39 protein-coding genes and 1 riboswitch (2 of these 40 cut by a window edge) are annotated in these 57,671 nt (G+C 31.9%); of the genes, 3 read left to right on the forward strand and 36 right to left on the reverse strand.

Going from position 1 to position 57,671, the window contains the following annotated elements:
* Both bsdtw1_RS17940 and bsdtw1_RS17945 read right to left on the reverse strand, forming a co-directional pair.
* Positions 1-910: the 5' portion of a peptide ABC transporter substrate-binding protein gene (locus tag bsdtw1_RS17940; protein ID WP_183278896.1), read on the reverse strand. Its footprint begins 698 nt before the window's first position; the window shows 910 of its 1,608 coding nt (coding positions 1-910); it begins with the start codon at positions 908-910; the stop codon falls past the left edge of the window.
* 60 nt (positions 911-970) lie between these two features.
* On the reverse strand, positions 971-1,345 hold the full coding sequence (locus tag bsdtw1_RS17945; protein WP_183278897.1) for a hypothetical protein: 375 nt from the start codon (positions 1,343-1,345) through the stop codon (positions 971-973).
* Positions 1,346-1,790: 445 nt separating this feature from the next.
* Here bsdtw1_RS17945 and bsdtw1_RS17950 point away from each other — a divergent pair, with 445 nt between their 5' ends.
* The gene (locus tag bsdtw1_RS17950; protein ID WP_183278898.1) at positions 1,791-2,033 is read left to right on the forward strand and encodes a hypothetical protein; all 243 of its coding nucleotides are present in this window, start codon (positions 1,791-1,793) and stop codon (positions 2,031-2,033) included.
* A gap of 269 nt (positions 2,034-2,302) precedes the next feature.
* Here the strand turns inward: bsdtw1_RS17950 and bsdtw1_RS17955 are convergent, their stop codons facing one another.
* The 13 genes from bsdtw1_RS17955 to bsdtw1_RS18015 form a co-directional block, all read right to left on the reverse strand.
* On the reverse strand, positions 2,303-2,575 hold the full coding sequence (locus bsdtw1_RS17955) for a hypothetical protein (RefSeq protein ID WP_183278899.1): 273 nt from the start codon (positions 2,573-2,575) through the stop codon (positions 2,303-2,305).
* Position 2,576: 1 nt separating this feature from the next.
* Positions 2,577-4,571 (reverse strand): NAD-dependent DNA ligase LigA, encoded by a 1,995-nt coding sequence (gene ligA / locus bsdtw1_RS17960; RefSeq protein ID WP_183278900.1) that lies wholly within the window; start codon positions 4,569-4,571, stop codon positions 2,577-2,579.
* Between the two features lie 100 nt (positions 4,572-4,671).
* Entirely contained in the window at positions 4,672-6,975 is a 2,304-nt protein-coding gene (pcrA, locus tag bsdtw1_RS17965) for a DNA helicase PcrA (RefSeq protein ID WP_183278901.1), read from the reverse strand.
* Between the two features lie 877 nt (positions 6,976-7,852).
* Entirely contained in the window at positions 7,853-8,569 is a 717-nt protein-coding gene (locus tag bsdtw1_RS17970) for a 16S rRNA pseudouridine(516) synthase (protein ID WP_183278902.1), read from the reverse strand.
* Positions 8,570-8,644: 75 nt separating this feature from the next.
* Complete coding sequence (locus bsdtw1_RS23645; protein WP_183278903.1) at positions 8,645-9,397, reverse strand: lytic transglycosylase domain-containing protein; 753 nt, start codon at positions 9,395-9,397, stop codon at positions 8,645-8,647.
* A 436-nt stretch (positions 9,398-9,833) separates the two neighbouring features.
* Positions 9,834-11,840: a triple tyrosine motif-containing protein gene (locus bsdtw1_RS17980; RefSeq protein WP_183278904.1), complete on the reverse strand. Its 2,007-nt coding sequence runs from the start codon at positions 11,838-11,840 to the stop codon at positions 9,834-9,836.
* Between the two features lie 577 nt (positions 11,841-12,417).
* The gene (locus tag bsdtw1_RS17985) at positions 12,418-12,861 is read right to left on the reverse strand and encodes a YaiI/YqxD family protein (RefSeq protein ID WP_183278905.1); all 444 of its coding nucleotides are present in this window, start codon (positions 12,859-12,861) and stop codon (positions 12,418-12,420) included.
* Between the two features lie 281 nt (positions 12,862-13,142).
* Positions 13,143-14,492 (reverse strand): glucose-6-phosphate isomerase, encoded by a 1,350-nt coding sequence (locus bsdtw1_RS17990; protein ID WP_183278906.1) that lies wholly within the window; start codon positions 14,490-14,492, stop codon positions 13,143-13,145.
* A gap of 176 nt (positions 14,493-14,668) precedes the next feature.
* A complete protein-coding gene (locus tag bsdtw1_RS17995) occupies positions 14,669-14,884 on the reverse strand; it encodes a hypothetical protein (RefSeq protein ID WP_183279890.1) in 216 nt (71 codons plus the stop codon).
* 291 nt (positions 14,885-15,175) lie between these two features.
* Positions 15,176-16,147 carry an ABC transporter ATP-binding protein gene (locus tag bsdtw1_RS18000; RefSeq protein ID WP_183278907.1) on the reverse strand — a complete coding sequence of 324 codons (972 nt, stop codon included), beginning with the start codon at positions 16,145-16,147 and terminating at the stop codon, positions 15,176-15,178.
* Between the two features lies 1 nt (position 16,148).
* Positions 16,149-17,129 (reverse strand): ABC transporter ATP-binding protein, encoded by a 981-nt coding sequence (locus bsdtw1_RS18005; RefSeq protein ID WP_183278908.1) that lies wholly within the window; start codon positions 17,127-17,129, stop codon positions 16,149-16,151.
* A 12-nt stretch (positions 17,130-17,141) separates the two neighbouring features.
* On the reverse strand, positions 17,142-18,086 hold the full coding sequence (gene opp4C, locus bsdtw1_RS18010) for an oligopeptide ABC transporter permease (protein WP_183278909.1): 945 nt from the start codon (positions 18,084-18,086) through the stop codon (positions 17,142-17,144).
* Positions 18,087-18,098: 12 nt separating this feature from the next.
* Positions 18,099-19,064, reverse strand: a complete 966-nt coding sequence (locus bsdtw1_RS18015; RefSeq protein WP_183278910.1) for an ABC transporter permease — start codon at positions 19,062-19,064, stop codon at positions 18,099-18,101.
* A gap of 1,324 nt (positions 19,065-20,388) precedes the next feature.
* Between bsdtw1_RS18015 and bsdtw1_RS18020 the strand changes: the two genes are divergently transcribed.
* Together bsdtw1_RS18020 and bsdtw1_RS18025 are read left to right on the forward strand one after the other, a co-directional pair.
* Positions 20,389-21,900 carry a glycosyltransferase family 39 protein gene (locus tag bsdtw1_RS18020; RefSeq protein WP_183278911.1) on the forward strand — a complete coding sequence of 504 codons (1,512 nt, stop codon included), beginning with the start codon at positions 20,389-20,391 and terminating at the stop codon, positions 21,898-21,900.
* A gap of 72 nt (positions 21,901-21,972) precedes the next feature.
* Positions 21,973-23,199, forward strand: coding sequence for a glycosyl hydrolase family 8 (locus bsdtw1_RS18025; protein ID WP_183278912.1), 1,227 nt, complete (start codon positions 21,973-21,975; stop codon positions 23,197-23,199).
* 160 nt (positions 23,200-23,359) lie between these two features.
* Here the strand turns inward: bsdtw1_RS18025 and bsdtw1_RS18030 are convergent, their stop codons facing one another.
* The 21 genes from bsdtw1_RS18030 to bsdtw1_RS18125 form a co-directional block, all read right to left on the reverse strand.
* Entirely contained in the window at positions 23,360-23,995 is a 636-nt protein-coding gene (locus bsdtw1_RS18030) for a hypothetical protein (RefSeq protein WP_244638184.1), read from the reverse strand.
* A gap of 82 nt (positions 23,996-24,077) precedes the next feature.
* Entirely contained in the window at positions 24,078-24,200 is a 123-nt protein-coding gene (locus tag bsdtw1_RS23650; protein WP_280514156.1) for a hypothetical protein, read from the reverse strand.
* A 148-nt stretch (positions 24,201-24,348) separates the two neighbouring features.
* On the reverse strand, positions 24,349-24,789 hold the full coding sequence (locus bsdtw1_RS18035; RefSeq protein WP_183278913.1) for a hypothetical protein: 441 nt from the start codon (positions 24,787-24,789) through the stop codon (positions 24,349-24,351).
* A 2-nt stretch (positions 24,790-24,791) separates the two neighbouring features.
* Positions 24,792-27,887, reverse strand: a complete 3,096-nt coding sequence (locus tag bsdtw1_RS18040; RefSeq protein ID WP_183278914.1) for a glycoside hydrolase family 3 C-terminal domain-containing protein — start codon at positions 27,885-27,887, stop codon at positions 24,792-24,794.
* Positions 27,888-28,045: 158 nt separating this feature from the next.
* On the reverse strand, positions 28,046-30,454 hold the full coding sequence (locus bsdtw1_RS18045; RefSeq protein ID WP_183278915.1) for a glycoside hydrolase family 2 TIM barrel-domain containing protein: 2,409 nt from the start codon (positions 30,452-30,454) through the stop codon (positions 28,046-28,048).
* Positions 30,455-30,859: 405 nt separating this feature from the next.
* Positions 30,860-32,179 carry a sensor histidine kinase gene (locus bsdtw1_RS18050; protein ID WP_183278916.1) on the reverse strand — a complete coding sequence of 440 codons (1,320 nt, stop codon included), beginning with the start codon at positions 32,177-32,179 and terminating at the stop codon, positions 30,860-30,862.
* Positions 32,176-32,886 (reverse strand): LytR/AlgR family response regulator transcription factor, encoded by a 711-nt coding sequence (locus bsdtw1_RS18055; RefSeq protein WP_183278917.1) that lies wholly within the window; start codon positions 32,884-32,886, stop codon positions 32,176-32,178. Before bsdtw1_RS18055 ends, bsdtw1_RS18050 begins: the two co-directional genes overlap by 4 nt.
* A gap of 353 nt (positions 32,887-33,239) precedes the next feature.
* Entirely contained in the window at positions 33,240-35,993 is a 2,754-nt protein-coding gene (locus bsdtw1_RS18060) for a GH36-type glycosyl hydrolase domain-containing protein (RefSeq protein WP_183278918.1), read from the reverse strand.
* 20 nt (positions 35,994-36,013) lie between these two features.
* Positions 36,014-36,886: a glycoside hydrolase family 16 protein gene (locus bsdtw1_RS18065; protein ID WP_244638185.1), complete on the reverse strand. Its 873-nt coding sequence runs from the start codon at positions 36,884-36,886 to the stop codon at positions 36,014-36,016.
* 3 nt (positions 36,887-36,889) lie between these two features.
* Positions 36,890-39,874, reverse strand: coding sequence for a GH36-type glycosyl hydrolase domain-containing protein (locus tag bsdtw1_RS18070; protein ID WP_183278919.1), 2,985 nt, complete (start codon positions 39,872-39,874; stop codon positions 36,890-36,892).
* 108 nt (positions 39,875-39,982) lie between these two features.
* On the reverse strand, positions 39,983-40,849 hold the full coding sequence (locus bsdtw1_RS18075; protein ID WP_183278920.1) for a carbohydrate ABC transporter permease: 867 nt from the start codon (positions 40,847-40,849) through the stop codon (positions 39,983-39,985).
* Positions 40,849-41,823, reverse strand: coding sequence for a carbohydrate ABC transporter permease (locus tag bsdtw1_RS18080; RefSeq protein WP_183278921.1), 975 nt, complete (start codon positions 41,821-41,823; stop codon positions 40,849-40,851). The genes bsdtw1_RS18075 and bsdtw1_RS18080 overlap by 1 nt, the downstream gene beginning before the upstream one ends.
* An 87-nt stretch (positions 41,824-41,910) precedes the next feature.
* Positions 41,911-43,254 carry a sugar ABC transporter substrate-binding protein gene (locus bsdtw1_RS18085; protein WP_183278922.1) on the reverse strand — a complete coding sequence of 448 codons (1,344 nt, stop codon included), beginning with the start codon at positions 43,252-43,254 and terminating at the stop codon, positions 41,911-41,913.
* 262 nt (positions 43,255-43,516) lie between these two features.
* The gene (locus bsdtw1_RS18090) at positions 43,517-45,118 is read right to left on the reverse strand and encodes a response regulator (RefSeq protein ID WP_183278923.1); all 1,602 of its coding nucleotides are present in this window, start codon (positions 45,116-45,118) and stop codon (positions 43,517-43,519) included.
* A gap of 58 nt (positions 45,119-45,176) precedes the next feature.
* A complete protein-coding gene (locus bsdtw1_RS18095; RefSeq protein ID WP_183278924.1) occupies positions 45,177-47,015 on the reverse strand; it encodes a sensor histidine kinase in 1,839 nt (612 codons plus the stop codon).
* A gap of 62 nt (positions 47,016-47,077) precedes the next feature.
* Complete coding sequence (locus bsdtw1_RS18100) at positions 47,078-48,718, reverse strand: extracellular solute-binding protein (protein ID WP_183278925.1); 1,641 nt, start codon at positions 48,716-48,718, stop codon at positions 47,078-47,080.
* Between the two features lie 448 nt (positions 48,719-49,166).
* Positions 49,167-50,699 (reverse strand): glutamine-hydrolyzing GMP synthase, encoded by a 1,533-nt coding sequence (guaA, locus tag bsdtw1_RS18105; protein ID WP_183278926.1) that lies wholly within the window; start codon positions 50,697-50,699, stop codon positions 49,167-49,169.
* A gap of 296 nt (positions 50,700-50,995) precedes the next feature.
* A complete protein-coding gene (gene guaB / locus bsdtw1_RS18110; protein ID WP_183278927.1) occupies positions 50,996-52,450 on the reverse strand; it encodes an IMP dehydrogenase in 1,455 nt (484 codons plus the stop codon).
* 151 nt (positions 52,451-52,601) lie between these two features.
* A riboswitch (purine riboswitch) is annotated at positions 52,602-52,699 on the reverse strand.
* 303 nt (positions 52,700-53,002) lie between these two features.
* A complete protein-coding gene (locus tag bsdtw1_RS18115) occupies positions 53,003-56,335 on the reverse strand; it encodes a DUF5057 domain-containing protein (protein WP_183278928.1) in 3,333 nt (1,110 codons plus the stop codon).
* Positions 56,336-56,504: 169 nt separating this feature from the next.
* A complete protein-coding gene (locus bsdtw1_RS18120) occupies positions 56,505-57,041 on the reverse strand; it encodes a type II secretion system protein (protein WP_183278929.1) in 537 nt (178 codons plus the stop codon).
* A 14-nt stretch (positions 57,042-57,055) separates the two neighbouring features.
* Positions 57,056-57,671: the 3' end of a hypothetical protein gene (locus bsdtw1_RS18125; protein WP_183278930.1), read on the reverse strand. 1,760 nt of this gene lie beyond the right edge of the window; the window shows 616 of its 2,376 coding nt (coding positions 1,761-2,376); the start codon falls outside the window, past its right edge; its stop codon occupies positions 57,056-57,058.

A 57,671-nucleotide genomic window follows, 5' to 3' on the forward strand; every position in this document is an offset into this window, starting at 1 on the left:
TCTTATTATTCTTAGTATCCGGATTAAATTCTATAACCTTCATAGTATCATTAGGAAATATCTCCACTAGATTTTTAGACGATAACCTAGATATCTCACTGTTAGGGATGTTTAATATTATATCTACATCCTTTTTAGATTCAAAATCTGCTAATGCAAGTTCAGCACCAGTGAATACTTTTAATATTATTTTTTTTGCATTTGTACTTTTTTTGTTCCAATACTTTTCATTAAGATCTAGTTCTATTTCCTTATCCTCATTTACATTTTTTATTGCATATGCCCCCGAGTATTTAATGGAGGAAAATTTTTCTTTATAGTTATCTAAATTATCATCAAGCTCTCTAAGTTTAAAATATCCCTCAGACAGCTTCTTTAAGAAACTATCATCTCTTACATTCATTCTGAACTTTATCACATTTCCATCTTCTTTTGATATGGCAACATTTTTTTCAAAAGTGCCTTTTCCTTCATGATAGTCTTTTACTCCATATACATTATAGAGCTCACTTACGTATTCATCCTTATTTTTATTTGATGTAATGCTCTTAAAAAACTTCAAAAAATCATCTGCTGTTATTCTATTACCATTGCTCCAATAAATATTATTTCTTAGTTTAAAAATATATTCTAGTCCATCTTTACTTACTGAATAGGACTCTGCAAGATCTGGCACTATATCACCATTTTCATTTTCACTGACTAATCCATCAAAAATTGAATAAATAAAATCCTTGTCCCGAAGACTTAATTTATTAGTTATGTTTATAGAATCAGGAAACTTTTCTACGGCATAGGTTATCGAATTACTATCAGTAATATTATTATTTTTTGGTATTATATTAGTACAACCTTGCAAGGTAACAACAACTATAATTAATATCAATAGTTTGGAAAGCTTTCTTTTCATCAATATACTCTCCTTTAAGAAATATATATCTGAATTATGTCCAAACATTAATAATATTAATCATACCGGCAGATATCTATTGAAATCTAATTTATCATATTTTAAATGTTCATTATACTTTTTTTTACTCCATATTTGTCTTTTCAGAAAGGCCTTGCTATCTTCTAAAAAAACTTTAGGATAAGATAACTTCCAATTGTTCAATTTATATATTTCTGCTTGAAAAACTCCTGTAGTAATAAAATAAGCTTTATCCACTTCCATAAGCTCTACTAAATCTATGAAACTATTATAATCTTCTTTAAATACTACTAAGGTTTTATTAAACTTCAATAAAACTTTTTCTCTTTTTCCTATAAGCTTTATTTCAAGAGTTAATCTATCTTTAATAATTACTTCGTATTGTATCCCATATATCCAACAGTTCTTCGTCAAATTTTTAAATACCACATCTATCGGTACTCTTTTAAACTTTAATATTGCTTTATCTAATGACTCTTTATGAAGCTTATAATATATTGAACTGATTACCCCAACATTGCCTCCAAATTCTTAATTTATCATATTATAGGATATGCTACATATCCATTACAAACTACATTTTAATTAAATTTATCAAAATAAAAATTTACAAACTTGATAAAATTTCTTAAACAGATTATTATAGTATTATAATTTATGTATATGATTACTAAGTCTACATATAAGTTAGTACCAAATTTAATTATAAAGTTATTTAAAGATGAAACACTTCAATCCAAAATCTTTTTTTAACCCCCTCACAGCTTGAGGTTAGGTAATTTAGAAATATGAAGTTTATTACGAAGTGGTACATCCATATATTCAAAAATAGCATAATATATTTACGGAGGTTTTGGTAATGTTACTTGCAATAGAGATAATTGGTGTGTTATGTATGGTTACTATAATTTTTGTGGCAATTTGGGGATTTATAATAGCTAAATATGCTTATAGCCAAATAAAATATCAAAACTATCTATTAGAAAAACTTACTCAAAATATTTATCTATTAGTGACAAAAAACAAAAGTCTATCGGAGATAATTGGCGATACTAATACTAATAATATAAATGAAAACAAAAAAACAGATGGTGAAATCTAACCATCTGTTTTTTGGTTAACTCATAGTACGAAATTAAGTGGCTATGCATCCAATGCTTTAATGAGCTTACGCAAAGAATTAATATGATTTTTTCATATTCCATGGCTAAAACTGTAAACTCACTACGTTCGAACAGTACAGTTTTTTAACGCCATTCCATCTGAAAAAATCATTTAATTCTAATTGCTCGCTCATATAGCATCTCCTGCATAACCACTTAATTTCAACAATAGTCTTAAACATAGCCTTAATGTAAGATAATATTACTATTATCTTACATACATGCTCATAAAAAATATTGAGATTGAGGCTATTATAAAGCATATCACTGGATATGTTATCCTTTTGCTACCTTTTTCAAATAGATAAAATCTAATACCCCATAAAATCATAGTGGCACATAGACCTATCTGTATTGGGTAATACGAGTTAAAAATTTCAGATATATAAATAAACTGATAGGTTGTAAGTAAAGTAAGAATTATATTTATACTTGTAAGCACAGCTGCCAACGGACTTAATATAGTTATAACTCTTTTCATTTTACCCCCCTATAAGACTGTTAAAGTCATCCTCTGATAAGATAGTCAATCCAAGTTCTAAAGCCTTTGTATACTTTGAACCAGCATCTTCTCCAACTATTACATAGTCAGTCTTTTTACTAACGCTTCCTGAAACTTTTGCACCGAGTGATTCCAACTTATCTTTTATTTCTGTTCTGCTATATGATGCTAGTGAACCTGTAACAACAACAGTCTTTCCTTCAAAAGGATTTTCCTTAACTTCTGATTCCTCAAACTTAGGTTTTACACCGAGTGTAAGCAGCTCATTTATAGTTGTTATGACCTTTTCTTCTGAAAAGAAATCTATTATGCTCTTTGCAACTATACCACCTATATCACTAACACCTATAAGTTCTTCATAAGTTGCTTTTTCAATGTTCTCTATGTTTTTAAATCTCTTAACAAGATCCTTTGCAGTTTTAACACCTACATTTGGTATACCTAATGCATATATAAATGAATGTAACTGACAATCTTTACTTTTTTCCACAGCATTAAGTAGATTTTGGGCCTTTTTATCCCCAAACTTCTCAAGAGTTAACAGACTTTCCTTTTCAAGTTTATATAAATCTGTTATAGATTTGATATCAAGCTTTTCAAATAATTGTTCTGCAGTCTTTTCTGAAAACCCTTCAATATTCATAGCTTCTCTTGAAGCATAATGGACTATAGTTTTAACCATTTGTGGTTTACAGGACAAAGTATTATCACAGAAATAATGTGCTCCATTAAGCACTATATGGCTGCCGCAAGCAGGACATGTTGTTGGAGGTACAATTTCTTCTGTATCTTCATTAAGCTCCCCAGCAACTCCCATTATCTCAGGAATTACGTCGTTGGATCTTCTAACAAATACTTCAGCCCCTATTCGCACTCCTTTTCTTCTTACATCGTCCATGTTATTAAGTGTAGCTCTCTTTACTGTAACCCCTGCTAACTCTACCGGTTCTAATAATGCAGTAGGACTAACTCTTCCACTTCTTCCAACATTCCATTCTACATCCAATAGTTTTGTTGTTGCTTCTTGTGCTTCGAATTTAAAAGCAATCGCCCATTTAGGAAACTTGATTGTATAGCCAAGCAATTCCCTAGTCCTCATATCATCAATAGCAACAACGGCTCCATCTATATCATAGTTAAGTTCAAATCTTATATTTTTTATATATTCTATTTCATTCTCTATCTCTTCCATGTTATGACATACCTTCATATAATCATCCATTGGAAATCCTTTTTCCTTTATAAAACTCATCATTTCTTTGTAGGTCTTGAAAGGATTTCCTTCTTTATAACCTACATCGTAGAAAAAGGCTGATAGATTTCTTTTTGCAGTTTCTTTTATATTAAGGTTTCTAAGCGCTCCAGCTGCACCATTTCTTAAATTTTTTAAAGGAACTTCTGATACTTGGTTATACTTATCAAAAGCTTCTTTAGTCATTATAGCTTCACCATGAATCTCTAAAACATCATTACAGCTTATTTTAAGTGGAAGAGACTTTATGGTTTTTGTCTGTGCAGTTACATCTTCACCTATTTCACCGGTGCCTCTTGTTGCTGCCTTTATAAGTACCCCATTACTGTCATAAGTACAGTTTATGGTTAGGCCATCAAATTTCTTAGTAACTATATATCTTATAGCTGGAAGTTTATCCTCATGGGTTCTATTATAATCATCAATAAACTTAATATTTCTATTATGCCACTCTCTAAGTTCTTCTACAGTTTGAGCCTTATCTAGGCTCCATAATCTTGCTTTATGAGTATATTTAGAAAACTCTGCAAGAGCAGTGTCACCAACTCTTTGGCTCGGAGAATATGGAAGTATATAAGAAGTTTCTTTTTCAAGAGTAACTAATTCATCATATTTTTTATCATAGTCTTTATCTGATACTGAAGGGTTACTTAATGTATAATATTCATACGCATACCTATTTAACTCTTCTACCAACTCATCTATTCTCTTTATTTTATCCATGAAAGCACCTCTCAATCTAACTGAGCTTTAAACTATAGGATTCTCTCGTTCATAATTAATATCCTACAATCAAAAATTCATCTCATATTTAAATAACTTTTTATAAAAGCTCTAAAGGAGCAAAGCTTAATAATAAAGTTTTTATACCTTGACTATCAAAAGCTATTGTGAGCTTAAGATCATCACCTTCATTTATTGTCTTTATAATAGTTCCTACACCAAACTTTGGATGCCTTATTTTTCTTCCCATAGTGGCTTCATTCTTTGTAAGCACTCCTCCTGAGCTGCTATCTAATGTTTCTTTTAATTTTCTAGCTGCATCAAGCATTGTTTCTTTTGAGCCACCTCTATTTGAAGAATAGTTATTATTATAATCACTTCTTAAGCTATGTGGATTTCTGTTAAAATCCCTTCCACCATAGCTTGATGAAGCCATCATAGAACTTCTTGTAGAAAGACCTGCACTTGTATTTCCTTTTACAAAATCCTTCAACTCTTTAGGAATTTCTGCTATAAAATCAGATTGTGGATATGCCACAGTTCTTCCGAAAACTTTTCTAACTTCTGCTGAAGTCATATAAAGTACATTTCTTGCTCTGGTTATTCCAACATAACATAGTCTTCTTGATTCTTCCATTTCACTTTCCGAATCAAAGGATGCTGTACCTGGGAATATTCCATTTTCCATACCAACCATAAATACCACAGGGAACTCTAACCCCTTAGCTGAGTGAACAGTCATCATAACTAAAGTATCTGCATTTTCATCCATATTATCAACATCTTGAACTAATGCAACCTTTTCTAAGAATGCACTTAGAGATTTATCTTCTTCATTACTCTTTTCAAAATCAACTGCTGCTGAAACTAATTCTTTTAAGTTTTCAACTCTACTTTGATCTTCTGGCTCTTTAGAATCTTTAAGTTCTTTCATATATCCACTTTTATCTAAGATATATTCTATAAGCATTGATACAGGTATCTGCTCAGACATATCCATTAGGTTCTCCATAAGATCTGTAAACTTTCTTATTGAAGATATATTTCTAGGTGATAAAGTTGATATATTTTCACAGTCTAGTAGAGAGTTATAAAGACTATCATCATATTCATTTGCAAAATCCATAACTTTCGATACAGTTGCATCACCTATATTTCTCTTAGGTACATTTACTATTCTTCTAAGACTTATTGAATCAGCTGGATTGTTTATCACTTTGAGATAACCCATTATGTCCTTAATTTCTTTTCTATCGTAGAATTTAAGTCCTCCAATTATTCTGTACGGAATATCTCTTTTAATAAAGCAATCTTCAAATATACGTGATTGAGCATTTGTTCTATACAGAATAGCAAAGTCTTTATATGTTAAGTCCTTCTCTTCCATAAACTTCTTTATTTCTGACGCTATAAATTGCGCTTCATCATTATCAGAAAAGGCTCTGTAAATTCTAATTTTTTCTCCATTTTCCGCTTCTGTTCTAAGTACTTTTGACTTTCTATTGCTGTTGAACTTAATAACATTGTTTGCAGCATCTAATATATTAGCTTTTGATCTATAGTTTTGCTCTAGTTTTACAACCTTAGCACCTGGATAATCCTTTTCGAAGTCTAGTATATTTCTTATATCTGCACCTCTCCAAGCATAAATACACTGGTCATCATCACCAACTACACAGATATTTTTATGCTTCGAAGCTAGAAGTTTCACAAACTCATACTGACATCTATTAGTATCCTGATACTCATCTATCATCACATATTTAAACTTATTTTGATAAAAATCAAGTACTTCAGGATTGTTTTGAAATAACTCAACAGTTTTAAAAATCAAATCATCGAAATCTAAGGCATTGTTGTCTTTTAGCCTTTTTTGGTACATTATATATAAATCTGCAATTTTATTTCCTCGGAAATCACTCTCATATTGTCTTTTATATTGAGTTGGAGTAATTAAGTTATCTTTTGCTTTACCAATCTTCGATATAATTTCTTGTTCTGTAATGTCTTTATCATTTATATTAAGCTGCTTAATGCATTCTTTCACTAAAGCTTTTTGATCATAACTATCATATATTGTAAAGTCCTTTTTATAACCAAGTTTCTCTATCTCACGTCTTAAAATCTTTACACAAGAAGAGTGGAAAGTAGAAATCCACATACTATCTGCCCTATCTCCAATTAAAGATTTAACTCTTTCTCTCATTTCTTGAGCAGCTTTGTTAGTAAAGGTTATAGCCAAAATATTATATGGTTGTATAGCCCTTTCCTCTAACATATATGCTATTCTATAAGTTAAAACTCTTGTCTTTCCAGAGCCTGCACCTGCAAGTATAAGTAACTGTCCATCTACAGTAGTAGCTGCTTCATATTGTTCCTTATTCAAAAGATTTTTCAAATCCATATAATCACTCCTTAAATATTAAAAATCCTCTAGGTTGTAACACCTTGATTTTTTATGCATCTTACCCTCTAATCCTATGTGATTAAAAATTGATGTTAAAATCAACTTTTCTGCACAGTAAAGACTATATCATTTAGTACTTTACTTATAATAAAATCTATAAATTTCAAAAAGGGAATCATATTTTTATAAATGCAAAAAGAGGAATATTATTCCTCTTTTTATTATAGTCAAGTATGGTTATATTATATCATATTTATTACTTTTGTTGGTATATAAAGATATACCATTTATATAGATAAACTACTTATTGAAATTTATCAAAATGAAGATTCATGGTTCGCGAAAATCACTCTCTTAGTCAATCAATATAAGCTATTAGGATCTCCTAGATATTCTTTATACATAAATGAGAGTTTAATGGTATATACTATATATTAATTTATATTAAAAATGCAATTTCACAGTAGCTCCATGATTTATTTCTTGCAAATATATTTTTTGACAAATAAAAAAAATCGCTTAAGCGACTTTCTTCAGTGATTTTTTTGCACATCTGCTTTTCCAAATGTATATGAGGAAAATTGGGCAGGCGACATATTCTTCTTTTTTTATTCTTTAACTTATATTATGTCTTAAGACTGTTGACATAACTATCCGCAGATCTCTTTAAATTATAATTTACTAAAAAATAAAAAAACGCAACCCTTGGGGCTAGGTTGCGCTTCAGCAATAAGCAATAAATAAAAAGGGGGCTATTTATTCCTTTTATTTATCCTTGCAGAATTATTATATATAATTGCTTTTTAAAAAGCAAGTCTATTTTGAAAAAAATATTGTAAATAATATATTACTATGAATGAAAAAATTTCATATTTTAGCAATTTATTAACACATTTAGCTCTTCTTCTGTCAATTCTCTATATTCGCCTTCTTCTAAACTTTCATCCAATGGTAAGTTTCCAAACTTTATTCTTCTAAGATATACTACCTTTTTCCCTACTGCTTCAAACATTCTCTTAACCTGATGATACTTTCCTTCTTGAACCGTAACTAAAACCTTAGACCCTTCTTCTGTAGCTTCCTCTATCTCAAGCTTAGCACTCATGCATTCATATCCATCATCAAGTACTATCCCTTTTTCAAAAGCTTTTATATCTTGTTCATTGACAGCCTTATCGATTTCAGCATAATACACCTTATCAACATGCCATTTAGGGGATATAAGCTTGTGATTTAGCTCACCATCATTAGTTATAAGTAAAAGTCCTACCGTATCCTTATCTAGTCTACCTACAGGAAAAGGTTCAAAAACCTGATGTTCTGGATAAAGAAGATCTATAACAGTCTCATCCCTATTATCAAAAGTTGCAGATATTACACCATCCGGTTTATTCATCATTAAATATATGTATTTTCTATAGAATATTTCTTCACCATTAATAACTATCTTAGATTTTTCTGGATCTAGCTGTAGTCCGTTGTCCTTTACAACCTTATCATCAACAACTACTCCACCAGCTTTAACTAATGCCTTTATCTCTTTTCTTGAGCCATATCCCAAGTTTGAAAGAATTTTATCAAGTCTCTCCAAAATAACACTCCTTTGTTTTTTATATATTGCAACTAGCTAACATAAAAGACTGCACCAAAAAGTACAGTCTTCTTATTATACACCATTTCTAAAATAATTCATTACGTTACCTACGTAATTTACTGTTTCACGAGGCATTTTATATATCTCACTTGATGAACCAACACCTCTTCTTTGCATTGTCCCAGGACCACCATTATATGCAGCTAAAGCCATTTCTGTATTTCCATTATATTTATCCAAATATCCTTTTAGAAGTTTCGTACCACCGTCTATATTCTGTTCTACACTAAAAGGATCTGTAATTCCTAATCCACTAAAATTTTCAGGCATAATCTGCATGATACCTGTAGCTCCAGCACCTGAAACAGAATAAGGGTTAAAACCAGACTCTTGCTTTATTATTGCTCTTATCAAATCTTGATTAACCCCATATTTTTGAGAAGCCTGTGCTATAGCATTGTCAATTCTAGCCATATTGCTACCACTTGTGCTAGAACCTTTAGAGGTTAGCTTTAAAACTGCATTTGAATAAGGATTTAAATTATTTAAACCTAATTGCGTAGTTCCATCATAGGAATCAAGTGAAGTTTGCCCTAATTTACTAAGATCAGTTCCAGCTAAAACATTTTGATCTACTGTAGTTCCATTATCAGAAGTACCACCAGTTAATGCACTTAATATATTACTGTTACTGTTGTCTTCTGTAAGATTCTTCATAAGACTTTCCATAACCATATCGAAGGCTGGAGAATCACCCATTGCCTGTTTCATATATGTAGAAAGCATCTGAACTCCTAACATCTGTTCTGCATTATCTATTTTCATTAACTCACATCCTAAAGCTTAATTATATAATCGGTTTATATGTAAAAAACTTATGATAAAAACAAAAATATCCATCTTTCTTATTATCGCTATAATTATTTTATCACTTTAGAGATTAATTTGTATATTATCACTTTTTTATATTTAACATCATCACTTAATTTTAATATTTTTACTTTCATTTATATTATTGACTTTTAATATGTAGTTATTCTTGCTATAGAGTTAATAACTCCTTTATATAAGTTTAGAACTGTATGTTTACTATAAATTTTTATATTCTTTTAATTCTAAAAAGTTTTATTTTTATAATTAAAAGAATATAAAATTATAAATAGTTATGAAGGTAACTACAATTATTTAAGATGAAATATCTAGGTGTAATTAACAAACAAGACTCCTATCACAATATAATGATAGGAGCCTAGATTAAATCTTACTCTTCAACTTTAAATTCAACAACATCGTAGTCTTCATACGCACATTTCTTATAATAACTTTTTGCAAGAACCAATATTCTGTATGAACCTTCTATAAATGGCATCAAAGTATAATAGCTCTTTCTTGAATATTTCTGTACCAATATCCAATTTCCTTTTTCCATTAGGTAGAACTCATAACAAACCTCTTTCCCACCACAACTTTCTACATTAATGTTTATTTCATCACTAATCTTATAAGAAGTTTTATTGCACAGTATTTTAGTTCCAGTTACTGGTGGTGCCTCATTTACATAAATAGTAATGGATTTTTTGCTATCAAACCCTTCTATGCACTTCTTATTTTTTGCATACATTTCTACTATATACTTACCAGCTCTTTTTGGCTTAAAAGTAAACTTTTTGTTGGTTATAAAATCTGTTTCCTCAACTGTATGACCATCAATTAATATTGCATACTTTACTAAAGTATCCTTAGTATTTTGGCTTATTACCTCAAATTCAACATCATCATCTATCAGATAATACTCTTTAGACGGAAGAAGAACATAATCTATATTTCCTTCAATGTACTCTTTAACATTAAAATATATAAATTGATGACTATCATATTCTTTATCTGAATATTTATCTTTCACCTTAATTTCAAGTTCGTATTCACCAGAAACCTCAGGTGTGAAATTAACCCAGTTAGCATTTCCATAGCTTACTCTTTCTTTTTCTTTTTTATCTTTATAAACCACAAAACTATACTTTGGATCTATACCACCTTCTGTTATAACCTTTATATTTATCGGCTCATTTATTATATAGTGATTATTTCGATCCACCACTACATCTGTTATTTTTACAACCTTTTGTCTTTTTTTCTCCACAAAGAACTCTAGGCTTTTCTTATCTTCAAATTCACCTGTAAAAGATTCATCTCTAACAAACAAAGTAATTCTGTACTGTCCTTCATACTTAGGTTCCCACAAAAAACTGCTTGTCCTTATATATCCTGAATCTTCACCATAATTACCATCAATCTTGAACTTATATAGCAGGTGTTTTCCACCTTCAACTACAGCTTTAAGTAAAATCTTACTTCCTTCTGCTTGAGGGGAATTAAGATCAGTAGTAAAGCTCTTTATATTTATAGCATGATACGGCTTTACCTCATACACCATTATAGCTCTATCGTCGTATTCTCTCTCAGAATACATATCTCTTGCTAAACATAATATTTTATAACTTCCAGGTATCTTTTCACAAAAGCTTACCATTCTTCTTGAAGAATAATCTTGTATACAAACCGTCTTTCCATCTGGATTAATCTTCAAAAACTTATATAAAGTTGTTCTAGTATCATCTTGCCTTGTATATACTTGAAATATTAACTCCTCTTCAACAAGTAAATCACTAGTAAGACATTTAAAATCTATAATCTCAGGTCTTGCTATATCCTTAACTCTAAAAGACACTGTCTTAAAGTCATCAAAATTATCTTTCGACTCAGGAACCTTGCACTCAACCAATATATCATGCTTACCCACTTCAGTAGCAGTGAAAGACAAGGTATTTTCTGTGCAATAATCTTTTATAAGCTCCCAACCATCTTTTCCACTAATCCAATATTTATACATAGATGGAGCACTATTAGTTTCAACCTGAATGGTTATCTTTTTTCCTATTTCTATTTCTTCACTTTCTATATATACATCTTTAATGAGATTTTCTGGTTTTTCACCTATAAGGAAATCGCCCCTTACTATAAAATCAAAAGGCTTTTTTGACCCTTCTTTTTTTACTTGTACCATTATAAAATACTTACCATCATTTTTTGGTATCCAAGTACAACTAGCATCTTTTGAAAAGTCTTTAATCTCATCCCATATACCATCTTTCCCCACTAAAAACTTAAAAAAATACTCTTCACTTGAATAATTACCTATACTTATGTTTATTGCTGCATCTTTTTCTTGAGGACTATTTTTGTCAAATACCAGAACTAACTCTTCCATAAAATCTCAGCACCTCTTGTTTATTATTTTCACCCTTTGGTATATACCCCAATCTTAGGTATCTAATTTTTCTCTAACTGATTTAGTTAAATGCTTTTTTTCAGTAAAAGCTTTTTTAATATCTAAGGTTACATTAATACCTTTATCCATATTTATGAACTACTATATCAAAATAATTATATTATATTTCCCATTAATTGTAAAATGATTGTTTTATTTTTACAATCTATATTGTATATTTCAGAAAACTCTTACTTTTTATGATAAAACATAGAGTATCAAATAACAAGCTAAAGATTCCAATATTATCTATAAATTAAGATCTATATTTGAAAATACTATTTAAGTTTAGAGGTTATGCAGGAGATGCTATATGAGCGAGCTATTAGAATTAAATGATTTTTTCAGATGGAATAGCGTTAATAAACTGTACTGTTCGAACGTAGTGAGTTTACAGTTTTAGCCATGGAATATGACAAAATCATATTAATTCTTTGCGTAAGCTCATTAAGGCATAGGATGCATAACCTCTAAATTTCATAAAGTCAAAATAATAAAAAGCTTGAAAGATGTTTTATCATTCTTCCAAGCCTTTTTGTATTAATCTCTTTAATGAGTTATATAGTTTTAAATCATCATCTTCAGTTCTTTTCTTATGAGTTCCAGTTCTGCCACCACTTCTTCTAACTTTTTGAGATATATGTCTTTCAAAAAGCAGTCTATCGATATTTTTATCATCGTATATATTGCCTTTTGGGTTCAACGCGTAGCATCCTCTTCCAAGAACCATTGCTGCCACTCCATAGTCCTGAGTTATTATTATATCCCCTTTTTTAGCGTTGTTTATTATATACATATCCACACTTTGAAATCCACTTTCCACAATAACAATCCTGCTATAATCTGACGATATCAAATGATGCATATCGCAATATATATCAACTTCTATATTATGTTCCTTAGCTGCTTTTTCTATATATGCCTTCCCTGGGCAACCATCACCATCTACAATTATTTTCATGCTTCTCTCCTTCTTATTTTTTAATTGCTTAATATAAAGATACTCCATCTTTTCTATGCAAACTCAGTTATTAATTCTACCAACCATTAGTGAGAAATAATTACTATTTGAGATTGGTCTATCTATACTAAGTATTCCCTTTACTATCATACTTAATTTAATATTATTATTTCAATAAAGATGCTTCCATTATACTCTTTTGGTACCCCTATAAAAATATGTTTGAGAATATTGTTGAAATTAATAGAAACTCAGCACTAATGCTGAGTTTCTTAAAAAAATTATAATCTGCCTTCAAGTTCTTTCTTTAAATCTTCAAAGCCTGGTTTTCCAAGTAAAGCAAACATATTTTTCTTGTATGCTTCAACACCTGGTTGATCAAATGGGTTTATTCCTAATAAGTGACCACTTATACCACATGCTTTTTCAAAGAAGTATACTAATTGACCAAAGTAGTATGCTGAAAGTTCTGGAACATTAACAATAACGTTTGGAACTCCACCATCATTGTGAGCTAATACAGTACCTTGGAAAGCTTTCTTGTTTACGAAATCCATAGTTTTTCCTGCTACGAAGTTTAATCCATCTACATTGTCTTCAGTAGCTTCTATAGTTATTTCTTTCTTAGCTTTTTCTACGCTTATAACAGTTTCAAATATATCTCTTCTTCCATCTTGGATATATTGTCCCATAGAGTGAAGATCTGTTGAGAAGTCAACTGCTGCTGGGAATATTCCCTTGTTGTCTTTTCCTTCTGATTCTCCGTATAATTGTTTCCACCATTCATTGAAGAAATGAACTGATGGTTCGTAGTTAACTAGTATTTCTATTGACTTACCTTTGTTGTAAAGAGCATTTCTAACTGCTGCATATTTGTAGCAATCATTATCAGCTAAAGAAGTATTTGCATAAGCTTCTCTTGCATCTGCAGCTCCTTGCATTATTTCATCTATGTTGATTCCAGCTGCTGCTATTGGAAGAAGTCCAACTGCTGTTAAAACTGAGAATCTACCACCAACATCATCAGGAATAACAAAAGTTTCGTATCCTTCAGCGTCAGCTAAAGATTTTAATGCGCCTCTGCTCTTATCAGTTGTAGCAAATATTCTTTCCTTTGCTCCATCTTTACCATATTTCTTTTCCATATAGTCTTTAAATACTCTGAACGCGATTGCAGGCTCAGTTGTAGTACCTGATTTAGATATTACATTTACACTTATATCAAGACCTTCAACAGCCTCAAGTAATTCTGCCATATATGTTGAACTTATGTTATTTCCTACGTAGAATACAGCTGGTGCTTTTCTCTTGCTAGCTGGTAAACAGTTGTGGAAGTTATTTGTAAGCATTTCAATTGCAGCTCTTGCACCAAGGTAAGAACCACCGATACCTATAACTATAAGCGCATCAGAATCAGATTTTATCTTCTCTGCAGCTTTCTTTATTCTTGCAAATTCATCTTTGTCATAATTTACAGGAAGATCAACCCATCCTAAGAAATCTGAGCCAGCTCCTGTTTTGTTGTGTAACTTATTATGAGCAGAAAGAACCATGTCTTCCATATATCCTACTTCATACTCATGTAAGTAAGGTGCAACCTTTGATAGGTCTAAAGTTAATCCCTTTTTCATATTACTACCTCCAAAATTTTAAGACTAATAGTATATTATATATTTTAATATTATAAGCAATTGAAAAATCGCTAATGCGTTTTTTATTGGTGATTTTTTTACGCATCTGCCTTTTCACAACTAATGTGAATAAATTCTGGCAAGCGATAAAAAACAAAAAAATATTATCGTATGGTCTATCTTAACCACACTCTTGTAATAAATAGCATTATAAGGGTAAAAATAATTATTGCGATTATTAGCATTGGTAGTATTATTATGTATTGAGCAATCATTATAGCTAAAAGATCTTTAAAGGTAGGTTTGTCCTGTTCTTGCTGTTCTTGCATTTCTTTTATAAATTGCTCTTCTTCACTTAGTATTTTCTCTTCTTTCTTCCCAACTTTGAACAATAATTTCACCTCATATTAATTTATCATTTTGTATTATACCACAATAAGCTAGTACAAGAAATCTTTTCTATAATATTTTTCACCTTTAGAAAAAGGTTGTAAAAAGCTCTAATTTCTTATTGCTCCTTTGTACTTTGTGTATATATTAAAAATTATCTATCTCATTAAGACCATTACATTTTTATCTACTATAATTATATTAAGTATATATTGTATTTAGCTTCATAATAAATTTGTAAAAATAGCCTAAATAGAAAAAAGCCTAAGCTTTGGCTTAGACTTTTATTTTAATTAATCAACTAAGTGACAAGCAACCCAGTGTTCATTTCCAACATTCTTATATTCTGGAATCTGCTTAGAGCATTTTTCCATAGCATAAGGACATCTTGTGTGGAACTTACATCCTGATGGCGGATTTGCTGGTGAAGGGATATCACCTTTAAGCAGTATTCTTTCTCTCTTTAAAGTTGGATCTGGTACAGGAACTGCTGATAAAAGTGCCTTTGTATATGGGTGCAATGGATTATCATATAATTCCTTTTTAGGAGCTAGCTCAACCATGCTTCCAAGATACATAACCCCAACTCTATGAGATATGTGCTTAACAACACTTAAATCATGAGATATAAAAAGATAAGAAAATCCTCTTTCTTGCTGCAAGTCAGTCATAAGATTTATAATCTGAGACTGTATTGAAACATCAAGTGCAGAAACAGGCTCGTCTGCAACTATAAAACTAGGATTTAATATAAGTGCTCTTGCGATACCTATTCTCTGTCTTTGTCCACCTGAGAATTCATGTGGATATCTCTTCATATGATATGCTGCAAGACCACTTCTCTCAAGTGTTTCTGCAACTAAGTCTGGAATCTGATCCTTAGTTGCTATGCCATGATCAAGCAAAGATTCACCTACAAGCTCTCCAACAGATAATCTTGGATTTAAAGAACTATAAGGATCTTGGAATATCATCTGCATCTTTGGTCTTATGGATCTTAAATCATTTTTACTTAATTCAAATATATCTTTACCTTCAAATATTACTTTTCCTTCTGTTCTTTCAAGCAGTCTTAATATAGTCCTTCCAGTAGTTGATTTACCACAGCCTGACTCACCAACTAAACCTAAAGTTTCTCCCTTTTTTAATTCAAAGGATACATCATCAACAGCTTTAACATTACCAACTGTTTTTTGTAATATTCCAGCTTTAATAGGGAAATACTTTTTTAGATTTTCAACTTTTAATAGTGTATTATCTTCCATATTATTTTCCCTCCTCATAAAGCCAGCATGAAACCTTGTGTATAGGACTTACATTTATTAATGTTGGTTGCTTATCCTTACACTTGTTCATACATCTATCACATCTTGAATTAAAATAACAATTGTCAGGCATTCCTATTGGATTAGGAACTTGACCTGGTATTGAATAAAGCTTATCCCCTGTTTCTTCAGTTAGAAGCGGTTTTGATTTAAGTAATCCTTGAGTATATGGATGAAGTGGATTCTTAAACAATTCTTCAACAGGTGCCTCTTCTATAACCTTACCTGCATACATTACTACTACATAATCAGCCATTTCAGCAACTACTCCAAGATCATGTGTTATAAGCATAATCGAAGTATTTAACTTCTTCTTTATATCTCTCATAAGATCAAGAATTTGAGCTTGTATTGTAACGTCTAACGCTGTAGTAGGCTCATCTGCTATAAGAAGTTTAGGGTTACAGCTAACAGCCATAGCTATCATAACTCTTTGTCTCATACCTCCTGAAAGTTCATGAGGATATGATTTCATTATTTGTTCAGCTCTAGGAATTCCAGTGATTTTTAGAACCTCTATTGCTTTTTCTTCAGCTTCATGTTTTGAAAGTTTTTGATGAAGTATTATTGCCTCAGTTAATTGTTCTCCAATTCTAAAAACTGGATTAAGAGATGTCATAGGCTCTTGAAATATTACCGAAACCTCATTACCTCTCATATTTCTTAATTCTTCTTCAGTAAACTTTAGTATGTCTTTTCCATTAAATAGTATCTCTCCACCAACTATCTTTCCTGGAGGATTAGGGATTAGTTTCATTAGTGACATCGCAGTAACCGATTTACCACAGCCTGACTCACCAACAACACATACAGTTTCCCCTTCTCTTATATTAAAGCTAACATCATTAACAGCTTTAACAATACCACCACCAGTGTAGAAATAAGTCTTTAAGTTTTTAAATTCTACTAAATTTTTAGCCATCCTTTTATCCTCCTACACTTTAAGTTTAGGATCTAATGCGTCTCTTAATCCATCACCAAATAGGTTTATTGCCATAACCGTTAAGAATATGCATATTCCAGGTGGCATCCAAAGCCATGGTTGAAATTGAAGTGCATATGAGTCCTGTGCTGCTTGTATCATATTTCCCCAAGTAGGTGTTGGTGGCGTTACTCCAAGACCTAAGAAGCTTAGAGCCGATTCCGTAAGAATGGCACTACCAATTCCTAAAGTTGCAGTAACTATTATAGATGCTAATGTATTTGGAAGTAAGTGTACAAACATCTTTCTTCTATCTTTTAAACCGAGAGCTTCCGCAGCTTGCATAAATTCTTGTTCTCTAAGAGATAAAATTTGGCCTCTTACTAAACGTGCAAGACTCGGCCAGCTTAAAACACCTATTACAATCATAACAACATATATCTTATATTTAGGGTTGATTCCCATATCCATCATAACTGCACCGATCATTATTAAAAGCGGTAAAAATGGAAAACATAATAATATATCTACAAATCTCATTATTAAGGAATCAATAATCCCACCATAATAACCAGCCATTATACCAAGTGCTGTTCCTATAATAACCTCTATACTTACAGCAACAACACCAACAGCAAGAGATATTCTTCCTCCATACATAAGTCTTGCAAGCACATCTCTACCAAGATTATCTGTTCCAAGTGGATGTTGTGCTGTAGGATCTGCTAATGCATTTAGAAGATCTGACTTTTCCCAAAGCATTGTAGTACCTCCGCCTCTTATAAGCTCATCTATCCATGGTCCTATATAGGAGAAGATAATTAATGCGAGCAATATATATAAACCAGCCATTGCAAGTTTGTTTTTTCTTAAATTCTTCCAAGCTAAACTCCAAGGGCTTTCAATCTTTTCTTTCTTATTAACAACTTCTTTAGCCTTAGGTTCTTTTTTTATCATTTATTCCACCTCCTATTTCAATCTTATTCTTGGGTCAACCAAAGCATATGCCACGTCTGCAAGTAGGTTTCCTAAAAGTGTTAAAATGGCAAGCATTAAGTTTGTACCCATTAGAAGGTAGTAATCTCTTGAATTAACTGCAGCAAGTTGAACAGGTCCTATTCCAGGCCAGTTAAATATACTTTCTGTCAGTGTAGCTCCAGAAAATAAACCTGGGATTGAAAAACCTAATAATGTAATGACAGGGATAAGTGCATTTCTTAAGGCATGTTTGTAAATAACAACCTTTTCCTTAAGTCCCTTTGCTCTTGCAGTTCTTATAAAGTCTTGTCTTATAACTTCAAGCATACTTGAACGAGTATATCTCATCCAACCTGCTACTGAACCGAGTGTTAAAACTATAAGCGGTAAAAGCATATGCTTTATAACATCTAAAAAATATTCGAAGCCAGTATAATGACTTCCTGCTGTTGTCATACCTGAGAATGGTAGTATCTTTAAATCTACACCAAACCATTTTATAAGTAATAATCCGAAAAAGAATGAAGGAATAGATATTCCTATGAGTGCGAAAATAGTAAACACTTTATCAAATAGTGAATACTGCTTTGTGGCTGAAACAACTCCTATTGGAACTGCTATTAAAACTCCTAACACAAGTGAAGCAAGTGATAGGTAAAAAGAATTTGGTATAAAATCCTTCATTACTTGTGATACAGGTTTTTGATAATACATACTTTCACCAAGGCTTCCCTTAGTTACAAGTTCCTTTACCCAATAATAATATTGAGTAGGCTTTGATTGATCCAAGTGATACATTGCTCTTAATTCCTGTTTTCTTTCAACACTCATATGTGGGTCCATATTAGCAGTAATTGGATCACCTGGTGCTAACGCGAAAATTAAGAAAATGATTAATGATATACCAACTATTGTCGGTATCATTTGAAGTAGTCTTCTTATAATGTACTGTCTCATCGTACCCCCCCTAAACTTTTTATTTTGCCTAAGCAAATAGGCTATACTTTTATATTTTGCCACTCTAAAAATTAAATTTTCCTACATCTATATAATGAAAAACTATGCTCAAATTAACGCAATTATGAGATTACTTTTAAATATATAGAATAATTAGATTAAATTTTTAAGATTAGCACTTTTAAGCACCTTTTCTTGCCAATGATTAAGAATTATTAGTTAAATATAGCATGTCCTAAAGATGTTTTGTTAAAATTCCAATTAAATTGTAAGAACGTTTAAAATACAACCCTGCTTTTGTATAAATTGCATAATATTAGCTATTTGGAATATTAGTTCACCCTTGAGCTAATATAAAAAAGTCGCTGAAGCGATCTTCTTCAGTGAGCTTTTTTAACGCATCTGCCTTTCCGAATGTATATGAGGAAAATTTGGCAGGCGAATAAGTTTTATTTTTAACTGTATGGTCATAAAAAACTTTTAAATCTGTTGAAATTATTTAGGCTTAGCTAATTTGAAAATTTTATATTTTCCTATACAGTTAAATAGCTTACATGTCAGCGCTTTCATAGATTTATTTTACATATATACAAAAGAGATATATTAAATTTAATTGGATCTTTTTAAGACTTTTGTTTTTAGATTTATAACTATGTAAGGGTGCGAATACATACGAGAATTTGAAGAATTTATTTTTATGAAAAGCTTCAATTATAGTTACCCCCTTAACATGAATATAGCCTTTTATCTTTCTATATCTAGGCTAAATTAATAAAACGGAATTGGTAAATTTCTTAATCGTTAGCTGTATAAGTGACAGAAAAGTTTTTTGAACTTTCATTGATAAGAAAATCAAGAAAAACCTTTTTTCTCGTTAAAATTTTTTTAACATTTTTCTCTTATCACAGATTGTTATTAAATATTATATTACTTAATAAATATTTTGTAAATATATATATTTTATTGATAACTTACTAAATTTTTCTTATAAAAAAATAAGAATAACACTACATCTATTTGTATTTTAAAAACTTTTTTCATATTTTGCATTTTAAAATATCTACTGGATTTTTGAATCATTAAATTGCATATAATTCATTTCTATTTTTATTGAATTTATTATTTTAACGTTAAATAAATGCAAATATTTTTGTATTTTTATTACATTTGTGTAGTATCATGTCTTACATGTTTACAAAAAATTAAACAACTATATATTATATGAAAGTTTAAGAGATATTTGGAGAAAATAAAATATGATAGCAAGTTAGTAAAAATGTTGTTTATTAAAATTTAAGTAACTGAATAAAATGGAGGATTAAATTTGAGGAAACAAATGCATACTTTTTTACCCAAAATGATCTATTTAATAGGATTCATTATTCTGTTGTTAGTACTTAGTGTAAATGTACTTTATACATGCACCGTAACTTTAGAAGAGAAATTAATTATTAAGCCTAATAATATATTCTTATCTATACTAGCTACTATATTTGTATTTTTAGTTATATTGCTTATTTATAAACTTTGCGACTTTTTTAAAAATACTAATTTTCTATTTTTCACCTTATCTATAGATGTATTAATATTACTGGCTTGGGTAGCATTTTCTAAAACTTCTCCTTTTGCAGATCAACTTTCGGTTTACAATTCAGCCATAAATATTAGTCAAAATAATTATATTGACTTCTTTAAAGGTGGATACATTTATCAGTATAATCATCAAGCAACTTTGGCTTATATGTTCTCTTTGTTTTTAAGACTATTCTCAAGCAACTATAAGGTTTTGCAAGTACTGATTTCACTTTGTACTTTAGGAACGCATCTAGGTATATTTAAAATAACTAAAGAATTATATAACGAAAAAGCTGCAAAAACTTCCCTTATTATTTCCATGCTATTTTTGCCAACTACCATTTTGACTATTTATGTTTATGGGGATATTATCGGTCTATGTCTTTCAATCTGGGCAATATACTTTACAATTATTTTCCTTAGACAAAATAAAGTTAACTATCTTATTTACACCAGTTTATTAATAGGTATAGCTATACTATTTAGAAATAACACCTTGGTGTTTTGGCTTGCTATGGTAATATACCTTTTCACTCAACTGAATATAAAGAAGTTCATCATAGCTCTCTGTATTATGCTTACTTCATTATGTTATAACTACTCCATTAAACAATACCTTTCTTATAAGGCCGGAAGTGACTTGACTAAAGGAATACCTTCTATCCTTTTCGTAAACATGGGACTTGAAGAAGGCCCTAGAGGAAATGGTTGGTATAATGGATCTACTGTTGTAAATTATGAATCTGCTAACGATGACTCAAAACAGGCAAAGACACTTGGATTAAAACTTGTAAATAAACGAATATCTTATATGTTAAATAATCCAATGTACTCCTTAAACTTTTTCGCGGGTAAATTTATTACCACATGGTCTGAGCCTACATATGAATCATTATTTTTTACCTTTCCCCATGACCAGAGCACTGAAGTGATTAACTACATGAAAAACAATCTTTTCCTTAATAGTTTATATTATGGAACACTGAATAAGCTTATTATTTGGTACTGCAAAGGCTTCGTACTATTTATTGCATTTGGAGCTACGGTTTGTTGCTTCAAAAAAAGCAAAGATCTTACACCTGAAATACTGCTGATATTGCTACCTTTCATTGGAACTGTAGCTTTTCATTTAATGTGGGAAACAAAATCTAGATATGTCTATCCTGCTTTTGTACTTCTATTTCCATTAGCATCTATTTATTTCACCAGTATCTCTGATAAGCTTTCATCGAGACTTATAGATAAATCACTTCATAATTAAATTTATATAAGTACGACTTTTCACTTCATTCATATACTAGAATTATACTTATGTTTTATAGAGGAGTTATCAATGATTTACAACAAAGCTTTAGTCAATCTATATACTCAAGAAAAGCTAAATGACAGCTTAATTTATTTTTATAGCTTATGGAAGAAGCGCTACTTAAGAACTGTAGAAAACTCACCTACTAAAATGGATTATCTATTTTATTCCTTGGATCAACCTACCTCAAACAATGCAGTCACTGTTTCAGAAGCTATGGGATATGCAATGGTTATATTCCCACTAATGAGCAGATTTGATACCGAGGCTAAGGATACCTTCACAAATATCTATAACTTCGTAAAAAACTACCCTAGTGTCTATAATAAAAACTTAATGGCATGGCAGCAAATTAAAACTGCAGATGGAAAAATCGTAAATGCAGAGAAACTAACGGATTCTGCTACAGATGGAGATATGGATATTAGTTATGGACTCCTTCTTGCTCAAAAACTTTGGGGTGCTGTTGATAAAGTCAATTATAGACAAGAAGCTATCAATAGGATCAATGCGTTAATGGATAGTTGCGTTGATAAGACTGATTACACTCTCACTCTAGGAGATTGGGTTCAAGGCATACCAAGTCCTACCTTTAAAGGAGTTACAAGAAGCTCGGATTTTATGCTACATCACCTAATAGAATTCAGTAAAGTCAATACACAAAATGCAGACAGGTGGAAAAGAGTAATTGGAAGAATTGTTTCTATTATCGATGATCAGATGACAAGAGAAAGCAAGAACACAGGTCTTATGCCAGATTTCTTTGTAAAATCTGGTGGTGTTTTTATCGCGCCAAAAACTAAAGTATTAGAAAGCCCTCATGACGGTGATTACTTTACCAACAGCTGTAGAACCCCTTGGCGCTACTCTATGCCTATACTATTTAATAACAGCCAAGTTACAAATCAAATTAGCACATTAAATAGGTGGATAAAGCAGACAACAACGCAAAACCCAAAGAATATAAGATCAGGCTACTACATCGCAAATGGTACCCCAGGTGCAAGTTTTGGTGATACTAATAATCTAGCTTTTATAGCTCCATTTTTAGTTAGCTCACTTACACAAGAAGGTAACGATAAGTGGACAGTTGACATCTGGAATACTCTGATAGAAAAACCTATCGAAAAATGTACCTTCTACGAAAACACCCTAAAGCTTATGGCTATGATAGTTGCTACCGGAAACTGGTTTACTCCTAGTAGTACTGAAAATCTATTAAGGAGACAGTGTCAGTATAGAATTCATATCTAAATTAAAAAATAGCTAGACCCTTTTTCTTTTGAATAGGTGTCTAGCTTCAATATTATATAAATACCTAAAAAAATACAAATAAAATAAGACCATACCTATTAATAGATATAGTCTTATTTTATAAATCTCAACAAGATAGTCAACATTAATAATTTCATTCTTACAATTTAATGTATTTTTCTTGTTTTTTAAAGATAACTTTGGATATAGGAAAAAACACCCAAAAGGCGATAGTACAGTTTATAATCATGGTAATAAAATCAGCTATCGTTACTCCAATTCCTCCCATCCTCCAGGTGTTCATAAATAAGTTATAGATAGGAGCTTTATAAAGACCCTGAAGCGCAGCGGCACCTACTGATATAATTATATAAGAAACTATATACCAAAATGCAGCACTCCAAATATTACCGTTTGATTTAAAAGTTATATTTCTCTGTGCAAAGAAGTTTATAATCTGTGCAATACCTAGTGTTATTTGAACGGCAAGAAAGTATGCAAGTCCTCCCCCCCCTCCTGAAGTGATTGCCCCTGGCGCATAATCAAATACATAGTACGGACTTCCATCAAAATTGTGGCCAACCTGAAAAACCTGGAAACCTGTATCTACCATGGATGTATATCCAAAAACTTCCTTAATTATAGGCATTAAGATCATCTGTAAAACTGTTATTCCATTACTCAACATAAAAAATACTAAAAATTGTGCTAACTCCGGATGTTTGTCTTTAAATTTTTCCCATCTACTTATACTAGAAGCAATTACATTTTTGTATCTACTATTTCCATAATTCATTTTTCTCTCTCCTTTTTGACTATTGCTAACCTTCACTTTAAGCGTCACCCTATCCTTTTTCCAATCTCAAACTCGCATTTTTTCATAGAAACAAAATAGATGCAAGCAAGTCTGCCGCACCTATTTTGAGAACATTTAAAACTTTAGTAAATACACCACTATGCTTCATTTTCTCATCTACAGCCATACCATTAGGTTGTAGCAAATTATTTTCCTTTTTGCGTAGGGGCTGAATTTTGTTTCTTGCCACCAATGTGTCTAATACCTTAGTGATTCTTTTAATTCATCATAAAATCAGAACCACGTATGCTGAAGGTAAAATAATATCAATATTCAATATGAGGTTCAGCAAATTAAATAGCTTTTTTTTGACTGAAAAAGCTCCCTACCAAGCTACTAATCATAGCAAGGAAGTAGAATCCCACTCCAATTAAAGCTTGCTTAAGTGCATTGATTGCCGCAATATTTCCCTTTTCCAAGCTTGATCCCATAATTATAGCTGCTGACTCTACTCTATAAGAAACAAACACCATAGTCGTAATACCCAATAACACAGAAACTATAAGATAAGAAATATCTAGCCATTGCTTTTCACCTATACTTTGTACCATAACAATAAGAATAATTTCTACTGCAACTGCAATGGCAGTAAGAATAATCACTCGCGAATTGAAATCGTTATAATAAGCCGTATGACCATTTGATATATAAATGAACATTCCAATCAATGCAAGAATTATAGTCATTATAGATATATAGAAACCCGCTTTCTGCCTCTTGAAAAATTCTCTCATGATTATGCCTCCTTATTAGTTTCTTTCTTTTTGGTGGTAAGAACATATCCTGCCAAGCTGATAAACAACATAGCTCCAAATGCTATCTCTAGCCCAATTAATGCTGCTCTCCACCAAGTCATAAGGTTAACGACATGAGATGATGCACTAATCCCGTTCATAGCGTTACTGTTTGAAATAGCATATAAGAAATAATGATAGTTCTGACGTATAGCCTTACATAAAGTTGCATCTCCACTTACTCCTGCAGCTGTAAAGTATTCCCATGCTCCACCGCTCTTTACGTTATTATCATTGCTAGTATCCATTTGTGTAGCACCAGCAATAACAGATTCCTTAACTGTGATATAATTAGGACCATTTACCATGTCTGTTACATTATATCCTTTGAATCCCCACTCACCACGTAGAATGTTTTGCATTAAACCTTCATGAGCATTAACATAAGTGGCACCAATACGGTTGAATGCTGTCATTGTACCTAGTGCACCACCTTCAAATGCGCCTTGAAAGGCTCTCAATTCACCTTCACGCGCCCTCTGCTCATTCATATATGCGCTTACACCTACACGGTTAGTTTCCTGATCATTAAACGCAAAGTGCTTTGGAGCCATAATAAGCCCTTTAGTATAAGCTCCCTTAACAGATTCAGTACCTAGGTAATTAGTTAGTATAGCATCTTCTGAATAATATTCGTGATTTCTTGCGTTATAAGGTGTACGATGTAAGTTCATGCCAGGAGCCCACTGTACTACTACTTTGTTTCTTAAAGAGTCTTCGCCAAAGATAACACCTTCTTCATGTGCAAGTTGTTTATTATAAGTAGCACCAACAACTGGTTCAGTAGGCATATCATTGGTCATATATCCCGCATATGGATCACTAGGATCTATATATGTTGGAGAATTCTTATCAGTAGAACGTTCGCCGAGTTTGACACCTTGAATACCTATAGGTCCATCATTTGTAAACATATCAAAAAGTCCAATTGAATCCATCCTTTTAATATTTTGTCCTACACGAATTGTAGCACATGCCTCATCAAGATTGATCTGATCCAGTAAAAAATTCCAGCGTTCATCATCATAAGATGCACCCTTCATTGAAGCTATAGTTATCCCGCTATTCTTATTCGGAAAGATCTTACTGGTATCTTCATCTTTTTTAATAGTATAGGTATCATTTCTAAGTTGCTTAATCATCTTGTCATTAGCAATAATACCAGAATATTTCTTTGGCCATGTGCTCTCCCAATCACTTCTGGAAAGGTAAGTTACAGTTCCAGGCAAATAGTAATTAAGGTCAGCATCATTAAGTTGGTTAGTAATACTCTTACCACTTGCAGATTTAGAATAGGTCTTGCTATCTAACTTTTTCTGAGTCCATTTATATGAATTTGCAGAGTTACCATCATTGTCCATGCCATCACTCTTAGTCTTACCCTGAGCTGCAAGAATATTGTTCATCGCTTCATGTGCACCATTTCCTATAGCAAAGTAATAATCACCATCGTCCATGATGTATGTCTTTGCATTCATATAGTCATAACTTGCAAGATATTGAAGATCAACTTTTACAGTTACCTCCTCTGATTCACCTGGTTTTAACTCTTTAGTTTTTTCGAACCCCATCAGCTGTACAGAAGCCTTTTCCACCTTATTTGTCTTATCGTATTCGGTATAAGGTGATTGAGCATAAAGCTGAACAACATCTTTACCAGCAACATTCCCAACATTTTTAACTGTAACTTTTACAGTAGCAGTATTGTCATTATTATTGAAAGTCACATTACCCAGCTTTTGTTCAAAGTTTGTATAAGATAACCCATAGCCAAAGCCATAAGAAACTTCTTTATTATAGTTCCAAGAACTACCGTTACTAGAACCCACTATTGAAGCCGCCTTACCGCTACCAGCTATTAAATCAGCATATCTTGTCTCATAATATTTATATCCAGTATAAATCCCCTCGGCCTCCACTAAATACCATCCTGCTCTATAATCAGTATATTTCAGATTTCCATTACTAATAGCATCTTGATTAGAATAAGGAATCATCCCATAGTTTACCATGGCTGGTGATGATGTAGAATCTATAGCATAGGTATCAGGTAGATGTCCAGAAGGAGAAACTGCACCATTAAGAATATCTACTACTCCAAGGAATCCATAGTTACTAGGTTCACCAATCCAAAGAATAGAATCAATTTTATTATCATTTTTAAGTTCATCTATCTCCATTGGATTATCACTGTTAACAAGAACAATAACTTTATCAAAGTTCTCTTTTGCAAGCTCAATCACTTTTCTCTCATTTGAAGTTAATCCTAGAATATTTTTTGCACCTTCATCTTGTGCCATACCAGCTTTTCCAGGATAGAAATCTGCTGCTTCTGAACTTGGGCGCCCTATAACAACAATGGCAGCATCGTTATAATCTTTGAAACTAGTAGCATAATCACCATTTGTAGTTTTATAAGAAGCTATATCAGGCTCTCCTACCTTCAATGGACTAATATTATTGGAAACTCCAAAGGAGTTACTCAATGTTCCAGGTTGATTACCATATACATTCTCCATCTGTCCTGTAAAAAAGTTCTTACTTTGACCCGTAACAACATTTCCAATCTTATTATAAATATCTATAATAGTTGGATTTACACTGAATCCTTTCTCTTTCAGGGCTGATTCTAGACTTACATTCTGGTTGACAACAGGAGAACTTCCTATTTGACCTCCATATACAGGATAGTGACTACGCATGCCCAACAAAGTAACTTTTGCCCCTTTTTTAATTGGAAGCGTACTACTATTATTCTTTAGTAAGACAGATCCTTCTTCTTGGATTTTCTCTGCTATACTTTTATGAGCATTCACTAACTCAGTAGCATTTTTATAATCAGATTTGTATGTATACAAATCTGATTTATCATCAGTCTTATCTGTTACTATTTTTGAGCTTACAGTCCCTATCTGTGTATCAATCATACTTTTCCATGCTTCCGCAATTGTTGAAGTTGCAACCACTAAAGCTAGTAGTGATGCAGATACACACGTCAAACCACGCCACTTTCTAATCCTTGATTTTTTTGTCTTCATTTTACCCCTCCACTCTCCATAAAATATTGTTTTATACTAATCCTAGATGGACACCCTAAACCCTTATTCTATTTATTGGCCGTTCATCAAGGTATAGATCAAATTCAAAAAAACAAAATAAGTTTCACATATGCTAATAGGAACTTACTTCCTAAAGGCTATCTTACTTCACACAAAACTTTAACAGAACTACTAAGTTTTCCATCTGTTACTGTAAATATTATCTCACCTACCTCCTCTGCTTTAACAACTGCAAGTGCTTCACCATAATAGGTATCTGTATAGTCATTTAAATATCCATCTACATTATAAGGACATGCGCTTCCAAGTCCAAGAAGGGTTCCTCCATCTACTTTTATATGCAAGATATTCCTTTCTTTTGGTTTTACAATACCATCCTTATCGGTATACTGAAGGCGTATATAACATAACCCTCCTTGTTTAACCGTTTTTTCTTCCGGTACTGCACGCAAAACAGTATCGTTTCCTGCTGTCTTCAAAGATGAATCTGAAATCTCTCTTCCATTGTCATCATAGGCAATGGCTCTAATTTCTCCATCCTCATAAGTAGTCTTAAATATGGCACGACAACCATTCCCTATTTTTTTTCTTCCTACACTCTTTCCGTTTATAAGAAGTTCGACCATATAAGCTCTTACATATACCTCAACTATTGCCTTATTGCCATTACATCCATTCCACGACCAGGATTCTCTAGCATCTGTCATCTTCCAGGCAGAAGGTGAATGTTTACCTTTCTGACTAACTGGACGTACAGCAATTATAGGCTTGTCTGTACATTCAAAAGCAACCTTTGTATATGCTGCTTCACCAATGGGATTTCCAATAATATCTATTCTTCCACTGCCCGCTGTCATCCACCCATTTCCGTTGTCAAAGCGAGGCGCATACTCTTCGTACTCCCAAGAACCAATTCCTACTTCACCTAAGTAATCCATACCTGCCCAAACAAAGTCACCAATAATTCTTGGATGCTTTTTAGCCATTTCCCAGAAGCTATAGGCGTCTTTGCAGAAAGTTTCTGTTCCCAATATCAATCGTTTTGGATATTTCTTCAAATCACTTTTGTAGCGCAAAATTCCATAGTTATAACCTGCAATATCCATATTCGCATATGCATCACGGGTTTTTACATCACATCCACGAAGAGTTGCCCCTACCTTCATTGTAGTATCACCAAAAATTCCGGCCAGGGTATTGTAAAACTCGCTTCCAACAGGCTTTTTCTTTTTCTTTCCTGATAAAAGACTCTGCTCGTCTTCTATTGCTTTATCAGCATTCTTTTTGGCCTTTTCATCTGTGTAAACACCAAAGCCTATGGAGCTTAAGAAGTTGAAAAATATATTAACTCCACAGGTTACAGGACGGGTCGGATCAAGACTATGCAGATACTCTGTCATCTGTCCCGTTAACTCTATACCACGTTTTTGTGCAGTTTCTGAAACTTCATTCCCCGTAGAATACATTACAACGCAAGGGTGGTTATAATCTTTATCAACCATGTCCTTCAGATCTTCCTGCCACCAATCCATAAAATAGTTGACATAGTCATATTCTGTTTTATGAATGTACCACACGTCCACATATTCATCCATCACCAACATACCCAGTCTATCACAGGCTTCTAGTAGTGCTTTTGAACAAGGATTGTGTGCCGAACGTATAGAGTTATAACCATTCTCCTTTAGTATCCGTACCTTTCTTTCCTCTGCTTCTGGATAACAGCACGCACCAAGAATTCCATTATCATGGTGAATACATGCTCCACGTAAAATTACCCTCTTACCATTAATACGCAATCCATGTTCACTATCTACTTCAAGGGTTCTCATTCCAAAACTCTCTTCAACTTGCTCTTCTCCAAAGGTAACTTTGCAAGTATACAAATTAGGATTTTCTAAGTCCCAGGACTTTGCATTTGGAATTTCTATTTGTAAGGTTACTTTCCTATCGGTGTATGCCTTCTTCTTTGCAACCACTATCTCTTTATCTATTATTTCAACCTGCACTTCGCCTGCATCAGTAGTATCAACATCAACTTCAATTACCGCAGGCTCAATGCTGATTGTTCGTATCTTTACTCCATTTAAAAGAATATGATCTTTATTTAGAACATACATGTGTACTGGTCTATAAATACCTGAACCAGAATACCAACGGCTATTGGGCTGATCAGAATTATGTACAATTACCTGTATTTCATTCTTTTCACCAAACTTTAAAAACCTATGAGCTTCCACATAAAAATTAGTATACCCATATGGTCTGTACCCAGCTTTTTCCCCGTTTATGTACACTTCAGAATTTTTATATACTCCCTCAAATTCAAAAACAATTGTTTTGTCGCAGTACTCCATAGGAACATCGAATGTCTTAGAATATAGATAATCGCCTCCTGCAAACCAACTAATATTTCCACCTCCAGGATTTGCCTCTGAACGTGGCTCTGAAAGCATTGCATCATGGGGAATATTTATTATTTTAGCTTCATCATTCACATTAAGATGTTTATAATTCCAATTAGCATTAAAATCAATAACTTGCATACTCGTCTCCATTTCCTCAATATAATACAAACTTCATTACTGTCTTCATTAGATTTTCATTACTAATGTAGCTTAATTATATAATTATTTTTGACCTCTTTATCAATGTAACCGTAAACTGTATTTTTTTTATCGTGATCTGTATTTTGTATAAATATGAAAAAACCACTGAAGCGACTTTCTTCAGTGATTTTTTTGCGCATCTGCCTTTTCTGAACGTATGTGAAGAAATTCTGGCAGGCGACATAAATTTTATTTTTTACTATTTACCCTAAATAGATGTTCTAAACTCTTGAAATCACTAGGTTTAGCTAGCCAATACTTTTATATTTTTCTTAACAGTAAAAACACCCTGCATACTGGTTATATAGTTGCCAGCATGCAGAGTATCATGAAATTTTATTTTTAACTTTTAGGAACAGGAATTAGGATTCTAAGCTCAAACCAATTCTCCTCTGTATTTATCGTTACAGATCCACCATACTTCTTGACTGTATTTTGAATACTTTTCAGACCGTATCCATGATATTTCTTATCGTTCTTAGTAGTCACTGGTAGTCCATTCTCAAACTCCAGTTCATCCTTATAACAATTTTCCACTCGAATTCTTACAAAATCTTTTTGTTTCTTTACTACAAGATGAATCAATCGTTTTTCTCTGTCTGTAAGTTTTTTTACACTTTCTATAGCATTATCTAGAGCATTACCAAACAAAGTACTAATATCCATTACATTCATAAAGCTTACCGAAGCTCCATCTACCACAGAAGTAAGTTCAATTCCATTGCTTTGACAGTACATCTTCTTACCAGTCAAAATAGCATCAAGAATTTTATTACCAGTCTTATTTTGTGCCTCATATATTTTAATTTCTTGCTCCATTTTATCCAGATAGTTAATACTTTCTTTTGATGTAACATCTTCGCGAAGCATAGTGATCTGATATTTAAGGTCATGATATTTCTCGTTTACCATAGCAATGCTCTTTTCCGACATTTCATAATTTGCATACTGCATATTTAATATGTTTTGGAGCTTTTCTACTTCAAATTTCATCTGTAACTCTTCAAGCTGCAAGTGGTAAGCAAATAGAATTGCTACCCCACCAAAATCAACTAGTGTACGAATTATAAATATTTCAGAGGTAAATTGACTACTAAACGGTGAACTCTTTAGTACATAACTTAAATTACTTACTGTAAATATTACAGTGCCTATGATAATAACTGATAAAAGCTCTCGTGCTGTAATATCAATATTCTTTCTCTTTATCTTGTTTCGTACGTCCATGTAATAAAAAGCTCCATAGACCAGCGAGTGAATTATTACTAAAAACAGGATGTTTACTAAAATTACTTTAGGAATATTTAAATGTACTACTGAGTAGTAATATATTTGCCATTCGAAAGATGCAGCAAACTCACCCATAATAAAAGCTCGCACACATAAATATATTGCATTCAAAAAAGATATCTCACAGCAGCAATAGATAAATAATAGCATCGTCAGAACACATAGTAAAATACAAGGTATGAAAAAAATAACTGGAACACTGCTACTTAGCATCAACAACCCTACTAATATAATTAGAAAAAGGCTCTCCACTACCCATCGCAGCCTTCCAGAGATACGTTTTGGACCTTGAAAAATAAATAACATACAAGCAAGCCAATATGCAATTGCATAATACCACCATGGTGTATTTGCACTATTAGCAATATTCATTTGCTTACCTCATTCATGTAATTATTAAGCATATCAAGAAGTTCTTTTTTTCGAGACCTACTAACCTGCAAAGTATCCGCTCCAACAACTACATCGCTATTTTGAAAACTTTCCACATATTCTAGATTAATGAGAAAACATTTATTACATCTAAAGAAGATATCATTATTGATGCTATTCTCCAAATCCTTCATAGAACCTTTAGTGGTATAACTACCTTCTGTTGTATGAAATATTAAATCATGATTTTGAACTTCAACATAATGAATTTTTGATATGTCTAATTTCTTCAATCCACCTTTTAATGCGATGGTGATATACTTCTTGGATCGTCTTTTCATTCGACTAAGTGCACGATCAATACGTTGGGATAGAGCAAAGTAATTAATAGGCTTTAAAACATAATCTAGAGCTTCAACTTCATATCCCTTCATAACATACTGCGGCATGTTAGTGATAAAAATAATAACTACTTCGTTGTCAACCTTCCGAATTTCTTCCGCTGTAGTCATCCCGTCCATAAATTTCATTTCAATATCTAATAAGATAATATCGTAATCAGCCTTATAATTTGTAGCAATATCTTCACCATCTGAGAATGTAGTAATACGAATTCTTTCTTTTCTCTCTTTTTCATACTGTTTCAGATATTCTTTTAGAGTTTCTACGTAAGTTTTATCGTCCTCAACTACTGCAATATGAAGCATATACTCCCCCCTATAGATATAGCTTTAGTTTTTCTATCTTTATATAGAATCAACAAGTTTTATCTTGTGGATATTTAAGCAAACGTTTTCCTATCTATTACTATTAAAATCCACCTAAATTTGAGATAGATATAATTTTTACAGATTCATTATAACAGACTTATTCATTAAATAAAAAGTCATTTTCCTAACTTTACAAATTAAGTAATAGCTGTTACTACTTCTTACATTATAATTGCAATATAATTTTCTAAAGAATAAAATATAAAACACTCACCAAAGAAACCTTCTTTAGTGAGTGTTTTTACTCATTTGCCTTTCCAATATACTTATAATCTATGTGATACTATACTTTAAGAATTAATACCTACCAAATACACAACTATTTTATGCTCTTCATTAATTAAAAGCTTATCTATAATATTTTTATCTAAAATAAATGAACCATCATTTAGCTTTAACTCTAAATTCTCTCCATTTAAAGTAACTGCACCAATTCTATATTCGCCATATTCTAATTGACTTTCATTTTTATATTCTACATTTATCTTTCTACCATCAAATATAGTAAAGGCTGATGCAGTACTATTACCATCAAATTGTGCTTTAACTAATTTAGGCTCAAGCATAAGATCACCTAAGAATCCCTTTACTCCATATACCTCATTAAGCATTGTAAGTAGCAGCCAACTTGCTGAACCTGTAAGATAGTTATACATTCCTCTGCCACGCTCACTAATGTACTCAGGTATACCTGGTAAAATCCTACTCTTTTCAAAGTCATTGCAATGGTTATATATCATATCTAGAATCTCAAAACCTTCTTTTGCAAAACCTCTTTTGTAAAGAGCATTTATATACATGATTGTCATATGGCTAAACATAGCACCATTTTCTTTATGTCCATAGGCAAAGCCAAAACCTCTACCCATATTCAGCTTAACTTCCTTAAAATCAGTATTTAATCTTATACCGCCAACCTTTGGATCCTTTAAATATCTATTTACAGATTTAATAACCTTCTCAATAAGCTCTTTGTCAGCTACACCGCCCATTATCGGAAACACTTGTCCTGTCAATGTCATTCTTGTACCTGTTTCAAAGTCCCCTTCTAATGCTTTCCCATCATTATCATAGTAGCCATTAAACCATTCAAAGCCTTCAGAATTCTTTATTAATTCCTTAGCTTTTATATGGTCCATTATCCATTCAGCTTTTTTCTTAATATCAAAGGAAAGTTTGTCTATATCAATTTTTATCTTTTCCCCAGAAACATCATGAGTACAAAGCTCAAAATATTTCCTTAATAAATTATTTTTTTCATCAACAGAGTTATAATCTATTGAATCATAAATAGTATCTATTAAAATTGACATTTCCTTAGCAATTTCTACAGATTCTATTTCCAACTTATCTTTTAATTTTAATAGCAATTCACTTAATTCTAAGAGGTTGCTTCCATATAAAGCAGTAAATGCAACACTTTCTCCTTTTTCGTCTGCCATATCAAAGGCATCATTCCAGTCAGCACCTTCAAGCCTCATATTATTATGCATTCCTACATTATAAAAAGCTGTTAAATGCTGAATTAAGATGTGTTCAAGGATACTACCTTTATATATTTTTCCTGAATGATCCTTTTGCTTATTTCCATAGCTATCGTTCCATTCATGATCTACAGCTTTTGAACGGAAACATTGCTTGTCTTTAAAATACTCTTGTTCCACAAGTAAAAATTCCAATTCACCACTCAAATCTAAATACAATTTTGTAGTGACAAATGGCCATGCACCGTGATCCATCCAGGTTCTAGAGATGTTGTTTCTATCTGCAATAAACTCTCCTGGTTTTGTTCCTATAATGGTTGCATTACTTCCATCAAATCTAACTCCAATAAAGTTATTGTATAGTAATTCTCTTACAGGTGCAGGTTCAAGAAGCAATAGTGCTAAACAATCCTGCCATAGGTCTCTCCAGCCTCTTCCCCCTCTTCCGTAATCATGGTGAGGTAAAAATGAGCATCCATATATTCTTCTCATAATAGGCTGTAGCTCTACCCATTTCATCCATGAGTCAAAAGCTTCATTAGAAGATGAAAAGTTTAAATTATATAACTTTCTTTCCCAATATTCTTTGTTATTATCTAATTCACTTTCAAACTTAGCCACACTACCATATGACTTTATAAATTCTTCTGAATCAGAATTATTTTCTCTAATCCCCATAATCACTATATAGGAGCTGCTTTCTCCAGGCTTTAGCTCACATTCCTTAAATCTTATTGCTCCCATTGCATCATATCCGTCTATCTCTTCTCCTTCTTTGCAATAGTTTGTTAGATTCTTTATAACAGCCTCAGGATACTGAAGACTTCCACCTTCTCCAATAAAATCTTCCTCTACTGGGAAGAATCCTTCAGGTGTTATTCCATCGCCTTCAACAGCTTGTACTGTATATGAAATTGTATTAATCCTATGCCCTCTTTCATCAAAAGTAAGAGTTGGCGTAACACGAACTCCATACTCATCGGTATATATTCTTTGAAGCAATGATGTTACGTGTCTATGATCTCTTATATTATCTGCTGAACGTCCATAAATTGGTACAGCAGCAGTAGGTGTAAATCTTAAATTCTCTGAATTTGTATTTGTTATTGTTATCTTCATTAATTCAACATTATGCTTACTAACTGGTACAAAGTTTGTTATCTCTGATCTTACTCCAAGCTTTGTATTTTCTCTTATTACTTTTTGCCAAAGAAAGCCTGCATGTAGCTGTACACTTTCTTCGCTTTGTTCTTTAAAGCTAAGACTCATTTGATCAGAGGAATTTCCCGCTGCTGACCATGCAACGTCTTTATCTATATACAACCAAAAGTTTCTTGAATTTGCTGGAAAATTTAAGCTTCTTACTGATACTGGTTCCATTAGAAAGGCATTTTGATTAATCTTAATATCTCCTGCTAGTAATGGGGTTATTGAACTCATCATTCCATTTTCATTTGCCAAAGGAAAATACAGTCCACTAGTTTTGTGTGGATTTTCTAATGTAAACTCACCACTTTTGCCAATAAAGTTCCATGATGAATTTTTTATTTTTTCTACCATAATATCCTCCAATAAAATTTTTAATTATTTTTTATCCCTAGATCATAAACTCTCACGTAATCTACTTCCATAGCTTGTGGAAAAATACTGTCATCAATGCCCTTTTGGCCACCCCAACTTCCACCAACTGCAATGTTTAATATTAAGTGAAATGGTTTATCATATGGCCAAGATTTCCACTTTTCTTCTTTGTCAGTTACAGGATCATATTCAGTAGTAAAATATTTTTGATTGTCCACAAAAAAGTCTATCTTATTAGGTCTCCACTCCATCGCATATACATGAAATTCAGTGTCAACATTATCAACCTTTATTTGTGCAGTTTTTTGTGTATTTGCCTTCCAATAATATTTTAGTGAATGTGCTGTAGCATGTATTGTACCTTGATCAAAACCTACATGCTCCATTATGTCTAGCTCTCCACTTTGTGGCCATGCTCCATAGTCACTATTTTCAGGCATCATCCATATTGCCGGCCAAGTCCCTACCCCTTTAGGTAACTTTGCTCTAATTTCAAATCTTCCATAGCACCAAGAATCTTTAGTTAAAAGCCTCGCAGAAGTATATTCATTAAAGGCATATTTTTCTTTATTTGCAGTAATTATTAGTTTTCCATCCTTAACCTTAGCATTTGAAAGTTCATCAGTATAGCACTGCTTTTCATCGTTTCCCCAACCTGATCCACCAATATCATATCGCCACTTTTCTTTATTCGGTGCTCCATCTTCATTGAAATCGTCTTCAAATACTAGCTTCATATTCTCCTTATTTTTCCCATCTATGTTCATTTTTTTCTCCTTTCTCTCACTTATAATAACATTTATTCCAATAAATATCACTACTGTAATGCTTAATAGTATACCTATTCCTAAATATATCTTTTTATTTCTCACACACTAACACTCCTTGTATTGCAAACATATAGTTACCTTGTGCTCTTTATTGTCTTCAAAAATCTTAATGATATTTCCTTCAATTTCTACATCATCTACCTTAATAGAGTATGAAGAGTCCTTTATTCTTAAAAATCCTTCTGGTTTTGTGATTCTAATATTATATGTGGCTTTACCAGTATTAAGAATAATGTTTATAAACTTTTGCTCTTCCATAAGTATTGGATCTATTTCAATACCTCCAGCTGTATATTGGATACCGAAGGCATCAAATAAAGATAAGGTAAGCCAAGTAGAGGTTCCGCTCAATGTAGGTCCAATATTTTCACCTGTATCGCTATTATTATATTGCGTACAAAATCTTGGATTTCCACAAGTTACATATGGATGTTCCATGGTTTTATAAGGTAAAACTAAATTGATCATCCAATAAGCTGTAGCTGTAAGTCTTCTTGCTAATTCATTACTTTCAACTTTTTTAGCAGCTTTAAGCATAGCACTGGTTGCCATCATAGTGGCATGTTTGAATATTCCTCCATTCTCTCTATCTCCCGGGAAATACTCACCGGTTGCTGTCCCTATTGCAATCTTTTCTAAATCCGTAGGACTGATAAGTTTTATACCATAAGGAGTCTTCAAATGTTCATCTATAGAGTCCAGCATTACTTCTATCTGCTCTTCAGTGGCACAATTAGCTAAAATAGACCAGCTAAAGGAGTTTAAAAAATACGTTCCATCTTTATTAGGATCCGCAGAAAGTTTATCTCCCTTTGCTCCAAGGTATGTGAACTCGCCATCCTTGTATCTATTAAACAGTACTCTTGCAAAGAAATCACTCTTCCATGCATGCTCCTGTAGATTCTTATAAAGCTTCTCAGATACACTCTCTAGATTACTGCAATACTCTTCATCTCCTTTGAGCTCTCCAATTTCAATCATTTCTTCAAAAGCTAGCTTTAATAAGAATCCATTCATAACACTTTCAGAATAATCACTTTCAAATGGTTCTCCATTCTTTTGTGTTCTTGCTATCTGTTCATTATATCTTCTTTCTTTTTCCACACCATTTATATAGTCAGGATCAAGCTTCAAGCAATCATTCCAATCTGCAAAGTCAAGTAGTGGTATCCCATGCTTACCAATTGATATTTCTCCTGAATATCTTAATATTGCTTTCATAGTGTCATATAAACTTCTTGTCTTTATTGGATCGCTTCCCCCAATTTCACACTTTTCATCAAGAAAATCCATATCACCTGTTATATTTATATATCTAAATACAGCTTGAATCAGCCACAATCCATCATCTGACCATTTTCCTGGCTCTTTTCCAACCCAGAAAAAATTATGATATGCATAACCAAATTCAAATACTTTTTCAGCCCATTCCTTAATCAAGTTTTTTACAAGAGCTTTTTCTCCCATACCTACAAAATAGTACATAGATGCATAAATATCCTGTATTTCTCTAAAACCAATCTCTCTATAACCTTTTTGAGTTTGATCAAAGGAACGGGATACAAAGGTTTGATATAGTACCTGAAAAGGAAGATTCTTATTAACATAAGTATCAAAGTTACTGTCTTCTGATATAACTTGCATATAACTACTATACCTATTAATAAAACTTTGACTGCTCTCAAAAGCTTTTTTAACCTCTTTTTCATCTCTATATTTATTTATTAAGTTCTGTACTTCGTTTTTGAAGCTATTTTCATCAAATTCGTCATTTGCTTTGTTTGAAACTAGTCCTGTAAAATTATCAACGGTAACCTTATCTAAGGCTTGTATAGTAAAATCACTACTAAGCGCAAAGAATCCTGGACCTTTTCTGTTCAAATTATTACTGAGTTTGTATAATCCCTCAGGTCTTTCCAAAGAAGCATTTCCCACAAACTCACTATAACTTGTACAAAATTCCTTAGGTAGTAGCGATCTATTTTCATTGTGAGTGATCATAGTATGAAATCTATAATCTCCTTTTGTATACATAGGGTAATAATCTGAAGAAATTGCTTCTACATGTCCATCTTCATCAGTGTATACCTTCGCCTGCATAATTACATTGCTATATAAAACATCCTCCATCAATGCACCAGGGGCAGCACTTCCAAACATACCTGTATAAACTATTTTGATTTTCCTTGCCCTACTAGTATTATTTATTAATTTAATTTGCTGCGCTTCTACAGCTATAGGCATATTTTCTTCCTGTGGTAATAGGAAGATTAGCCTTTCTATTTCCAAGCCACATTTAGTCTTATAATAAATTTCAGTGTAATTTTGAGCATGTACACATTTACCACTTTCTATATTTTCATCCTTAACATTTGCCGAATAAAATATTTGCCTTCCATCTTCCACTAAGTAGAACTGACGATTTGCAGGAAATCCATTTTCATCTTGAAGCATATCCCATCTTGTAGCTAATACTTGAGTGGCAGCATGTGCTCTAAAGCTTCCTCTTCCAAACTTATCTACTACACTCTTTGGAGTAGTCTGAAGAGCATGGGAAAATCCCAGTCTATTGCCAAGCAACAGATTTGTATTGAAATGAGGTCCAGGAGCAGGGGCTCTTAGGTCTATTTCATGTTCTCCATTTTCGTTAATACTTCCCACACCGTAAGTTATATTTTGTACTATTTCGTTTATCTTTTTACTAAGCTCAAAATCTAATAATATTTCAGTAATTTCACCATTTCTACTTGTTAATAAAGCTGTGTCATATATATCTTTAGTAAGCTTAATCATTACAAATTCATTTTCTTCTAAGACTTCATCCAATAGCTTAGCTATTTCTCTATCCTTAAATATTTCTAAAGTAACAGGAATTTTGATTTGTAAATTAGTTACACCTACTGCCTTTTTATAAGTACTGTCATAGAATATTCCATCTATAACTGCCCCTTTTTCAATTTTCTCTGAAAATATTACTCTTAATTTATGATCAGCTGACTGTTTTACTTGTCTTGCTACTACTTCTCTCATCATACACCTCCAAAATATACTAATTAATAAAATATAAAATTCAACATATTTATAATTGTGAAAAATAGGGATTTAATTTAAAATCCCTATTTTACCTTCAAATAATATTTAGCCTTTAACCGCTCCTGCTGTCATACCACTAATAAACTTCTTTTGAAGCGCAAAAAACATTATTAGAACTGGAATTGTTGTTACAACACTTGCTGCCATCATTAAATCGTATCTATTTTGGTAATTACCAACGTAAAGTCTTATTCCAACTGGAATTGTCTGAGTAGAAATATCTGTAGTTAGTACCCACGCAAATAATAGTTCATCCCAAGCCATTAGAAAAATATATATACCAGTGGCAATAATTCCTGTAGTTGAGATAGGTAATATTATTCGTATCAAGGCACCGAATTTTGAACATCCATCTATGCGAGCTGCTTCTTCCAATTCCTTTGGTATAGTTGCAAAAAATCCTCTTAGTATCCATATACTAAATGGAATAAAGAATGCTGAATAAGTAATTATCACTCCAGGATATGTATTCACTATTCTTATTCCAAAGTTCTCCTGAATCTTAATAAACATTATATAAAGAGGCAATAAAAACATCATACCTGGTATCATTTGCGTAGCAAGTACTGTTCCTCCAAAAATACCTGAACCAGGAAATTTGTATTTTGCAACTGCATAGCCAGCAAAAATTGCTAAGCCTAATGTAACTAAAGTAGTTACACCACAAATAATTAAACTGTTCTTAAGATACGCAAAGAAATTTATGTTTTGCCACATTTCAATATAATTATGCCAATTAACCGGCTTTCCTAGAGTACCTGTTGCTAATTCTCCTTGAGTCATTAATGAACTTAAGACCATCCAAATTATTGGAAATACGCTACTTATTATTAGTATAAATAAAACAATATTTGCCGCTATATGCTTTGCCTTCTTTTTTCTTCTAACACTTTGTACGTAACTCGTAGCCATTATTCATCCACCACCAAACTATCTCTAAATACTCTATACCATATCCACACAAGGGTAAGAACACATATCATTACTACAATAGTAGCCGCTGCACCAGTACCAAAGTTCCATGTTTGGAAAGAGTTTCTCTGAATATTTGTCATCAATAAATCTCCCCATTTACCAGGATATCCTGCACCATGTCCAAACATCATTGAAACAATATTATAAGAATATATATAATTAATCATTCCAAAGAGCATTTGGATACCAATTACCGGTTTAAGCAATGGTAAGGTTATATTTCTAAACTTTTGAACTGCATTTGCTCCATCTATTTCTGCTGCTTCATAAAAATCATCAGATATACTTTGAAGCCCTGCTAGTAGCATTATCATTACAAGTGGTACATTTCTCCATATGGTAGGTATTATTATTGCAGGAAGTACATTAGGTCCAGTAAGCCAGAAAGGCTTGCTTGGAAGAATATGTAGCCAATCTACCAATATTCTATTAATAATACCTGTGTCCTGCTGCCACATAAATCCCCACAGCATACCTACTACATAAGAAGGCACAACCCAAGGAGTTAATAATAAAGTTCTTGCAATTCCTCTAAACTTAAATTCTCTATTAACTACCATAGCTGACGCCAATCCTAAAACTATAACTAAGACACTACAAATAAGTCCATATATTCCTGTATTTCTAAGTGCCTCTAAAAATCCAGAACGCATATTACTTGAGGTGTCAAACAAAACCTTATTAAAATTATCAAATCCTGCAAATGGTGCATTTAAAAATTGTTTCAACGTAAACTGATTAAGTTTAAGTATTGAAAAATATAATCCTTGTATCATAGGTATAAGTTGTACAATTACCATAGCAATTACTGCTGGTGCTATAAGTGCATATGCAAATTTATTTTTCCGTATATTTTTTATAATGCCATTCTCACGCCTTGTCCGTATGACTGGATTCTTCTCTATCTCCATGTGGCACCTCCTATAACGACCTATATGTCTAATATAAATTATACAGGGGTCACCCCTGTATAATTTAATTAACTATTCTTATTTCTATTATTTTTGTTGGCTAAGAACTGCATTAACATCATTAGCTGCTGCGTCTAACTCTTTCTGATTTTTAGCAGGATCATACGCTCCATTAACACCCATTACATTATCCCATACATTTGACAAACCTTTTTGTAATAGTGATTCTGATGGTGCCCAACCTGGGATTGAAGGATATGATTTACCATATTGTAATTGTTGCTTGAATACTGATAACAATGGATCGTCAGTTACAAACTTGTCATCAAATGATTTAGCATTTGTTGGTAGATTACCATGTTTCTTAGCATATGCTACCTGTGCATCAGCTGATGAAAGGTAAGCTAATAACTTGATAGCTTCTGGCTTGTTCTTTGAAGATTTAAATACTGCTAAATCACTTCCACCGAAGAATGCATATCTACCTTTTGGTCCTTCTGGAATTATAGCAACTCCAACCTTTTTAGGATCTAAAGACTTAGCACTATCCTTTGCAAACTCAGTTTTTATTGTTTGTGCAAGGTAAGCACCTGAGATAATAGTTGCATATTCACCACTATTGAATAATGCTTCAACTTCAGATGAATTTTTTTCTAGAGCAGCCTTTGGCATTAAACCTTCTGCAGCTAAGCTTGCATAGTAGTTAATACCTTGTACTGACTCAGGAGAATTTATTGCTGCCTTACCATCCTTAATATATTCTCCGCCTGCTCCCCATATCCACCATGAGAAGTTATGAACAACGTTCCAGTCATTCTTACCTGGCATACCAAGAGCAGCCATCTTTTTACCATTAACTTCTACTCCATTTAACTTCTTTAATGCAGCCTTAAAGCTATCCCATGTATTAAAATCCTTAGTTGGATCTACTCCTGCTTTCTCACAAGCGTCTTTTCTGTAGTAAATAGCTCTGGTATCTACGAACCATGGCACTGCATATCTTTCACTCTTACCTTCTATACCAGTTGTACTTAGTGTAGCCTTTACAAATGCTTCGTCTCCTCCAAAGTCCTTGTAACTTGGAGTTAAATCCTCTAACGCTCCCATTGCACTTACAGCTGAAACCCATGTATTACCTAACTGAGTAATATCAGGTGCTTGACCACTAGTTGCTGCTGCAGTAATCTTAGTCCAAGCTGATCCCCAGTCTAATACAGTAGGTGTAACCTTTATATTAGGATTCTTGTCTAGAAAAGGTTTGATAACTTCCATAAAATCTTTATCTGGAGTTCCGCTGTTAGGCATTATCCAAACATTTAAGTTTACGTTTTCTTTTTTTGCGCTACTTGAATCTGATGTTTTCGATCCGCACCCTGCTAGGCTTATAGCCATAATACTTACTAATACTGCTGAAAGTAATTTTTTCTTCATTCCAATCCCCCCTGATTTCTTTCTACAGTACTTATGATATATTAATCCGTATTTTACTAAAATGGTAGAAAATTACGATAGAGTATTAAAAAATTACTGAATTTAAACATTTACATAAAAAATAAGTTTTATTTTTTACTGTATCGCCATAATAAACTTCTGAAGGCATTGAGATATCTAAGTTTAATCTACATAGGGATTTTAAACTTTCCTTAACAGTAAAAAAAGAGATTCTATACATTAATATAGAATCTCTCTTTATTTACAAGCTGCACTTTTTATATTCAGCTGGGTTATATCCGGTATGCTTTTTAAAGAGTTTGCTAAAATACGCAGTTTCTTTATAGCCTAAAACTTCACTAACTTCATAGACCTTATAGTCATGCTTCTTTAATAAAACTTTTGCTCTCTCCATCTTAGCTTTTGTTACATATTCTAAGAAATTTTCTCCTGTCTGCTGCTTAAATATAGAACATAGATAGTTCTTGCTGATATTTAAGTAATTAGACATAACTGTTAAAGTAATATCCTTATCTATATTGTTTAACACATATTCACAGGCCTTTTGAACTACATTATCGTTCTTATTCAAATTATATTCGCTTATAACATTTATGAGTTTTCTAATATTATCTGTCAATTGCTTTTCAATATCTTCCAAGTTCTCAACACCTAAGAACCCAATTTTAATGAGCTGACTTAAATCATATACATCTTCTAAAAAGCTATATTTTTTTAATACATTATTATAAATATTATATACGATTTGTGTAAAGGCAATATTAATCTTAAAAATGTCAAAGTTCAATATTTGAGCTATTTCTTTAATTAACTGCTGAAGCATACTTAATGAATCTTCTTTCCCCAAGATTATTGAGTTTATAAGCGCCTTCTCTTTTTCAATTGGGTAAACAAAATTCTCTTGTCTTGTATCTACCAATTCACTTAGGTTAATTATCCTATTTGTACCTAACACATATTTATATTTTAATGTTTCTTTTGCATTCAGGTAGCTTTTATGAATACTATATATCTGGTTATAGCAATTGCCAATTCCTATATTTAGCTTAATTCCTAATTCCTCATTACATCTTTTAAGTATACCCTTTAAAGCAAATACAAAACTTTCATTGAAAGCTTGCAATTCAACTTCTTTTTCTGTCTGTACTATAATAATCTTTTTCCCTAACTCTTCATCTAAAATATGAAAATACTCTATGCTACTCTTCTCCAACTCTTTCTCAATTATATCCTGAAAGTTCTTTTCCAAGTAACTCCATTCAATGCTTCCACTTATATCCTCTTTGCTAATAACAATATCATTGATTTCAACTATTGCTACCTGAACTTTCCCCTTAACTAAAGGTAAATCATATTGTGAAATATACTCATCAATCATAATCAGGCTCTTTCCTCGTAATAAATCATACAGTATCTTTTCACCAGATATAATTTTGTTTATGCTGTATTCATACTCCTTTTCTTCTTTCATCTTAAGTTTTTTATATGCATTAACCAGTATGTTCTTAAGTTTTTGTGAATCTATTGGTTTTAGTATATAGTCAAAAGCACCAAGTCTTATACCTTCTTGTGCATACAAAAATTCATCATATCCACTTAATAGTACTACTAAGGTATCTAATTCCATATCCCTTATTTCTCTTAATAGTTCAATTCCATTTACCTTATGCATCTTAATATCAGAAACAATAAAATCTATATTATGTTCCGACAGCAATTTTAGTGCCTCTTCTCCATCTCGTGCTTCACAAATAATCTTAAATCCAAACTCTTCCCAATTGACTATCTTTTTTAATCCCATTCGGATAATTGGTTCATCATCTACAATCATAACTGAATACACATTTATCCCCCCTAAAATTAGACGTTTAAATTTCATCTTCATCTTTGAATAATTTACATTAAGAACTAGATTGTTCTTGTTTATTAGGAAGTCTAAGTATCATCTTAGTATAGCTATACTCCTGAGCTTCTATAAGAATACCGTACTGCTTTCCATAAAAAAGTTTTATTCTGTCATTTACATTCTTGAGTCCAACTCCAAAACTTTTATCTGTATTTCCATCTATATGACTCTGCAGAGCTTGTACTTGTTTTACATTCATTCCTTTTCCTTCATCTCTGACACTTAAATACAGATATTCCTCATCAGTATGAACAGATATAGTTATGTTTCCATTTTCATCTCTTAACTTTTCCGAAAGACCATGCTTCACTGCGTTTTCCACTAATGGCTGAATAGTAAATTTTAATATAGGCCTTTTAAGAAATTGCTCATCAATATCAATCTTTAAAATTATTTCAAAGTCATATCTTAAAGTCATTAAAGCAATATAATTATTGATATGTTTTATTTCTTCACTTAATAGCACAAATTCATTATTCCATTTCATATTATATCTCATCATATCACCTAAAGAAGCTAAACAATCAGATACAAGAAAATTATCTTCAACTAATGCCATCATTCTTATATTTTCGAGAGTATTATATAGAAAGTGGGAATCTATTTGAGTCTTCAATGATTTTAATTCCGCTTCCTTAGTCATTATTTCTTTATGGACACTCTCCTTAATTAGTACATCAATAGTCTTCATCATTTGCCTAAAGTTATGTGCAAGTACACCTACTTCATCATTACCATATACCTCTATACTAGGCATCAAGTCTCCACTTCTTACTTGTTTAACTGCATTTATTATTTTATATAATCTCTTAAGGATTGTCTTAGTCGCATAATAAACAACAATAGATAATACTATCAGTAAGAGTGAAGAGTTCCATATTAATAAAAGTCTAGATTTTTTTATTCCTTTTGAAACATTGTTTAAGGATATTACACTTAATAAGTAATTATTAGGTATGGGGGACTCTTTATACAATATAATATACTTATCTTTGCCTTGGTTATAGGTTATTTCACCTTTTTCATATACTAATTTATCTTTTATATCTTCTCCAAACTTATCTATATCAAATTTAGAGTTTTTAAGTAAAAAACTATTCTTATCTGTTTGTATATCCATTCCCTCTTTATTTACAAAAAATATTTGTCCACTCTTCATGATATCTTCTTGAAACATCTTTGGGAAAAAGTCTTTTGAACGCATAGTTACTCTGCTAATTCCTAAAAGCTTATTATATGGGTATTCAATATTTTTGTTGAGAGAAACTACTAAATCTTTAGATTCGTCATTATAAGCTGAATTAATTTTTATATCATTGTCATAATGATTTATATTCCAATATTCAGCCCCGTTTTTTTCAATAGTTTTTTTATACCAATCCTTCTGAGTAATTCTATCTACTCTATAAAATGTAGGCCATAACTCTCTCACATTTACATTTTTAGTGAAGATATTTATTTGTTTTATTGTTGGATTGCTATTTTGTAGACTTATTAACTGTTTATAAGTTGTATCCTTGAAATCAATTAATTTCTTCGAATCATGCATATCCCCTTGTAGATATCCAAGCAACTCATTATTTGCTTCCAGGGAATTTATTATATTTCTCATTATATAAACATTTTTTTCAACACTGTCGTATTCATTACTTAGATCATAGTTAGCCCTATTTATTGTATCCTGCTTAGCATTTTCAGAAAGTTCATCAAATGTATAGAAAGAGAAAATTAAAATAGGAATGCCGATTATAAGTATGTAGGTTATAATTAACTTTTTCATTAAACTTTTATTCATAAATACACTTATAATCTTTTTAATCAAAAATTTTATCATTTATTTTACTCCTACTCATCTAAAATTCCTAACTTAACTATTAATTTATACATATGAACTCTTTATCTCACTAAATTCAACTTTCTCTTATTCTCTTCATATCTTTGCTGTTTATATTCTTGTATCTTATCCCATCCTTGTGCATTTCTATAAGTAATAAATTCATTTAAAATACTATCAAACTCACTATCACTTTTAGCAATAAGCAGGTTTTTTAAGGTGCTTTGCCATTTAGAATTTATTCTAGATAAAGCACTTCCTTCCTGATTTTCTCCATAGGGACTAATGTCATCAAATAAAGAGTAATTATAGGTTTTACCTCTTGCCCACTCACTTATTTCCTTGATTGGCTCACCACTCGGAGGTGTCCATTTTTGTTGTAGATTATCATCTGCTAGCATCCAATAGGTATTTGCTGCTCCATACTTATTATCAAATGCGATTCTATCCTTATTTAATAAATCTAATACTTCTGGTTTAAACTGTTCTTTTCCTCCAATTTCATCCCATGTAAGTCCCTTAATCCCTAAATATAAGTCTCTATTTCCCTCTTCACTGATTAGATAGCTTAAAAAACGTATAGCTCTTTCTGGATCCTTGCATCTATTTGAAATTAATGTAACCGTCCATCCAGAAATACTATCTCCTGCTAATTTAGGTTGGTCAAGTTTGGTGTTAGCAGGTCCATCAACTGCCATATAAATTTGATTTTTATCCTTAGAATATAGCTTTAATTGCTGAGCTGCCATATCAGAGCTTTGGTAAAGTAGTGCAAAGTATCTTCCTTCAGTAATATTTTCTTCCATCTGAGCTCTTTTATCTATAAAAATATCATTTGATAGCAATCCTCTTTCATTAGCTGTTCTTAAAGTTTTTAACCACCTAATATATTCTTTATCAGTCTCTCTGTCATATATTTTTCCGTCCTTTTCCCAAGGTATTGCTAAAAAGTTAAGTAGAATTGTTCCTAGTGAAAGATTACCAGAGTCAGTAAATTCGTGAAAGCCTATAGGTATTAACTCTTGTCCATTCACCATAGGAAATAGTTTTTTAGCTTTTTCAAGTGCACCTAAAAAACCTTCAGGAGTCCTCATATCCGGCTTTCCTATAGCTTCATAAATATCTTTCCTAACCAAAAAGGCCTGATTTGAAGGTTTGTCCTCTTTATAACTTGTATCAGTCACAGTATTAGAAAAATTAGGATAACAATATACATGTCCATCATCTTGCTTATACCACTCCAGCTTTTGCTTATCTGCAACCTTCGTAAAGTATACATCATATTTTTTCGCTAATTCATCAAGGGGAAATGCTAATCCACTCTGTATAATTCTTTTGTACCCATCATCCCCAGCACTTAATGTAATGAGATCTGGCAATTTGCCTGTTTCGATCATAGCATTCAATTTCTGTGTTTCATCTCCACTTGGAATTATAAAGTTCAAGTTAACACCAGTCTTCTGAGTAACATATTTTGATACAGGATTAGTTCCCCATTTAGTTGTAAACCATGAAAAATCAATGTACCAATCAAATGTTATAGGGCTTGTATCTGCTTTCCAGCCTTCTCCACCATTATTGCTTTTAGCTACCTTATCTGTCTTTTTATCAAAAGGACTATATAAAATAAAAAAAGTAATTGTTACTGTTAAGATCATAAAGCTCATAACACCTATGAATACCTTTTCATTATATCTTCTCATAAGTCTCCCCCTTCAGATTAAATATCTGCTTATTATCATGTACAATACTTTTTTGTAATCAATTTATAATTTTTATTATATATGTTATAAGGAAATTATTCAATAATTGCCAAATAGCTACATTGATATTGTTGGTAACACTTATCAATGATAATACTATCAAAAAAACCGTTGAAGCGATCTTCTTTAGCTAGTTTTTTAACACATCTGCCTTTCTGAATTTAAGCAAGGAAAAACCTGTCAGATAAATAAGTTTTATTTTTTACTGTATAGCCATAAAAAACTTATAAAACTGTTGAAATATATATGTTTAATATACATAGAAATTTTATGCTTTCATACACAGTAAAAAAAAGTGTTTATAATTATGCCTAAAATCGGCTTAAATTATAAACACTTTTACTATTATTCTTTATTATTATTTATAGGATAAACTCCTATTTAACTCTTATTCCCACTCAATAGTTGCTGGTGGTTTAGAAGTTATATCATAAACGATTCTGTTTACTCCTTGAACTTCATTGACTATTCTTCTTGATATTTTATCTAGAACTTCATATGGTATGTGTGCCCAGTTTGAAGTCATTCCGTCTGAAGATGTTACTGCTCTAAGTGCTATAGTATGGCAGTAAGTTCTTTCGTCTCCCATAACCCCTACACTTCTTATATCAGGTAGAACAGCAAAGTATTGCCATATCTTGCCTTCAAGACCGTTAAGAGCAATTTCTTCTCTGTATATAGCATCAGCTTCTCTTACTATATGAAGCTTTTCTTCTGTTACTTCGCCAAGAACTCTTATTGCAAGTCCTGGTCCTGGGAATGGCTGTCTCCATACTAAGTTGTGAGGTATTCCAAGTTCTTCTCCAACAGCTCTAACTTCATCTTTAAATAATTCTCTTAATGGTTCGATTAGTTCAAAATCTATATCTTCTGGAAGTCCTCCAACATTATGGTGACTCTTTATAACAGCTGAAGTTCCAGTACCGCTTTCAACTACGTCTGGATATATTGTTCCTTGAACTAAGAACTTAGCATCACCAATCTTGTTTGCTTCTTCTTCGAATACTCTTATGAATTCTTCTCCGATTATCTTTCTCTTAGTTTCAGGATCTGCTTGACCTGCAAGCTTTGATAAGAATCTTTCTTGAGCATTTACTCTTATAAGGTTCATATCAAATTGTTCACTGAAGATTTTTTCAACTTGATCTCCTTCGTCTTTTCTAAGTAGACCGTGATCAACGAAGATACAAGTTAATTGCTTACCTACTGCTTTATGTACCATAACTGCTGCAACAGATGAATCAACTCCACCTGAAAGTGCACAGATAAGCTTCTTATCTCCAACTATTTCTTTTATTTCTTTTATCTTTTCTTCTGCAAAGGAAGCCATAGACCATGTCTTTGAAAGTCCGCATATGTCATAAAGGAAGTTTTCAAGCATCTTCTTACCAAATGGAGTATGTTCTACTTCTGGGTGGAATTGAACTCCATAAAGTTTCTTTTCTTCATTTTCCATAGCAGCTATTGGACAAACATCAGTGTGACCAGTTATCTTAAAGCCCTTTGGAGCTTCAGCTATGTAGTCAGTATGACTCATCCAGCATGTTTCAGCACTTTCTATTCCTTTAAATAGCTTTGAAGTACTATCTAAATTTACATTAGTTTTTCCGTATTCTCTAACTGGAGCTGTATCAACTTTACCGCCAAGAATATGAGCCATTAATTGATCTCCGTAGCATATTCCTAGAACAGGTATGTTTAGATTGAATATTTCGCTATCGATTGATGGAGAATCTTCTCCATAAACACTATTAGGACCACCAGTGAATATTACAGCACTTGGATTTTTTGCTTTTATTTTTTCCACTCCGTAAGTGAAAGGTATGATTTCACAATATACTCCGCATTCTCTTACTCTTCTTGCAATAAGCTGATTATATTGTCCACCAAAATCCACTACCAAAACAATTTCTTTATTCATTTGTATCCTCCATTTTAGGTATGAAATTTAAAATACTTTTATAAAAGATAGTTTTAAAATTTTAACTTTACGCACTATTTATTTAAAACAGCTATAGATACCAAACTTTAGACAACTTAAATTCAATAACACTGCTCTGCATTATTAGAAATCCTACATCTAAAATCTGATATCTATAAAACTACTTTCGCCTTTTTCTATGCATCAATCATGATATTAATATTACATAATGTTTATATAACTTACAACCGTTATATTTTAGCACACCCTGCATTTATGTCCTATTTATTAAAATCTTATTGATTTACACTATAGTTTGGAGCTTCTTTAGTTATGTTTATATCATGAGGATGACTTTCTCTAAGACCAGCTGAAGTTTGAACTACAAATCTTGCATTTTCAAATAAATCTTCTAAAGTCTTAGCACCAAGATATCCCATACCTGATCTTATTCCACCAACTATTTGGAATACAGTTTCTGATAAATATCCCTTATAAGCAACTCTTCCTTCTACTCCTTCAGGTACAAGCTTCTTGCTTCCTTCTTGGAAGTATCTGTCCTTGCTTCCTGCAGCCATAGCTGAAAGTGAACCCATTCCTCTATAAACCTTATAGTTTCTTCCTTGGTATATTTCCATTTCTCCTGGAGCTTCTTCACAACCAGCAAGAAGTGAACCCATCATAACACTGCCAGCACCAGCAGCTAAAGCCTTAACTACATCTCCTGAGTACTTTATTCCTCCGTCAGCTATAACTGGAACTCCATGCTTTCTTCCTTCTTCAGCACAATCCATAACAGCTGTAAGTTGTGGTACACCAACACCTGCAACAACTCTTGTAGTACAGATTGATCCAGGTCCTATACCTATCTTAACACAATCAGCACCAGCTTCTATAAGATCTCTTGTAGCTTCTGCAGTAGCTACATTACCAGCTATGATTTGTAGTTCAGGATAAAGGCTCTTTATTTTACTTACTGCATCTATAACACCTTTTGAATGTCCATGAGCAGTATCTATTGTTATAACATCAACTTGAGCTTTTACTAAAGCATCAACTCTTTCTACCATATCTCCTGTAACCCCTACAGCAGCTCCACATAAAAGTCTGCCCTTTTCATCTTTAGCTGCATTTGGGAATACTCTTGCTTTTTCAATATCTTTTATAGTTATAAGACCCTTTAAGAAACCTTCACTATCAACTAAAGGAAGCTTTTCTATCTTATGTTTTTTAAGAATTTCCTTAGCTTCATCTATTGTAGTATTTTCAGGTGCAGTTATTAGGTTTTCCTTAGTCATAACTTCATCTATTGGTCTTTCGAAGTTTGTCTCGAATAATATATCTCTATTAGTTATTATTCCAATTAGTCTTCCGTCTTCAGTTATAGGCACTCCAGAGATTCTGTATTGACCCATAAGTTCATTTGCTTCTCTTATAGTATGGTTCTTTGAAAGGAATATTGGATTAGTTATTACTCCATTTTCCTGTCTCTTAACTCTATCAACCTCTTTTGCTTGTTCCTCTATGGACATATTCTTATGAATAATACCTATGCCACCTTCTCTTGCCATTGCAATAGCCATCTTTGCTTCAGTTACAGTATCCATACCTGCACTTATTAGTGGTATATTAAGTTTTATCTTTCTTGTAAGTTGTGATTTTGTTTCAACTTGATTTGGTAGTATTTCTGATTTGTGTGGTACAAGAAGTACGTCATCAAAGGTATATCCAGTTTTCCATATTATAGCCATTACTGATCCTCCTAATTTAAATAATAAATTTCATTTTTAGCTTTTCTTGCAAGTAAACCTGCAAATTATGCATTAAATCTTGGTAATTTTATAAATAAAAACAAAAAAAGCCTATTAACTCAAAGTGAAGTTAATACGCTATAAAATACTATAGAATACCAATTTCACTCATAGTCGGGAATTTACGGTTTCCGGTAGAGACTCCTTGCCTTATCCAAGGGATATACGAGTAATTTAGTTCGTTTTTATTAAATTTATTTAATTATAGAATATGCAACGAAGCTTGTCAATTATTATCGATAGAATTGTTTTTGGAAAAATTGACTGATTTTTTTATTGCATTTATAAATATATATGATGTATTTCATTGCATTTTTATGTAAATGTTTAAATTACATTAACCACATTCTATAAATTTAAAAATTATATTTTATATTTCAAATTTATAACAAATACTTATACATCTCTCATAAATATCTTCATTAACTTCTATATATACAAAAAGAGAAAGCAATAAAAATTAGCACCTCAAATTTGAGATGCTAATTAATCTTAAAATAAATCTTTTAATTCTTGGCACGTGATCGTTATAGGTTTGTTTACATTATTTAATGAAACATTATTTGTATATGAATCATTGCTTCCTAATTTTATAGTATAAACAATCATATAACAACTTGTAGTATCATTTCCAGAAAACTGAACTGTAAACTTATTTATATTTCCAGAACCAGTAAGTTGAGTTATCTGTGCATTAGTTACTGGTACTAATTTGCCATTACCATCTATTTTATTTATTTTAAATGAATCGCTACTAACATTTCTAAGTGCATCATCTAAGTCTATTGTTACTAATGGATTTGCATTATCTGTTTTAATAAGAACTCCAAAGGTTGCATTCGAATTCTTAGTTAAGTCTATATCTCCAGTTCTCAAGGTATTGTCTGAGTATAATCCATGAGATATAGTATCTGGAATTTCGTTAAATATAATATCATTCTCGTTACTACTATAACTAAAATCTTGCTGTATTGTATTATTTTGTACAACAAATCCATTAAATGAAGTTAGTAGTTTAAACTTGTATGTCCCTGTGCCTAAAATCGGTATTTGCTTACTTCCATTTACACTAACTGTATTTACGAGAGTATCACCTTTATATACCTGTACTTGAGCATCTCCTAAAACTAGAGCATTATTATTTCCAGTAGTAATTTTTATGTTTGCTTTCCCATCTCTTACCGGTAATGTAATTGTATAATCTGAACTTTTTTGAGTAGTTACATCTTTTTGATAATAAGTAAGCTTTCCGCTTATAGCTATTTGTCCACTTTGCTTAGTTAAGAAGTTAAATGTTTGTGGCTGGCTTAACGGATTAGGATCAGGTGTAAATGCCACATCATTGAAGTTTAATATATTCCCGCCGCTAGTAACTTGTACTTTACTTGTATCATAGTTACCAGTAATATTATAATTTATATTTGACAATATAGTATTCAAATTTTGCGTTGATTTATTTGCATTTGCTGTTACAGTAACTGAAGCTGTATCTCCTACAAGATATCCTAAACTATTATCATTTAATGAACTTAGTGATATAGTCGGGTCATTTACTAAATTTATTGTTGCATTTACTGTTTGTGCTTTAGCCAATAATGGATCTGATGCATCTATGCTTATAGTAATAGTACTTCCACTTGTACTACTATAGACAGATTTAGGTATAGAAACATCAATTTTCTCGCCTTGCTTTTTATTACTATATGGGAATGTTGTTACAGTATTTCCTGCTTTAACAGTTATAACTGCATTAATTGGATCATTATCTCTATCTATTGGAACAAAGCTAAACTGTATATTATCTTGATTCTTTGATATTTGCTCACCGTCTGATAGGTTTGTTAATCCAGTAATAATTGGTGCATGATTTGCTCCTCTTTCAGCCTTAACCATGGTATTTACGAATAGTTTGCACTCATCAGCAGTATATTTGCTACTATCACCGCTATGACCAGTTCCTGAATAGGTTATATTTCCTTTTGAATAAGTATAGTAATAATTTCTTGCATCATACTGATTATATCCATTTCCATTTGGCTTGAGCGTATACCATGGAACAACATCAGGATCTTCAAGATTTAACTGATACCATTGATAATGCGTTGGAGCAACGCTAATATCTCCTATTGTGTACGGATATAGGTTTATAAGCCCATCATTTATCTTATACACACTTGTAGACTCACCAGAATATGAACCAGCTGTTGCAGAGCTCTCAAATTGAGTTAATAACCCCTTAGTCATACCAAGTGAAATTTTACCTTGATCAGTACTTTTAAGCTGCTCATGTGGTATAGTCCTAGTTTGATATGTTCCAGTGGCTACATCAAAATTCTGGTATATATCAGTTTGTTGTGGATTATTTGGATCAACATATCTTGATTGTCCAATAATATCTCTAAAATTACGTGTTATTGTCTTAGAGCTCTTATCAGTAGTATCAATTGGTGTAAGGTATCTATATGTCACTGTATCATGAGTAAACATGACACTTTGTCCAGTTTGTATAAAATGTTTCAACTCATCTATACTTGTTTGTGGAAGATCATTATAAGCATAACTATCTGCAAAACCTAGTATTACCATATCATAATGGCTGTTAAGGCTGTTTCCACCAGATATATAAGTATTAAACTCTGTTGTCGATTTTGTAGATATGCTTAAAGTGTAATCTCTAAGTCCAGTGATTAAGCTACTTATTGTACTATTTGTACTTAAGTTAAAACTATTACTTATTCCATTAGTGGTAACAGGATAAACTTGAAGCACCCTAACCACAGGTTTATTATTAGGATCAGCCTGAAAATCTAATGTTCCAGTTTTATAAGTTTTTACACCACTGTAGGTTACTATTTCTAATTTCCACGTTAGATTACCTACAAACTGATCATCTAGCCTATAGCCTATTTCTCCATTATTAAATTGCTTATTACTAGTGTTTATATTGCTGATAGTTTTGACTTTTTCCTTGTCTTTAAACAGGCCATCTCCATTCAAATCTAGATATAAGTTAGCTTGCATATTTTGCTCTTCATTATCCGTAGTTATATTGTAAATAAAATCAATATTCCTATTATTATTTTGTGATTGACTTGATATCCTTAATAAAGGTGCTTTTTTAGTCGTTGCAAGTGAATATTTGCTTACTAAATTACTTAAAGTTATATTAGATTGAGCTGTCTTTATAAGATTATCTTTACTCATATTGTAAAAACTTGAATACAACTTTGTCCCTGTAACACTAAATACTTCATTAGCTATATAAACCAGTTGTCCAGAATTTATACTGTCAATTATCTCACTAGCTCTTTTATTAGTAATATCATTTTCACTATAGTATTCTATATAGGTGTTTTGGTCACCGTCATAATTATTTCTACTAGTACCTGTCCACTTAGAATCATTTAACATACCTAATGTTGACGGACTAGATTTAGTGTTATATACTTCCTTACCATAAGGCAAGTATTTGGTTTTCGTACCAAATTCAGGGCTATAAGTAACAGAGCTAGAAGTATTATTATCTCCAATTACAACAATATCGTATTTCCCATTTACTTGTTCTACACTTGAAATATACTCTAACATAGTCATATGCCTTATTGTTACAGTCATGTTAGGAACTAAATTTGGAAGAGTTTCTATTCCAGATGTAGCAGAAGATTGTGTTAGGCTAAACTTATCTGTTGGCTCTATTTCTAATATGCTCAAAGAATTTCTGACGTCAGTAGCTTTTGTAACTAATTTATTTTTGAAAACAACTCCAAACACTATAAGTACAATTATCAAAACCAATGCTGCTTTTTTTATAATACTTTTCCTCATAAAATCACCACCTTGTTATGTGATTATTAATTATATAATACTCTAATTTCAAGAAAATTTGTACAAGTTTTATAATCTTTATTAGATTATAAATGATAAATATAAGTTAAGAAAAAATGCTACCGATAATAATAAAATTTCATTAATCTAATAGCATTTTTACCTTAATTTATTGAGTAGTTACTCCTTTATTCCTAAATACAACATTTGAGGTTATACTATAAGTTATTCCTTTATCTTGTAGGGTAACTTTTATAGTCATGCCTGAAGCTACATCATAAGTTCCACCTATTGGTTTAATATTTATACTTTCTACTTTATCAGAAAGAGTCTTTGTAGTAGTTGTACCATCTTCCTTTGTATGTGTTTCAGTTAAAGTTTTATTAGTAGCCGTATAATTATATGCTATAGTTTCTGTTCCAGCATAAAGTGTCAATGTTAAGTTTTCTATACCCCTCTCAGTAGAATCTGCTGGTGGTGGGTTATTTCCATTAAGTGCTGTTATAGTATTTCCTTGGCTGCCATAGTTAGTAAATGAATTTTGAATTTGCTGTCCTTCAAATTGAAGGTTAGCTTTTACGTCCGTATCATTTAAATCTCTATTACTTGAAAAGAAGAACTGATATATAACTCCCATAACTATGGTTAACAAGGCTAATACAATTATAACCTCAATGAGGGTAAATGCTTTTTTCTTATTATACAAATTTAGCACCTCAATTACTGATTAATTTTCCAAACGCCTTTTTGTATATACTTCTTTGGATCTATTGCATTGACAACATCTGAAGTTGAAGTCAATGTTTGATTAGATTCATAAATAGGTGTCGAAGTCGTATTTTCATCACCAGCAATAAATACACCGCCAAAATAATCTGAATATCCTTTTAAGGTGTCCAATATATAGTTGGGATCATAGTTAATGGTAACGGTAGCGCCTTGTTCAATTTCCATATTTCCTGTCGAAATCAACGCTCCCTTAAAATTAACATTTCCATATATTTTTATATCTGCTGTAGTAACTATCAATCCATTAACAGTAGTTCCATGAATTACTCTTTCATTTGCAGAAGGCGTATATTGAGTGCCATCTCCTACAAATACTACAGTTTCATTACTTTTATCTTTATCTAAGTTTATAATTATCTTATCAGGCATATTCGCATCAATGTTAACGTGATTATAATTATGAGTAATATTATCTGTACTGTTTTTCAAATTAATTTGATTTGAGACTTTTCTTTCTACATTTCCATTGTTATACTTTGCTAGCAAGCTTTCTGTACCTTTGCCCATTTCATATACCTCAGTAGCATAATCGCTTCTCCATGTATTA

It is taken from the genome of Clostridium fungisolvens (assembly GCF_014193895.1).
Lineage (GTDB): Bacteria > Bacillota > Clostridia > Clostridiales > Clostridiaceae > Clostridium_AR > Clostridium_AR fungisolvens.

Excerpts from the sequence above, each read along its gene's own strand:
- bsdtw1_RS18030 (WP_244638184.1), bottom strand. The coding sequence starts at position 23,995 with ATGAATTATGGAAATAGTAGATACAAAAATGTAATTGCTTCTAGTATA.
- bsdtw1_RS23645 (WP_183278903.1), bottom strand. The coding sequence starts at position 9,397 with ATGAAAATAGATAATGCAGAACAGATGTTAGGAGTTCAGATGCTTTCT.
- bsdtw1_RS18075 (WP_183278920.1), bottom strand. The coding sequence starts at position 40,849 with ATGGCTACGAGTTACGTACAAAGTGTTAGAAGAAAAAAGAAGGCAAAG.
- bsdtw1_RS17980 (WP_183278904.1), bottom strand. The coding sequence starts at position 11,840 with ATGGAAGAGTTAGTTCTGGTATTTGACAAAAATAGTCCTCAAGAAAAA.
- bsdtw1_RS17990 (WP_183278906.1), bottom strand. The coding sequence starts at position 14,492 with ATGAAAAAGGGATTAACTTTAGACCTATCAAAGGTTGCACCTTACTTA.
- bsdtw1_RS17985 (WP_183278905.1), bottom strand. The coding sequence starts at position 12,861 with ATGAAAATAATTGTAGATGGTGATGGTTGCCCAGGGAAGGCATATATA.
- bsdtw1_RS18000 (WP_183278907.1), bottom strand. The coding sequence starts at position 16,147 with ATGGAAGATAATACACTATTAAAAGTTGAAAATCTAAAAAAGTATTTC.
- ligA (WP_183278900.1), bottom strand. The coding sequence starts at position 4,571 with ATGGATAAAATAAAGAGAATAGATGAGTTGGTAGAAGAGTTAAATAGG.
- bsdtw1_RS18060 (WP_183278918.1), bottom strand. The coding sequence starts at position 35,993 with ATGGTAGAAAAAATAAAAAATTCATCATGGAACTTTATTGGCAAAAGT.
- bsdtw1_RS18040 (WP_183278914.1), bottom strand. The coding sequence starts at position 27,887 with ATGAAGACAAAAAAATCAAGGATTAGAAAGTGGCGTGGTTTGACGTGT.
- guaA (WP_183278926.1), bottom strand. The coding sequence starts at position 50,699 with ATGAATAAAGAAATTGTTTTGGTAGTGGATTTTGGTGGACAATATAAT.
- bsdtw1_RS18015 (WP_183278910.1), bottom strand. The coding sequence starts at position 19,064 with ATGAGACAGTACATTATAAGAAGACTACTTCAAATGATACCGACAATA.
- pcrA (WP_183278901.1), bottom strand. The coding sequence starts at position 6,975 with ATGGATTTGAAAAATCTTTTGAATAAGGAACAATATGAAGCAGCTACT.
- bsdtw1_RS17955 (WP_183278899.1), bottom strand. The coding sequence starts at position 2,575 with ATGAAAAGAGTTATAACTATATTAAGTCCGTTGGCAGCTGTGCTTACA.
- bsdtw1_RS18045 (WP_183278915.1), bottom strand. The coding sequence starts at position 30,454 with ATGCAAGTTATTGATTTTAATGCTAATTGGAATTATAAACATCTTAAT.
- bsdtw1_RS18050 (WP_183278916.1), bottom strand. The coding sequence starts at position 32,179 with ATGAATATTGCTAATAGTGCAAATACACCATGGTGGTATTATGCAATT.
- bsdtw1_RS18025 (WP_183278912.1), top strand. The coding sequence starts at position 21,973 with ATGATTTACAACAAAGCTTTAGTCAATCTATATACTCAAGAAAAGCTA.
- bsdtw1_RS18095 (WP_183278924.1), bottom strand. The coding sequence starts at position 47,015 with ATGATAAAATTTTTGATTAAAAAGATTATAAGTGTATTTATGAATAAA.
- bsdtw1_RS18100 (WP_183278925.1), bottom strand. The coding sequence starts at position 48,718 with ATGAGAAGATATAATGAAAAGGTATTCATAGGTGTTATGAGCTTTATG.
- bsdtw1_RS18115 (WP_183278928.1), bottom strand. The coding sequence starts at position 56,335 with ATGAGGAAAAGTATTATAAAAAAAGCAGCATTGGTTTTGATAATTGTA.
- bsdtw1_RS18070 (WP_183278919.1), bottom strand. The coding sequence starts at position 39,874 with ATGAGAGAAGTAGTAGCAAGACAAGTAAAACAGTCAGCTGATCATAAA.
- bsdtw1_RS18035 (WP_183278913.1), bottom strand. The coding sequence starts at position 24,789 with ATGAGAGAATTTTTCAAGAGGCAGAAAGCGGGTTTCTATATATCTATA.
- bsdtw1_RS18055 (WP_183278917.1), bottom strand. The coding sequence starts at position 32,886 with ATGCTTCATATTGCAGTAGTTGAGGACGATAAAACTTACGTAGAAACT.
- bsdtw1_RS17950 (WP_183278898.1), top strand. The coding sequence starts at position 1,791 with ATGTTACTTGCAATAGAGATAATTGGTGTGTTATGTATGGTTACTATA.
- opp4C (WP_183278909.1), bottom strand. The coding sequence starts at position 18,086 with ATGATAAAAAAAGAACCTAAGGCTAAAGAAGTTGTTAATAAGAAAGAA.
- bsdtw1_RS18085 (WP_183278922.1), bottom strand. The coding sequence starts at position 43,254 with ATGAAGAAAAAATTACTTTCAGCAGTATTAGTAAGTATTATGGCTATA.
- guaB (WP_183278927.1), bottom strand. The coding sequence starts at position 52,450 with ATGGCTATAATATGGAAAACTGGATATACCTTTGATGACGTACTTCTT.
- bsdtw1_RS18080 (WP_183278921.1), bottom strand. The coding sequence starts at position 41,823 with ATGGAGATAGAGAAGAATCCAGTCATACGGACAAGGCGTGAGAATGGC.
- bsdtw1_RS18005 (WP_183278908.1), bottom strand. The coding sequence starts at position 17,129 with ATGGCTAAAAATTTAGTAGAATTTAAAAACTTAAAGACTTATTTCTAC.